Source organism: Pseudomonas sp. GW821-FHT10B02 (genome assembly GCF_059415665.1).
The window spans coordinates 113,257-170,927 of the sequence record NZ_JBWKNR010000003.1; the positions used below are offsets into that span (position 1 = coordinate 113,257).

A 57,671-nucleotide genomic window follows, 5' to 3' on the forward strand; every position below is an offset into this window, starting at 1 on the left:
AGGAAGGCCGGGCCGATGTACAGCGCCACGCGGGTCTCCTCGAAGTAAGCCATCAGGCCAACCACCAGGATCAGGAACGCCAGCGCCAGGTAGGAGCTCAGCGGCCACAGCCACATGCGGTATTTCAGTGCCGCACGCTCGGTTTCGCTCAGGCCGGCACGGAATTTCAGCTGCGCCAGCAGGATCATCACCCAGGTCCAGATCGCCCCGAAGGTGGCGATTGCGGTGACCCAGACGAAGACTTTCTCCGGCACCAGGTAGTTGGCCAGTACGCCCAGCAGCAACGCGGCGATCGACAGCAGCAAGGCATTACGCGGTACGCCATTGCTCGAAGTACGTGCGAAGGTGGCTGGAGCCTGACCGTTCTGCGCCAGACTGTAGAGCATGCGCCCGGTACTGAAGATGCCGCCGTTGCACGACGACAGCGCCGCAGTGATCACCACGAAGTTGATGATACCGGCGGCAGTCTTGATACCCAGACGCTCGAAGGTCATCACGAACGGGCTGCCCTGGCTGCCGATCTCGTTCCATGGGTAGATCGACAGGATCACGAACAGTGCGCCGACATAAAACAGCAGGATGCGCCAGAACACCGAGCCGATGGCTTGGGGAATGGTCTTTTGCGGGTTGCGCGCTTCACCGGCGGTCAGGCCGATCATCTCTACGCCCAGGTAGGCGAACATCACCATCTGCAGCGACATCAACACCCCGGTCACGCCATTGGGCATGAAACCGCCGTTGCTCCACAGGTTGGAAATGCCCACTGCCACGCCGTCGTTGCCGAAGCCAAAGGCAATGACGCCGATGCCGCCGAGAACCATGGCAATAATGGTGACGATCTTGATCAGGGCAAACCAGAACTCGAACTCACCGAAGGCCTTGACCGCAATCAGGTTGATCGCCCCCATGCTGCCCAGCGCCGCCAGGGCCCAGATCCAGCGCGGTACGTCGGGGAACCAGATGCCCATGTAAATGGCCACCGCGGTGATCTCTGCGACGCAAGTCACCAGCCACAGGAACCAGTAGTTCCAGCCGGTCAGGAAGCCCGCCAACGGGCCGAGGTAGTCTTGAGCGTAACGGCTGAAGGAGCCTGCGACCGGGTTGTGCACGGCCATTTCACCGAGGGCACGCATGATCACCAGGATCGCCAGGCCACCAATGATGTACGACAGCATGATTGCCGGGCCGGCCATTTCAATAGCCTTGGCCGAGCCCAGGAACAGGCCGACACCGATACAGGCGCCCAGCGCCATCAGGCGAATATGTCGCTCGCCGAGTTCTCGCTTGAGTGGGCCGCCCTGGGCGGTCTCACCATGAGAAGGATGGTTGCCGACTGGCATAGAAATACAACCTCATTTTGTTATTGGATATAGACCCTTCGTGCAGACCCGGTACCGCCGATAGGCTGGATACGCTGTCTTGCCGGACACCACCTTGTGAGCGGTCCCGTCTACCGGCACGCAATAAACCGGCAAAGCGAAAGGGGCGAGCAGTATAGAAAGGCCCCTGCAGGGCATTTCACTATAAAGAGCAGGATATTTGGCGAGAACACTCGGCAAAAACCGCATCCACGGAGGGGCATTCCCCGTGTTTTCTCCAGGGTGATAAACAGGGCGGCTAACATAGCACCAAAACGGGGCATTACAACCTCCACCAAAGGCGCAGGTCGTAGCCTTTTTTAGGACCCGCCTTACAGGGCTTACAAATTTTTCACCAAACCCGCTCACCGTCTAAGCTTCAGGCAAGCAAGACGAAAATACGTAGCCGGGCTGAACACTATGGGCGCATTGTGGCAATCGGAACCAACGAGTAAGGAAACTCCCTCTGAATCCCTTGAAGAATCGCCTTTGCCAAAAAGCCCTCGCCAGCGTCACCTGTGGTGGCGGCTGGTCTGGCTGGTGCTGCTGCTCGCCCTGATTGCACTGGGAATGGCCATCGCCAATGAATTGCACACCTCGCGCCTGCAATCACGCGAGCTCAGCCAACTCGCCTCGACCCTGACCTACTCCCTGCAGCCGGGGCCCAGCGATGCGATCCTTTATCCGGGGGACGGGCCCTTCGATAAACGCCTGGGCTACAGCGCGATGGGGGAATTCCTGCCACGCCTGCTCAAACGCGACTATGTAATCAGCGAGCAGGTACATTTTTCCCCGGCGTTGATGGACTACACCGAGCACGGTTTCTTCGTGCCCTATAAAGAAAAGATCCAGACCGGGCTGTCGATCACCGACTGCAAGGGCGATGTGCTTTACCAGTACCACTACCCGCAGTACCTGTACCCGGACTTCGACGCCATCCCGCCGGTCATCGTCAACAGCCTGCTGTTCATCGAGAACCGCGACCTGCTCGACCCCAACGACCCCAACGCCAACCCGGCCGTGGACTGGCCACGCTTTGCCAAGGCGGCCTACAGCCAGGTCGCCAAGTACCTGGCCCTGCCCGGCCAGTCCGCCGGTGGCAGCACCCTGGCCACCCAGCTGGAGAAATACCGCCACTCGCCTGACGGCCTGACCGTCTCCGGCAGCGAGAAAATCCGTCAGATGATTTCCGCCAGCGTGCGCGCCTATCAGGGCGGCCCGCAAACCCTCGAAGCACGCCAGCGTATCGTCCGTGACTACCTCAACAGCGTGCCGCTGTCGGCAGTGCCCGGGCATGGTGAAGTGCATGGCATGGCCGAGGGCTTGCGAGTCTGGTACGGCGCCGACTTCGCCCAGGTCAACCAGGCCCTGGCCTCGACCGAGACCGACCCGGCAAGCATGGCCGCACGCGGTCTGGCCCTGCGTCAGGTACTGTCGCTGATGATTGCCCAGCGCCGTCCCTCACACTTTCTGTCCAAGGGCCGCAACGAACTGGCCGAGCTGACCGACAGTCACATCCGGATTCTGGCCGCCGCCAATATTGTCGACCGGCCGCTGGCCGACGCTGCGCTGGCCAGCAAGGCGACCTACCGCGACTGGGTAGCACAACCGACCATCCAGCCGATCGTCACCAACAAGGGCATCAGCGTGGCCCGCAGCCGTCTGTCCCTGGCCCTGGCCCGGCCGCTGTACGACCTGGACCGCCTCGACCTGTCAGCCACCAGCACCTTGCAATCCGACCTGCAAGGCCAGGTCAGCCAGTACCTCAAGGACCTTGCCGATCCGGCCATCGCCGAGAAGCTCGGCCTGTTTGGCGAACGCTTGCTGACCCCGACCAGCACCACCCAGGTGCGCTACAGCTTTACCCTGCTTGAACGCACCGCCAATGGTTCGCGTGTGCGGGTGCAGACCGACAGTACCGACCAGCCGTTCGACATCAACGAAGGCAGCAAGCTGGAACTGGGTTCCACCGCCAAGCTGCGGGTGCTGACCAGTTACCTGGAAATCATCGCCGAACTGCATGACAAGTACGCCAATACCCCCGCCGCCGACCTGAAAAAGGTCGAGGTCGCCGAACTGGACTTCATCACCCGCTGGGCCCTCGACTACCTGATCCAGAACAAGGACCGCAACATCACCGCGATGCTCGATGCCGCGCTCAATCGCAAGTATTCGGCCGGCCCCGGTGAAGCCTTCTTCACCGGCGGCGGCATGCATGTGTTCAATAACTTTCGCAAAGAAGACAACAACCGGATACCCACGCTCAAAGACGCCCTGCGCGAGTCGATCAACCTGCCGTTTATCCGTTTGATGCGTGACCTGGTGCGCTACAGCACCTACCAGACGCCGGGCAGCAGCATCAGCTTGCTCAAGGACGATGCCGAGCCGCGCCGCCAGGAGTACCTGGCGCGCTTTGCCGACAAAGAGGGCACCGACTACCTGCGCAGGTTCTGGAAAAAGTACCAGCGCAAAACTTCGCAACAGCGCCTGGATACCTTTCTCGACAGTCTGCGCATCACGCCGATCCGCCTGGCCGCCGTCCACCGCTACCTGTTCCCCGAAGCTGACCAGGCCACCTTCAACGCCTTCGTCCGTGCCCACGTGAAAAAGGATCTGCAGGACACCAAGCGCAAGCCCACCAAGCAAGACATCCTGACCGATGAGCGTCTGGATAACCTGTACTACGCCTACGGCCCCGGCAAGTTCGATCTGCCCGACCAGGGCTTTGTCGCCAAGGTTCACCCTCTGGACCTGTGGCTGCTGGGCTACTTGTTGAACAACCCCAATGCCAGCTTCCAGGAGGCGACGCAGGCCAGCCAGTTCGAGCGCCAGGAAGTCTACAGCTGGCTGTTCAAGAGCCGGCACAAAGGCGCGCGTGACAGCCGTATTCGTACCCTGGTGGAAATCGAAGCGTTCCTCGATATCCATCGGCGCTGGAAACGGGTCGGCTATCCCTTCGATCACCTGGTGCCCTCGCTGGCCACTGCCATCGGCAGCTCCGGCGACCGCCCGGCAGCCCTGGCCGAGCTGATCGGCATCATCCAGAACGATGGTATCCGTCTGCCGACCCTGCGCATCGACACCCTGCACTTTGCCGCCGATACCCCGTATGAAACGCGCCTGGCAGGTGACCCGGACCTCGGCCAACGAGTGCTCTCGGTGGAAGTCGCCCGCGCCTTGCGCGGGGCCCTTTCGCAAGTAGTCGATGCCGGTACCGCACGGCGGGTGTCCGGCAGCTTCAAACTCAATGACGGCACGCCGATGGTCATGGGCGGCAAGACCGGCACTGGCGATAACCGGCTCGAAAGCTGGGGAGCCGGTGGCCGCCTGCTGGGCTCAAAAGCGATCAACCGCACGGCCACCTTTGTGTTCTTCCTTGGCGACAACCACTTCGGCACCCTCACCGCGTTCGTCCCCGGGCGTGCCGCCGAGTCCTTCAAGTTCACCTCGGCCCTGCCGGTGCAGGTACTCAAGGGCATGGCCCCGATCCTCACCCCCTACCTGCAACCCGGTAGCCACACCCTGTGCAAGGCCCCACAACAAGTAGCGCGACAGTAGCCCTTTGCAGCAACGCCCAGGCAGCTGACACATGCCAGGGCGTTGCTTTGCCAGCGATACCGTTCATCTCCCGCCCCTTTCCGATGAGAAATATTCTCAATCTCACGCTTGCTTTAAGATATATCTTGAGTAGTATCTAAAGATACATCTAACGCAAACGGAGCCCTCCATGCGTGAACATCACCCCCACCGCGAACATGGCGAACGCCATGACGGATTCGAGCGCCGCCACGGCCGTGAGCGTGGCGACCGCGGGCCACGGGTCTTTGCCCCTGGCGACCTGAGACTGCTGCTGCTGTCGATGCTGGCCGAGCAGCCCTGCCATGGCTATGACCTGATCCGCCAGATCGAAAGCCTGTTCGGCGGCAACTACAGCCCAAGCCCGGGCGTCATCTATCCGACCCTGACCTTCCTGGAAGAAAGCGAGCTGATCGTCGGCCAGGTGCATGGCAGCAAGAAGCTCTACAGCGTCACCGCTGCAGGCCTTGATTCGCTGGCCGAGCAAGCCATCGCCCTGGACGGCGTGCGCATGCGCATCGAGGTCAGTAAGCGCTCGCTGTACGGGCACGACCGGCCGCCAGAGATCCACGAAGCGGTACACAACCTGCGCCATGCCCTGCAGATGCACAGTGGCCGCTGGAATCCGGAAGAAATCGAGCGGGTGCGCACCCTGCTCAACAACACCGCCAAAGCCATCGTCGCAGGGCCCACTGCGACCAGCACGGAGAAAACCGAATGAGCGCCAGCGAAAACAACGCGATTCATCGCGTCAATCATGAGATCAAACACCGCCGCCTGGACGTGCTGCGGGTCACCGAACTGACCCCGCGCATGCGCCGCATCACCTTGGGCGGAGCGCAACTGCAAGGCTTCACCAGTGTCGGCAGCGACGATCACGTCAAACTGATGTTCGCCTGTTCGGCAGAAGAACAGGCGGCGCTGGACAACCTCGACTTCAGTCGCGACGGCCTGCGCCCGACCATGCGCGAATACACCCCACGGCGTATCGATCTGGTAGCCGGTGAGCTGGATATCGATTTCGTCCTGCACGGCGACGGCCCTGCGTCGACCTGGGCGGCCCAGGCGGAGGTCGGCCAGGTGCTCAACATTGCCGGCCCGCGCAGCTCGATGGTGGTGCCGGACATCTTCGACAGCTATTTGCTGATCGGCGATGAAACCGCGATCCCGGCCATTGCCCGGCGCCTGGAAGAACTGCCGGCCACGCGCAAGGTGTTGGCGGTCATCGAGATCGAAGATGCCGAGGAACAACAAGACCTGGTGAGCCAGGCACAGGTGCAAGTGATCTGGGTCCAGCGGCACCAGCAGGATCTGCTGGAGGTGGTGAAGGATCTGATCCTGCCTGAAGGTCAGCTTTACGCGTGGGTTGCCCTGGAAAAAGCCCTGACCCGCAAGACCAAGCGCCTGTTGATCGACGAAAAAGGCGTCAACGAAAACCTGATCAAGGCCGCCGCCTACTGGCGCCTCGACCCACACGACGACGAATAACCGGCACCATCAGGGTTGCGTCCTGGCCTTGGCCAGGCGCCCGCCCTGCCAATGATCCAGGCCCAGTATCAGCAGGCCGATGGCAATGAAGCCGAACAGGATCGCCAAGGCATTGAGCAGCACCTGCCCGTAGCCAAGGCTTGCGACATCAATGAACGGATAGGGATAGACCCCTATCGACTCTCCGCGCAGCAGCGCATAAGCAAAATACCCCGCCGGATACAGCAACCAGGCCAACAGATGCCTGAGCCGCAGGCTGCCTTTCTCCACGCAGCACCACCAATAGCCGACGAACAGCAACGGCATGACATCGTGCAGCAGCTCATCGGCCAGCCACTGCCAGCCCTGCGGTTGCCACAGATGGCGCAACAACAGGCTATAGGCCAGACCGACCAGGACAATACTGACGGCAATACCCGAACTGACTGTCGGGCCGAGAAACCAGCGCCGCGCCGCAGACTCGCGGCCGAATGCCGCCTGGCTGAGCACCACGGCGACCAGGGTATTGCTCAGCACGGTGAAATAGCTGAAGAAGTTCACCAGGCCGCCGATCAGGCTGGCCTGCTCCTGCCAACGCACCCACAGCACCAGGTACAGCTGGATCGCCAGCGCGCTCCAGCCCAGGCAGGCGCCCAGGCCGATCACGACCTCGCGCCGGACCATGAGGTCAGCGGCCGCGCTGCAGCTTCAGGTACAGACGCTCGACTTTCTCCCGGGCCCAGGGAGTGCGGCGCAGGAAAGTCAGGCTCGACTTGATGCTCGGATCGCTCTTGAAGCAGCGGATATCGATACGCTCGGCCAGCCCTTGCCATTGGTAATGCGCTACCAGTGCGGTGAGGATCTGCTCCAGGGTCACGCCATGCAGCGGATTGGGGTTGGCGGTGGTCATGCCTGTGCTCCAGCGAATCAAAGGTGCGCACCTTAGCCCAGGGGTGGGCTGGCTACAAACATTCTAGCGCAGCTGCAGTAGGCGCAGCGGCACGACAAATGGTAATGTTATATTGTATCAATACCATTACCCTCCCAAGGAACCCCGCAGCCCATGCGTCGCTTGCCCCTTCGACTCTCCCCTTTCACTGCTGCCCTTTGGCTCGCATCACCCCTGAGCCAGGCCGTGGAGTTGCAGCCCCAGGTCATCACCGCCAACCCGCTGGGCAACAGCGAACTGGCCGCGCCCACCACCGTACTCGAAGGTGACGCGCTGGCCCTGCAACAAAAAGGCAGTCTCGGCCAGACCCTGAACAACCAGCCCGGTGTCGCCTCGACCTGGTTCGGTCCCGGCGCCAGCCGTCCGGTGATTCGTGGCCTGGACGGTGATCGCATTCGCATTCTGCGCAATGGCGTCGGCGCTCTGGACGCCTCATCGTTGTCCTACGATCACGCCGTACCGCTGGACCCGGCCACCGTAGATCGCATCGAGATCGTCCGCGGTCCGGCCGCCCTGCTCTACGGTGGCAACGCCATTGGTGGCGTGGTCAACAGCTTCGACAACCGCATCCCCACCGACCCCGTCGACGGCATTCATGGCGCTGGCGAGTTGCGCTACGGCGGTGCCGACACCACACGCAGCAGCGCCGGCAAGCTGGAAGCCGGCGATGGCCGCTTTGCCTTGCACCTGGACGCCAACAGCCGGCAATTCAATGACCTGCGCATCCCCGGCTATGCCCGCAGTTCCAAGGTCCGCGACGCCGACGAGCCGGGCAGCAAGCATCGCCTGGAAAACAGCGACGGCCGCCAGGATGGCGGTGCCGTCGGCGGTTCCTATCATTGGGATCACGGCTACACCGGCCTGTCCTACAGCCGCTACGACTCGAACTATGGCTCGGTGGCCGAACCCGGCGTGCGCCTGGACATGCAACAGGATCACTACGGTTTCGCCTCCGAACTGCGCGATCTCGATGGCCCCTTCAGCACACTGAAGTTCGACGTCGGCTACACCGATTACCAGCATCGTGAAATGGAAGGCGGCGAAGTGCACACCACCTTCAAGAACAAGGGTTACGAAGCACGGGTCGAAGCCCGGCATCAGCCCTGGGGGCCGGTGGAAGGCGTGATCGGCGCCCAGGTCAGCCGCAACGAGTTTTCCGCCCTCGGTGAGGAGGCCTTCGTCCCGCAGAGCGATACCAATAGCCTGGCGCTGTTCATGCTCGAACAATGGCAAGCCAGCGAGCGCCTCAACCTGAGCCTGGGTGGTCGCCTGGAACACACCCGGATCGATCCCGACAGCCAGGGCAGCGAGCGTTTCGCCCAGGCCGACAGTGCCAGCAGTTTCACCGCCGCCAGCCTGTCATCCGGTGCGGTGTATACGCTGACGCCGATCTGGTCGCTGGCCGCGACCCTGGGCTATACCGAACGCGCACCGACCTTCTACGAGCTGTATGCCAATGGCGCCCACGTCGCCACCGGCACGTTTGAAGTCGGCGACCCGAACCTGAGCAAAGAAAAAGCGATTTCCAGCGACCTGGCCCTGCGCTTCGACAACGGCGTGCACAAAGGCAGCGTCGGGGTGTTCTACAGCCACTTCCGCAACTACATCGGCCTGCTGGCCAGCGGCAATATGCGCGAAGGCCATGACCACGATCATGACCATGGCGATGAAGACCACGACCATGATCACGATCATGAGCACGCCGGTGACGTGCCCGAGTACCTGTACAAAGGTGTGCGGGCGCGCTTCTACGGCTTCGAGGCCCAGGATCGCTGGCAGCTGGCGCAAAACCGCTTGGGCAGCTTTGCCCTGGAGCTGTCCGGCGACTACACCCGGGCCAAGAACCTGGACAGCGGCGAAGACCTGCCACGCATTGCCCCGCTGCGCCTGAACAGCGGCCTGCTGTGGGAACGGGAGCGCTGGCAGGCCCGGGTTGATGTGCAGCACGCCAGCGCCCAGCACCACAAACCGGACAATGAAACCAGTACCGATGGCTATACCACCCTGGGTGCCAGCCTTGGCTATCGCTTTGATATCGGCCAGAGCCAGTGGCTGGCCTTTGTGCGCGGTGAGAACCTCACCGACCAGACCGTGCGCTATGCCAGCTCCATCCTGCGTGATATCGCGCCGGCGCCAGGGCGCAGTGTCGAGGTAGGCCTGCGTACATCCTTCTAAGGCAACACCAGTCCATGTGGGAGCTGGCCTTGCCAGCGATACAGGCAACGCGGAAGAGCTGACACCGCGCTGATACCATCGCCGGCAAGGCCGGCTCCCACATCGACTGTTACCAATCCAGCAACGGTCCCTCTTGTTGAATTGACTTTTTTTCTTACAAATTCAGCTATATCCTCTCCGCCGCAAGCTGAACCGCTTCAGTCACTCCCCCAGAAGCCATATCGCCGAAGATCCCCAGGACCCGGCGCACTTGCCGTTTTTTCAACAATCAAAAGATAGCGCTATCTCATGCCTCTGATTCATCGTTTCCGCCTTTCCCCCGCCACCCGGACGCTGTTTTCGGGTCTGGCCATCGCCAGCCTCGCCCCCGGCGCCCAGGCCGCCGCGATGTTCGCCAGCGACTCGCCATGGATGCTCGGCGATTGGGGCGGCACCCGCACGGAGCTGGCTGAACGCGGCTACGACTTCACCCTCGGTTACACCGGCGAGATGGGCGCCAACCTGCACGGCGGTTATGACGACGACCAGACGGCACGCTACAGCGGCCAGTTCGCCCTCGGCACGCACCTGGACCTGCAGAAGATCCTCGGCTGGCACGACGCCGAGTTCCAGCTCACCGTCACCCAGCGCCACGGCGACAACATCAGCAACGACCGCATCAATGACCCACGGGTCGGCGGCTTCACCTCGGCCCAGGAAGTCTGGGGCCGCGGCCAGACCTGGCGGCTGACCCAGATGTGGATCAAGCAGAAGTACTTCGATGGCGCGCTGGATGTGAAATTCGGCCGCTTCGGTCAGGGTGAAGACTTCAACAGCTTCCCCTGCGACTTCCAGAACCTGGCGTTCTGCGGCTCCCAGGTGGGCAACTGGGCCGGTGACATCTGGTACAACTGGCCAGTCAGCCAGTGGGCCCTGCGGGTCAAATACAACCTCACGCCCGAGCTCTACGCGCAGATCGGCGCCTACGAGCAAAACCCTTCGAACCTGGACCGTGGCAATGGCTTCAAGCTCAGCGGCAGCGGCACCCAGGGCGCGGTGGTCCCGGTCGAGCTGGTCTGGAGCCCGGCGGTCAATGGCCTGCCAGGGGAATATCGCGCTGGTTACTACTACAGTAATGCCAAGGCAACTGATGTCTACAAGGACAGCAACGGCCAACCGGCAGCACTGAGCGGCCAGGCTTATCGCAGCAGTTCGAGCAAGCACGGCTTCTGGCTCGGTGCCCAGCAACAGTTGACGTCGCAGGCTTCCGACCACTCCCGTGGCCTGAGCGTGTTCGCCAACGCCACGTTGCACGACAAGAAGACCAATGCCATCGACAACTATGTTTCGGCAGGTGTGGTGTACAAGGGGCCCTTCGACGCCCGCGCCAAGGACGACATCGGTTTCGCCCTGGCCCGCGTGCACGTCAACCCCGCCTACCGCAAGAACGCCAAAGCGCTCAATGAGGCCAACGGTGTCAGCGACTACAACGATCCCCTGTTCCGTCCGATCCAGGACACCGAGTACAGCGCCGAGCTGTACTACGGCATTCACCTGGCCGACTGGCTGACCGTGCGCCCGAACCTGCAGTACATCCGCCACCCCGGTGGCGTGAGCCAGGTCGACGACGCGCTGATCGGCGGGATCAAGATCCAGAGCTCTTTTTAATCGCCCTTTTCACTTAACGGAGAACACACGATGAGCACAGAAGGTGCCCTGAGTAGAACCCGCTGGCTGCCGCGCCTGATTGGCGTGCTGTTGCTGCTGATGGGCCTGGCCCTGCTGGCGGGCGGCATCAAACTGAGCCAGCTCGGCGGCTCGCTGTACTACCTGATCGCCGGGATCGGTTTCGCCCTTTCCGGCATCCTCCTGCTGGCCCTGCGTCGCCACGCTCTGGGCCTGTACGGCCTGGTACTGCTGGGCAGCACGCTGTGGGCACTGTGGGAAGTGGGCCTGGACTGGTGGCAACTGGTGCCGCGTCTGGCCCTGTGGTTCGCCCTGGGTGTAGTCCTGCTGCTGCCATGGGCGCGTCGTCCGCTGCTCGGCAATCCGTCGAAGATCAACCCGGCACTGCTGAGCCTGGCCGTGGTCCTGTCCGGTGCCACCGCCGTCGCCAGCCAGTTCACCCATCCGGGTGAAATCAAGGGCAAACTGGGCCGCGACAGCAGCGGCCTGAGCAGCACTGCGCCGCAAATGCCCGATGGTGAATGGCAGGCTTACGGCCGCACCGAGTTCGGTGACCGCTATTCGCCGCTGCGCCAGATCACCCCGGACAACGTGCACAAGCTGCAGGAAGCCTGGCGTATCCGTACCGGTGACCTGCCAACCGACAACGATCCGGTGGAACTGACCAACCAGAACACCCCGCTCAAGGTCAACGGCATGCTCTATGCCTGCACCGCCCACAGCAAGGTGCTGGCCCTGGACCCGGACACCGGTGCCGAAATCTGGCGCTTCGACCCGCAGATCAAAAGTCCGGTAGGCTTCAAGGGCTTCGCCCACATGACCTGCCGCGGTGTTTCGTATTACGACGAAAACAGCTACCTCAGTGTTGACGGCAGCCCGGCGCCGAAGATCTCCGACGCAGGTCAAGTGGTGGCCCGCGCCTGCCCGCGTCGCCTCTACCTGCCCACCGCCGACGCCCGCCTGATCGCCCTGAACGCCGACACCGGTAAAGTCTGCGAAGGTTTCGGTAACCAGGGTGTAATCGACCTGACCACCGGCATCGGCCCGTTCACGGCTGGCGGCTACTACTCCACTTCGCCTGCGGCGATCACCCGTGAACTGGTGATCATCGGCGGCCATGTGACCGACAACGAGTCGACCAACGAGCCGTCCGGGGTGATTCGCGCCTACGACGTTCACGATGGCCGTCTGGTGTGGAACTGGGACAGCAACAACCCGGACGACACCGCACCATTGGCAGCGGGCAAAACCTACAGCCGCAACTCGGCGAACATGTGGTCGCTGGCCAGTGTCGACGAAAAACTCGGCATGGTCTTCCTGCCCCTGGGCAACCAGACACCTGACCAGTGGGGCGCCGACCGCACCCCGGGCGCCGAGAAGTTCAGCGCCGGCATCGTCGCGCTCGACCTGCGCAACGGCAAGGTGCGCTGGAACTACCAGTTCACCCACCACGATCTGTGGGACATGGACGTCGGCAGCCAGCCAACCCTGCTCGACCTGAAAACCGCCGATGGCGTCAAACCTGCACTGATCGCGCCGACCAAACAGGGCAGCCTGTATGTGCTCGACCGTCGTGACGGCACTCCGATCGTACCGATCCGCGAGATCCCGGCCCCGCAAGGTGCTGTCGAAGGCGACCATACCGCCCCGACTCAAGCCCGTTCCGACCTCAACCTGCTTGGCCCGGACCTGACCGAACAAGCCATGTGGGGCGCCAGCCCGTTCGACCAGATGCTCTGCCGCATCCAGTTCCGCGAGCTGCGCTACGAAGGCCAGTACACCCCGCCGTCGCTGCAGGGCAGCCTGGTGTACCCGGGTAACGTTGGTGTCTTCAACTGGGGCAGCGTTTCAGTCGACCCGGTCCGCCAACTGCTGTTCACCTCGCCGAACTACATGGCCTTCGTCTCGAAGATGGTGCCGCGTGAGCAAGTCGCCGCCGGCAGCAAGCGTGAAAGCGAAACCAGCGGCGTGCAGCCGAACACCGGCGCCCCGTACGCGGTGACCATGCACCCGTTCATGTCGCCTCTGGGCGTACCTTGCCAGGCGCCTGCCTGGGGTTACGTGGCCGGTATCGACCTGACCACCAACCAGGTGGTGTGGAAGCACAAGAACGGTACCAGCCGCGACAGTTCGCCGATCCCGATCGGCCTGCCGATTGGTGTGCCAAGCATGGGTGGCTCGATCGTCACCGCGGGCGGCCTGGGCTTCCTGAGCGGCACCCTGGACCAGTACCTGCGCGCTTACGACACCAACACCGGCAAGGAGCTGTGGAAAGCACGCCTGCCGGCAGGTGGCCAGGCCACGCCGATGACCTACACCGGTAAGGACGGCAAGCAATACGTCCTGGTGACCGCTGGCGGTCATGGTTCGCTGGGAACCAAAATGGGCGATTACGTAATCGCTTACAAATTGGCTGAGTAAAAATCATCGCGGGACAAGCCCGCTCCCACAGGCCTCTGTGGGAGCGGGCTTGTCCCGCGATCAGCCCTAACCATTGAAACACCCCCCAACCCGCCCCATGTAAGCACCATAGTCATATACGCAGGTGCCCCATGAGTGACCAGCAGGATCTACCCGAACGCCCCGAGGAACACGCCGAAGTCGAGCATCCTGAAGCCTCCCGACACACCGGCCACAACCTCGCCCTGCCCGACCAGCAACTGCCGGAAAGGGTCTATGTGATCCCGATCCACAACCGCCCGTTCTTCCCGGCACAAGTACTGCCGGTTATCGTCAATGAAGAACCCTGGGCCGAAACCCTGGACCTGGTGTCCAAGACCCCGCATCACTCCCTGGCGCTGTTCTTCATGGACACCCCACCGGAAGATCACCGCCATTTCGACACCTCAGCCCTGCCGCTGTACGGCACCCTGGTCAAGGTTCACCACGCCAGCCGCGAGAACGGCAAGCTGCAGTTCGTCGCCCAGGGCCTGACTCGCGTACGCATCCGCACCTGGCTCAAACACCACCGCCCGCCGTACCTGGTCGAAGTCGAATACCCGCATCAGCCGAGCGAGCCGACCGACGAGGTCAAGGCTTATGGCATGGCCCTGATCAACGCGATCAAGGAGCTGCTGCCGCTCAACCCGCTGTACAGCGAAGAGCTGAAAAACTACCTCAACCGCTTCAGCCCCAACGATCCGTCGCCGCTGACCGACTTCGCCGCGGCGCTGACCTCGGCCACCGGCAACCAGCTGCAGGAAGTACTCGACTGCGTGCCGATGCTCAAGCGCATGGAAAAAGTCCTGCCAATGCTGCGCAAAGAGGTCGAAGTCGCGCACCTGCAGAACGAGATTTCTGCCGAGGTGAACCGGCAGATCGGCGAGCATCAGCGCGAGTTCTTCCTCAAGGAGCAGCTCAAGGTCATCCAGCAGGAACTGGGCCTGACCAAAGACGACCGCAGTGCCGATCTGGAACAGTTCGAACAGCGTTTGCAGGGCAAGACGTTGCCTGCCGCCACGAAAAAACGCATCGACGAAGAGATGAGCAAACTGTCGATTCTCGAGACCGGCTCCCCTGAGTACGCCGTCACCCGCAACTACCTGGACTGGGCCACGGCCCTGCCCTGGGGCGTGTATGGCAAGGACAAGCTCGACCTCAAGCACGCACGCAAGATCCTCGACCAGCACCATGCCGGGCTCGACGACATCAAGGACCGGATCCTCGAATTCCTTGCCATCGGCGCCTGGAAAGGTGAAATCAGCGGTTCCATCGTCCTGCTGGTCGGCCCGCCCGGGGTCGGCAAAACCAGCATCGGCAAATCCATCGCGCAATCCCTGGGCCGTCCGTTCTATCGCTTCAGCGTCGGCGGTATGCGCGACGAGGCCGAGATCAAAGGCCATCGGCGCACCTACATCGGCGCCCAGCCGGGCAAACTGGTGCAGGCGCTCAAGGACGTCGAGGTGATGAACCCGGTAATCATGCTCGATGAGATCGACAAGATGGGCCAGAGCTACCAGGGCGACCCCGCCTCGGCGCTGCTGGAAACCCTCGATCCCGAGCAGAACGTCGATTTCCTCGACCATTACCTCGACCTGCGCCTGGATCTGTCCAAGGTGCTGTTCGTGTGCACCGCGAACACCCTCGACTCGATCCCCGGGCCGCTGCTCGACCGCATGGAAGTGATTCGCCTGTCCGGCTACATCACCGAAGAAAAACTGGCTATCGCCAAGCGCCACCTGTGGCCCAAGCAGCTGGAAAAAGCCGGTGTGGCCAAATCCAGCCTGAGCATTACCGACAGCGCCCTGCGCATGGTCATCGAAGGCTATGCCCGCGAGGCCGGTGTACGTCAGCTGGAAAAGCAGCTGGGCAAACTGGTGCGCAAGGCGGTGATGCAACTGCTGGAAAACCCCGAAGCGAAGATCAAGATCGGCAGCAAAGATCTCGAAGCCTCTCTGGGCATGCCGGTGTTTCGCAGCGAGCAGGTATTGTCGGGCAAAGGCGTGATTACCGGCCTTGCCTGGACCAGCATGGGCGGCGCTACCCTGCCGATCGAAGCAACACGCATCCACACCCTCAACCGCGGCTTCAAGTTGACCGGCCAGCTGGGTGATGTAATGAAGGAGTCGGCGGAAATCGCCTACAGCTATGTCAGCGCCAACCTGATCAAGTACGGCGGTGAACCCTCGTACTTCAATGAAGCCTTCATCCACCTGCATGTGCCCGAAGGCGCCACGCCCAAGGACGGCCCCAGCGCCGGGGTGACCATGGCCAGCGCCCTGCTGTCCCTGGCCCGCGACCAGGCACCGAAGAAAGGCGTGGCGATGACCGGCGAGCTGACCTTGACCGGGCAGGTCCTGCCGATTGGCGGGGTACGCGAGAAGGTCATTGCGGCACGGCGGCAGAAAATCTTTGAACTGATCCTGCCGGAAGCCAACCGCGGCGACTTCGAAGAGTTGCCCGACTACCTCAAGGAAGGCCTGAGCGTGCACTTTGCCAAGCGCTTCAGTGATGTGGCGAAAGTGTTGTTTAGTTGAGGCCAGCTCAAGCCTGAATGCGGGCATGGAAAGCCCGCAGCAGTACTGTCAGCGATGTCTGAGTGGCGCCAAGCGGCTCATGAGTGAAACCGGGTGAGCTTGCGGTTCATCTCCAGGGCAATTTGCTCGATGGTGCTCCACTGCCCCAGAAACCTGCCAAAGTAGATTGCGAACCGGGCCAGTTGCTGGCCCGTGGTGATTTGCCGAAGCCGTTCAGCCGACGCATCGATGAAGACAGTGAGGCTTTGCCAGGCTGAATGAAAATGTGAAGAAGCGGTCACCACTTCCCTTAGAAGCACTTCCATTTTCTGAAGTCGCTCTGACAGATCGGCCAAATCTTCACGTAAGTACTGTACCGCCCCACTCGCCTTTTGACGCTTGATCGCCTCGGTTTTTGTTGCCACCAAGGGCAATAGTTTTTCACGCGCGTGATCTCGAAACTGCTCGATTTCCTCGCGAACTGCACTCACACGCCGAGCGAAAAGATCCACGTCTTCGCGCAGGACTTCCATACAGTCAACCAGGTCCAGGACCCGGCGTTTGTCGTCCGTACCAAGACTGATCGGTTTGTCGAAACGAAGGGTGTCCCACGCCTCTCTCCTCTTACCCAGGGCGCTGCTTTTTTCGAGAAGCACCAATACCTCGTCACCTGTGGTATTGATGCCATTGGCACTGGCAGCCAACTCGAAGCCGAGTTTCCTGCTGTTGTCGGCAAGCGTTGTCCAGCTGCGTCCGTGTTGTTGCAACTGTTTGTGCATGTCGCCCATGCTGTTCGGCATCAGCGCCGGCTCGGCGATGGTGGAATAGCCCAGCCAGCGAATCAGTGCATCCTGGGCAACAGGCAGGCTGAAGACATGGTTTGCATACTGGTTGAGGGTGACGATGTGCTCCCTCGTCAGGGTCAGTCCCCCTTCCTCAGGCCCATCGCGCTCTGCCATGGCCTGAATAAGGTTCCCGGGCAGCAGTTCAGCCTCTTTCTGCAATGTGTCAAAATCCTTTTGTGTACTGCTCATAATCATGTCCCTGTTGATAGGCCAAGCCGGCCTGGGACCTTCAAACTATTACGGCTGCGTACTGCCCAGCAGAGGGCAGGCTTTCCTGAAAGCCAAAGCCAGCCTGAATGAATGGATTATCAATGAAGATCAACTGCAAATTGCTGGTCCTTGGCCTGCCCCTCCTGGCAGCCTGTTCACAAACCCCGAGCAAACACGACAACGTGGTGCTGGAAAAGTCGAGCCAGTGCCCTATCCGCCTGGAGATGGATCAGACCCTCACCCTGACCTTGCCCAGCAACCCCAGCACCGGCTATCGCTGGCTGCTGCAGAACCCCGCTGCGGGCATCCTGCGCAGCCTGGGCCCTGAGGTCTACAGCCATCCAGAAGATGCCGGGATCGTCGGCAGTGCGGGAGAATCGACCTGGCGCTTCCTGGCCCAGGCAGCAGGTGAGGGGCATTTGCTGCTGGTTTACCAGCAGCCTTGGGCCCCGGAGGTGCGTCCGGTGCAGACGTTCGACTGCGCAATCACGGTGAAGTAGCAGCGCTGGTCAGCCAGGCCATGCATCTGGCGGCCAGTTTGGCTAAAATGCCCGACTTTTACCGCCTAATGCCTGGATTGCCCCCGTGAGCAAAGAACCCGACCGCCTATTCGCCCAGCCACTTGGCCAGGTGCCCGACTTCGCCTTCAACGAAGACGTGGTGCGGGTGTTCCCGGACATGATCAAGCGCTCGGTGCCCGGCTATCCGACTATCGTCGAGAACCTCGGTGTACTGGCTGCCCAGTTCGCCCAGCCGAACACCGCCCTGTATGATCTGGGCAGCTCACTGGGGGCGGTGACGCAGGCCCTGCGCCGCCACGTGCGCAGCGACGGTTGCCGGGTGATCGCCATCGACAACTCGGCAGCCATGGTCGAGCGCTGCCGGCAATACCTCAATGCCCAGGACTCGATGTTCCAGGAGCTGCTGCCGGTCGAGGTGATCGAGGGCGATATCCTTGCTCTGGAGTTCCAGCCTGCCTCGGTGGTGGCAATGAACTTCACCCTGCAGTTCATCGCCCCCGAGCAGCGCCTGGAGCTGCTCGCGCGTATCCGCCAGTCGCTGCTGCCGGGCGGTGCACTGATCCTCTCGGAGAAGCTGCGCTTCAACGACCCGGACGAACACGCCCTGCTCACTGACCTGCATGTCGCCTTCAAACGCGCCAATGGCTATAGCGAACTGGAAATCGCCCAGAAGCGCAGCGCCATCGAGAACGTGATGAAACCCGACAGCCTTGAAGAACACCGCGAACGCCTGCTGGCAGCCGGTTTTTCCAAGGTCGTGCCCTGGTTCCAATGCCTTAACTTTGCCTCGTTGATTGCCTTGCCATGATTGATCTTTCCCCACTGGTCCGCCGCCTGGCGGGCACCCCCCTGGCGCAATGGTCACAAGGCCTGCAAGCGCAACTCGACGCCAAGATGGAGAAAGGTCACGGCGACCTGGAGCGTTGGCAGAATGCCCTGGACGCGCTGCCGGCGCTGGTGCCGAGCAAAGTCGACCTGGTCAACGGCCTGAACCTCGATTGCGACTGTGACCAAGGCACCCGCGATCGCATGCGCCAGGCGTTGATGGGCTTGTCGCCATGGCGCAAGGGCCCGTTCGACCTGTTCGGCGTGCATGTCGATACCGAGTGGCGCTCGGACTGGAAATGGTCACGGGTCGCCCCGCACCTGGATCTCAAGGGCAAGCGCATTCTCGATGTCGGCTGCGGCAACGGTTACTACCAGTGGCGCATGCTCGGTGCCGGTGCCGACAGCGTAATCGGCGTCGATCCCAACTGGCTGTTCTTCTGCCAGTTCCAGGCGGTTCAGCGCTACTTGCCAGAGCTGCCTGCCTGGCACCTGCCCTTCGCCCTGGAAGACCTGCCGGCCAATCTCGAAGGCTTCGACACGGTGTTTTCCATGGGCGTGTTCTACCACCGCCGCTCGCCCATCGAGCACCTGCTGGCGCTCAAGGACTGCCTGGTAAAAGGCGGCGAACTGGTGCTGGAAACGCTGGTGGTCGAGGGCGACGAACATCAGGTGCTGGTGCCAGAAGACCGCTATGCGCAGATGCGCAACGTCTGGTTCCTGCCTTCGGTGCCGGCTCTGGAGCGCTGGCTGCGCCGCGCCGGTTTCAGTGATGTGCGCTGCGTCGATGTCAGCGTCACCAGCATCGAGGAGCAACGCAGCACCGAGTGGATGCGTTACCAGTCGCTCAGCGATTTCCTCGACCCCGCCGACCACAGCCGTACCATCGAAGGGTTGCCTGCGCCGCGTCGGGCAGTGCTGGTGGCACGCAAGTAAGGGCTGAACAAGCAGCGACCGGACTGGCCAGGAACTAGCCAGTCCGGTCGCAAGCCCCCTTCAGCCTGGTGCGTTCAGGCCCTGCATCCGGGCAAAGGTCACTCAGCCCCGAGGTTGCTCATAAACTCTGCGGACCTGTACAAGATAACCCCGCAGTACATCCAGCGACGCGCTCAGTGAGCGCAGCTCAGTGGCGCTTTTCACGATGTTCAGGCGCTGCTGCCAGCCCTGATGAAGTTTGCGCCCTTCGATCAGCCATTTATCCCGCCACCCCATCACCTTGGTAATGCCCGGCAGCTCGGAGATCTCCCGCTCGATCGTCTCCAGAGCTTGCCGCTGAGTGGACAGCACTGCTTGCTGCTCCTTGATTTGCAAGACCAGAACGTCCCGAGCCTTGAGCAAGTCACTAAACTTGCGGCCTTCCCCGATGATATCCAGACTGGCGTTGAACTTCTTCACGCCCTGCTTGAACAGGTCTGGATCGAGCGAGGGGTTTTGCACCTGTTTGAACAACAGATCCAGCTCTTCCTCCCGAGGAACCAGCCCCTTGATCACGTCTTTGATGCCAGGAGCCTGGAACAGTGCAATGAGCTCATCCAGGTCCTTTTTGCGTTGTTCCAGTTGTTGAACTATCTGCAGCTGTCGCTCAACACGGATCTTCTGTTCATCGCGATCCTTGGCCAGCATGCCAGCACGCGTCCCTACATCCGGCAAATTGAACGCAGTTAACCTGCCAAGCTTGCTATCTATACTCTGGCAAAGGGTATCCAGACGGCTGTATACGCGCAGCAGATCTTCCTCCATGTCCTTTTCTAACTCGCTTCGCTGCCCGGATGCACTATCACCCACCCGCAGGAGATCCGGCCACGGCTGGTTGTTGAGCATGATCACTCCCCGCAGGACATGATCAGACAACAGCGCGTCGGTTTCTCGAACCAGGGCCAACAGATCCCCGAGCTTCTCCCGCACCGAAGGTAAAAGCGAGTCGGTATCACTGCCGAGCAAGCGAGAGATATTCTCCTGCAGCGTTCGCATTGCGTTTACATCGGGAACTACAGCTTCCGGGCTGGTTTGACGGTCCATGTCAGTTCTCCTCAACATAACGGTCTACTACTTCATTGAACACTTCAGAAAGTTGTTGGGATTTGCTACGAATCGATTTCCAGGGACGAATCACACGCTCAAACCGCAAGGCGAATCGCGCCAGGCTGACATCCGTATCGATCCGTTCAAGGTCGCGCTGCGACTCGTCGGCATACACACTGAGCGTGTTCCACACATCCTCCAGATTTTTCGCCGCTGACTCGACCTCAACCAGGCGCAGCTCCAGGTCACGCAGTAGCGTCATGGTGATTTGAAACTTGCCGATCTCAGGCTCCAGCTCCCCGAGCGTTTCAGCCAATTGCTTTCGCTGCTCGATGCACTGATTCTTCTCCTTCCTGACCGTTTCGGCTTGAGAACCGTAAATCCCGCCGGTGATCGCCACACCGACAGGTCCAAACCAAAGCCCGGCGAGGGTGTAGCCGACAAGTGACGTGTACGCCTCGGTCTTCTCGGTAATCAGCTGATCCAATCGCAGCAGCTGCTGGTTCATCTCATCAAGCTTGTCCTTGTCTGCTTTGCCATTGAATCCTCGCAGAAGTCCTTCAGCCTTAGGCCGAAGATTGTCCACAACATCGCGGGCGAACCTGTTGGCCCGATCTTTGACAGAGGTGATGCGCTGGATCGCCAGACTAATGTCTTCCGCTATCACTGCCAGGTATTCCGTCATCGAGTGTATGACCTGGACATGCTCCATCGGCTCCAGGCGCCTTGCCTGAACATGCTCCAGTACCTGCTCGTCCAGCCCCCGCAAGAGGTTTGCGTTGCGAATTGCCTCCGACTCACTGATCCCCCTGAGCAACGCATGCCCATCCGACGTGAAGTTCGTGGCGAAGTTGTCAAGTTGAGTTCCGAGGGTCTTGGTCTCCTGCTCCAATACATTCCATCCCGACACGTGCCGGCGTAGATCCTCGTAGAACAGGTGAATTTCCTCGGGATCGATCTCCAGCAGTACGAAGTTCATCGATCGCTGCAGACTCTCCCGGTCCGGTGGCAACCTGCGCACTACGCTGGCATAGCGCTTGATTGCCAGGAGGTTATCCCGGGTAAAAATCAGCGCTGGATCCAGACTGGACGCACTGCCGGTGATGGCCTCGAAGTACTGCTGGGGTACCCGCTCAGCTTTTTGCTGTACATCCATTCCGACAAGAGATTCGTTCTCTGTCATATCCAGGGTCATGATGAGCTCCTCATTTATCCTGAAACGTATTTAGGCCACCGAGATCAGGTGATCTGGCGGACTGCTCGACACTACGTTCCAGGCAGCGCTGGCGCAGCCATCTGCATGGCTTCGCCGACTACAGAAAACTCGATGAAGAGGCGCGGAGTAATGCCACCAGACTGTCATCCGGACGGGTAATGCGCAGATAAAAAAGGCGCCCATATGGGCGCCAAAATTCACCTTTACCAAAGGAGCGGGGAGCTATCAAGGTGAATGGAGCTACTCTTTGACCACCTGCTGCTGAGCGTTGGCGCGCTTCTGCGCGTCGGAGCTGACAACCGCCTGATCCTGCTTGCCGTGGATCTGCTCCTGACTCAGGCGAAACTTTTCCCAGAACTGTTTCGAACGTTCCGCGCCGCCTTCGGCCAGCGCGGCACCACTGCCAAGGGCCAGAACGCCCATCAATGCATACTTGATCAGGCTCATGTTGCTCACCTCGTGATTGAATTTCAGTACGGTTCAATCTTACGAAGGGCAAGCTAACGACAAGGTGAGCAGGACATTACAGTGTTGCAATAAACGCCCTACAACAGGGTCAGCGGGTACTCCACTATCAGGCGCACTTCGTCCAGGTCCGACTCGAACGCCGTGGCCCGGGTGGTGGCCTGACGCATGCGCAGCGACAGGTCTTTGAAGGTGCCCGACTGCACCACATATTTCGCCTCGATATCGCGTTCCCAGCGCTTCTGCCCGGTCAGTGGATTACCCTCGGCATCACGGCGCATGTACACCGCGTTGGCATCGGAATAATCAGCGTCACTGCCACGCCCGTAGCGGGTCATGAAGGTCAGGCCCGGTACGCCATAGCTGGCCATGTCCAGGTCGTAGCGCAGCATCCACGAGCGTTCCTTGGGTGAGTTGAAGTCGCTGTACTGGATCGAGTTGTCCAGGTAGATCGAGTCGGACTGGCGCAGGTAGTCGAAGTCGTTGTCGCCCTGGTTGCGTTGATGGGACAACGCCAGGGTATGGGCGCCATAGCTGAATCCGGCCCGGGCACTCCAAATGTCGTTGTCGAAGCTGCCGAGCAATTGCTGGCCCTGATCCTTGGCCTTGTAATAATTGAAACCGCTGAAAACGCTGAGCTGTTCGGAGATCGGGTACTGATAGCTGACGCCTGCGTAGTACTGATCCCAGGCATCCTTCAGGCGACTGCTGTAGAGACTCAGGCTGAGGTTGTCCGTGGCCTGATAATCGCCGCCGAAGTAGCCTAGCCAGGGCGAGTCGACCGGACCTGCGTAAAAGGTCTCGAAGCCGTCACGGTTGTTGCTCGATAGCGGCTGGCTCATGGCATGCAGGCGCCCGCCCTGCAAGGTGAAGTTCTCCAGGGTGGTGTTTTCCAGGGTCCAGCCGCTGAAGCTTTCCGGCAGCAGGCGAGAGTCGCCAAAATGCACCACCGGCGTAGTCGGGAACACGTCACCCACTTTGATTTCGGTGTCGAACAGGCGCGCCTTGAGGGCGCCGCCCAGCTTGCTGAAGTTGCTTGCGGTGTCGCCGTTGCTATCGACCGGCAGCATATCGAACGAGCTGCGCCCGCCACTGCGGCCATCGCCACTGTCGAGCTTGAGCGCGAGCATGGCATAGGCGTCGAGGCCAAAGCCGACGGTGCCCTCAGTGTAGCCCGACTGGAATCGGGCGATAAACGCCTGGGCCCAGGCTTCGGCATAACCGGCCTTGCCGGTGGGTGACTCGCCGCCCTTGCGATAGTCACGATTGAAATAGAAATTGCGACTGAGCAGCGTCAGGCTACTGTCCTCGACAAAGCCCGCGGGCTCGACGGAGGCATAGCTGACTGAGCAACTGGCCAGGGCCAGGACGCCGGTGATACAGGTTGTGGTTTTATTCCCCATCTTCAACTCCTGATTATTCGCCGTAATACGCACGACGGCCGCTGATGCGGCCGCCGTGGGTATCCTGACAAGGGCTGAATAACTCGAAGATGAGCGTGAAATTACAGTTTCGTCACTTCACCGGCGTCGTCTTCTTCGTCCCTACGGTGAGCCCGGTAGTACAACGCTGGCAGCACCAGCAAGGTCAAGGCGGTGGAGGACAGAATCCCGCCGATCACCACGGTCGCCAGCGGTCGCTGCACCTCGGCGCCAGTGCCGGTGGCCAGGGCCATGGGAATAAAGCCCAGGGAAGCCACCAGCGCGGTCATCAGTACGGGTCGCAGGCGGGTCAGCGCACCTTCATCGATGGCCTGGCGCAGTGTCCGCCCCTGCTCGCGCAAACCACGGATAAAGGCAATCATCACCAGGCCGTTGAGTACCGCCACACCCGACAAGGCAATGAAACCGACCCCGGCCGAAATCGACAGCGGAATATCCCGTAGCCACAACGCCACCACCCCTCCGGTCAAGGCAAAAGGAATACCGGTGAACACCAGCAAACCGTCCTTGAGGTTGTTGAACATCATGAACAGCAGGCCGAACACCAGCAGCAAGGCCACCGGCACCACCACCTGCAGACGCTGCGCCGCCGACTGCAACTGCTCGAACTGACCGCCCCAGCGCGTCCAGTAACCGGCCGGGATGCTGACCTGGCTATCGATGCGCTCACCGGCCTCCTCGACAAACGAGCCGATATCACGCCCGCGCACGTTGGCACTGACCACCACCAGGCGTTTGCCGTCTTCACGGCTGATCTGGTTGGGGCCCTGGACCAGCTGCAGGCTGGCGACATCGGCCAGGGTGATAAAGCCGATCTGGCCATTGCCGGCAGCACCTGCCGGCACCGGGATCAACAACTGCGACAAGCCGTCGATGTCGGTGCGCAGGTTGTCGGACAGACGCACTACCATGTCGAAGCGACGGTCGCCCTGGTACAGGGTGCCGGCCTGACGTCCGCCTACCGCCACGGCGATGGTGTCTTGCACATCGCCGACATTGAGTCCGTAGCGCGCCGCCTTGTCGCGATCGACGTCAATGGTCAGCACCGGCAATCCCGAGGTCTGCTCGACCTTGACTTCCGACGCCCCCGGCACCGCCTGCAGCGCCGCGGCAATCTGTGCGGCGGTGCGGTTGAGCTGATCCATGTCGTCGCCGAAGATCTTCACCGCGACATCACTGCGCACGCCGGAAATCAGCTCGTTGAAGCGCAACTGGATCGGTTGTGACAGCTCGTAGTTGCTGCCCGGCACGCGGGCACTGGCGCGCTGGATATCGGCGATCAGTTGCTCGCGCGACTTGCCCGGATCCGGCCACTGGTCTTGCGGCTTGAGCATCACATAGCTGTCGGAGATGTTCGGTGGCATCGGGTCAGAAGCGATCTCGGCGGTACCGGTCCGTGCGAACACCCGCTCGACCTCGGGCACCTGGCTCAACACACTCTGTTCCAGTTGCTGCTGCATGGCCACCGACTGGCTCAGGCTGGTACCGGGCACGCGCAACGCCTGCAGGGCGAAATCACCTTCGCTCAAGCTCGGCACGAACTCGCTGCCCATGCGACTGGCCAACACACCGGACAACAGCACCATCACCGCGGCCAGGCTGAACGCCAGCGACCGATGGCCCATCACCCACTGCAACAGCGGTGCGTAGCCACGCTTGGCGCTGCGCATCAGCAAGTTCTCGTCTTCCTTGACCTTGCCGGTGACGAACAGGGCAATCGCCGCGGGCACGAAGGTCACCGACAGCAACATGGCACCGAGCAAGGCAATCACCACGGTGAACGCCATCGGGTGGAACATCTTGCCCTCGACGCCGCTCAGGGCAAAGATCGGCAAGTACACCACCATGATGATCAACTGCCCGTAGATCAGCGGCCGACGTGCTTCGCGGGCAGCATTGAAGACTTCATGGAAGCGTTCGGAGCGGGTCAGCAGGCGCCCATGGTGCTGCTGGGCATGGGCCAGGCGGCGGATCGCATTCTCGACGATCACCACCGCGCCATCGACGATGATGCCGAAGTCCAGCGCGCCGAGGCTCATCAGGTTGGCGCTGACCTTGTTGCTGAACATCCCGGTGAAGGTAAACAGCATCGACAGTGGGATGATCATCGCGGTGATCAACGCGGCGCGGATGTTGCCGAGGAACAGGAACAGAATCACGATCACCAGGATCGCGCCTTCGATCAGGTTCTTCTTCACCGTGGCAATGGCTTTATCGACCAGATTGGTGCGGTCATAGACCGTCACCGCGCTGACCCCGGCCGGCAGTGAGCGGTTGATTTCCACCAGTTTCTGCGCCACCGCCTGGGACACTGTGCGGCTGTTCTCGCCAATCAGCATGAACACCGTGCCGAGCACCACTTCGCGGCCATTCTCGGTCGCTGCACCGCTGCGCAGCTCTTTTCCGATGCCGACTTCAGCGACATTGCGCACACGGATGGGGGTACCGTCGATGTTGGCCAGGACGATGTTGGCAATATCCTCGATCCCGGCCAGTTGCCCCGGCGCGCGGATCAGCAACTGTTCGCCGCGGCGCTCGATGTAACCGGCACCGACGTTGGCATTGTTGCGCTCCAGGGCGGTGAGCAAATCGGCCAGGGTCAGTTTGTAGGAGGCCAGGCGTTTGGGATCGGGGGCTATCTGATACTCCTTGGCAAAGCCGCCGATGGTGTTGATCTCCGCGACCCCGCGCACGTTGCGCAGTTGCGGTTTGATGATCCAGTCCTGGATCTCGCGCAGGTCGGTGGGCGTGTACGGGCTGCCGTCCTCCTTGCGCGCATCCTCGGCGGCTTCCACCGTCCACAGGAAGATCTCGCCCAGGCCGGTGGAGATCGGCCCCATCGCGGCCTCGACACCTTCCGGCAGTTGCCCGCGCGCCTGTTGCAGGCGCTCGTTGACCAGTTGCCGGGCGAAGAACAGGTCGGTGCCTTCCTCGAAGATCACCGTTACCTGGGACAGGCCCGAACGCGACAGCGAGCGGGTTTGCTCAAGGCCCGGCAAGCCGGCCATGGCCGTCTCGATGGCGAAGGTGATGCGTTGTTCGGTTTCCAGCGGCGAGAAGCCCGCCGCCTGGGTGTTGATCTGGACCTGGACGTTGGTAATGTCCGGAACCGCATCGATCGGCAGTTTCTGATAGCTGGCCACACCGAGCGCGGCCATCAGCAGCACCGCCAGCAGCACCATCAGGCGCTGCTCGATGGCAAATTGAATAAGGCGTTCGAACATGAGAGGTACTCGCGCGGGTCAGTGGGCGTGCTCGGCGCTGGCCTTGCCCAGCTCCGACTTGAGAACGAAGCTGCCCAACGCCGCCACCTGCTGACCGGCTTGCAGGCCCTTGCGGATTTCGACATAGCCATTGGCACTGGCGCCCAGCTCCACCGCCTGGGCGACGAAGCCCTCGGTGGTACGTACGAACACGGTGGGCTTTTCTTCGAGGCTCTGGATCGCCTGATCGGGTACGGCAAGGCTGGCGGCGATGGTCTCGCCCGGCACCTGCACGGCCACGAACAAGCCCGGACGCCAGGCGCCACGCGGGTTGTCGAGGGTGACACGAACGCTGGCGGTGCGGGTCTGCTCACCGAGCAGGCTGCCGACATGACTGATGCGCCCTTCAACCTGCTCGCCCAGCTCGCTGGCGACAATGTTTACCGCCATACCGGCGCGGACCTTGCCCAGGTCTCGCGGTGCCACACCAAAGGTCGCCCACACCCGCGAGAGGTCGGACAAGGTGAAGGCGGCACTGGTCTCATTGACCACCTCACCCGGCACCAGATGCTTCTCGACGATCTGCCCGGCAAACGGCGCGCGCAGTTCGTAACGATTGCCGCCGGCCAGCACCGTGGTGCCGCTCAGGGCGCTGATTTTCTGCCGGGCGTTGGCCTGGGCAATCTCGGCCTCCTGCAGGGCCTGACGGGCTTGCAGGTAGTCCTGCTCGGCGGAAATACCTTCCTGCCACAGGTCCTTTTCGCGCTGATAGGTGCTGCGCGCCAGCTCCAGACGCCGCTGACTCGCCGCCAGTTCGCTGCGCTGTTCGGAGATCTGCGGGCTGGCGATCACCGCCAGCAAGTCACCGGCCTTGACCTGCTGACCGAGTACCACCGCGACCGACTCGACCACCCCGGCCGCTCTCGGCACCATATGCGCGGTGCGGTCTTCATCGAAGCGGATCTCACCCGGCAGCGACAGGCTGCGTTGCAACTGGCGTGGTGCGGCAGCGGCCAGTTCGATCCCGGCCAGTGTGATCTGCTCCTGGCTCAGGGTGATCGCACCCTCTTCTTCCGTGTGCCCCGATTCAGATTCGGCATGCCCGTGCTCGCCTTTCTCTTCCTCATCGTGATCACCTTCAGCATGATCGTGGCTGGACGCTGGCGCTGCCGCCTGCGGCTGCGGACCGGTCTGACGCGTCAGCAGCACGCCCAGCCCCAGGCCCAGCAACAAGGCAGCGATCAGCAGCGTTGTGGACTTCTTGTTCATGCAGTCTCCTTAGCGGTCACCGCTGAACGCGGTGTCAATCAAAGCGGGGAAAGTCAATCAGGCTCAGCGGCTGGCCAGGCTCAGGTCGCCGAAAATGCGCTCCAGACGCACTCGCGCTTCACTGCGCTGGGCCTGGGCCTGGAGGTACTGCAGGCGTGCGGCAACCAAGGTGCGCTGGGCATCGAGCACATCGAGAAAAGCGAACTTGCCGCGCTCGAAGCCACGTGTGGCGGCGTCCACCGCCTGTTGCGCCGAAGGCAGGATCGAGCGGTCGAAGTCCTGCACCTCCTGGGCGGCGGTGCTCCACTGGGCCAGGGCCTGGATCACTTCACTGCGCAGCCGCAGTTCGGCGCCATTGCGCTGGTCGCGGGCCTGATCGGCACGGCGGGCGGCGGCGAGGATGTTGCCCTGATTGCGGTCGAACAGCGGTATCGGCAACGACAGCCCGACCACATTGACGCGCTCGCGCTCGGCTTCGTCGTACTGGCTACCGACACTCACGGTCAGGTCGGGAATCCGTTGCCTGCGCGCAAGGTTCAGGGCGGCATCTGTCTGATCGATCTGCGTGCGCGCCAGACGCATGTCCGGCGTTTGCTCCAGGCGTTCAAGCAGCTGGGTGCGGCTCGGCACGTCGGGCTCCTGCTTGCCAACGCTTTCGACCCGGCTGAACTCGGCCATGGGTGCTCCGGTCGCGGCCGCCAATTGCTGATAGGCAACGGTCAGCGCCTGTTCGGCACGCCCTAGCTCCAGGCGCACTTCAGACAGTTGCACCTGCGCCCGCGTCGCCTCCACCGGCGAGGCGCTGCCGGCCTTGACCCGCCCCTGCACCACTTGCAACGCCCGCTCGCTCAAACGCAGTGATTGTTCGGCCAGTTGCAGGCCTTGCTGGGCCTGCACCGCCGCCTCGAAGGCGCCGATCACTTCGGCACGCAGGGCGTTGCCCTGGCGTTCAAGCTCCAGTCCCGCCAGCTCCGAATCGCGTCCGGCCACGCCCAGCCGCGCACCGCGCTTGCCGCCCAGCTCGAACATCTGACTGACGCTGACCGTGGTGGTCTGCGAGCCGTTGCGGGTGTCTTCGACCTCCCAGCTCAGCTCGGGGTTGGGCAGCACTCCCGCCTGGCGTCGTTCACCTTCGGCGATATCGATGCCCCAACGTGCGACCGCCAGCTCAGGATTGTTGGCCTGGGCGGTTCGCAGGGCATTGTCGAGGGTCAGCACAGGGCCTTGGGCCAATGCCACAGAGGGCAAGGCCAGCAATACCAGCGTCAGCAGAATGCGGCCACGGCCTGTGCCGGGCCTGTCCAGGGTGCGAAACATGGCGGACTCCTGCGCCTTTTTTGGAGCCCGCACTGTAGTAATCGGGGTTTATCCCCAAGATGACTCGAAAATTACAAATCTGTAATCCAGCCAATGCCCTGCACAAGATGACTTAGTATCCGCCGCTTGATGCCCTTCAGCCCTTGACCTTCCAGTTACTTCAGGGTTGAGAATCACCGCCTTTCACACCACCGAGTCATTTCATGCGCTTACTGATTATCGAGGACGAGCTTCGCACCGCCGATTACCTGCAACAGGGTCTGAGCGAAAACGGCTACATCGTCGATTGTGCCCACAGCGGCGCCGACGGCCTGCACCTGGCCCGCCAGCAGGCCTACGACCTGATCATTCTCGACGTCAACCTGCCCGAGCTCGATGGCTGGACCGTGCTGCAGCGCCTGCGCGCCGACTCCAGCACGCGGATCATGATGCTCACCGCCCACGGCCGGCTCTCGGACCGGGTCAAAGGCCTCGATCTGGGCGCCGACGACTACATGCTCAAGCCCTTCGAGTTTCCTGAATTGCTGGCGCGTATCCGCAGCCTGTTGCGGCGTAACGACCAGGCCCTGCAACCGAATACCCTGAAAGTCGCCGACCTGGAGCTGGACCCAGGTCGGCACCGTGCTTACCGCGGCGGCCAGCGTATCGACCTGACGGCCAAGGAGTTCGCCCTGCTGCACCTGCTGATGCGCCAGAGCGGCGAAGTGTTGTCGCGCACCCAGATCATTTCGCTGGTGTGGGACATGAACTTCGATTGCGACACCAACGTGGTTGAAGTCTCGATCCGCCGCTTGCGCGCCAAGATCGATGACCCCTTCGACAACAAACTGATCCACACCCTGCGCGGCGTCGGCTACGTGCTTGAGGCACGCGAATGAAACCGGCGCGGCTTTCCCTGCGTCTGGGCCTGAGTGTCAGCCTGATGGGGGCTGCGCTGGTCTTGCTCATGGCCTGCCTGGCGGTACTTGCCCTGGACCACGAACTGGACAGTCGGGCGCGCAAAAGCCTGACGGCGAAAATGGCGCAGATCGAACACGGCCTGAACATCGACCTCAAGTCCGGTGACCTGCAAACGTCGGCGCACCCGCTTCTGGATGTGGTGATGGGCCATGACAACCTGAGCCTGAGCGTGATCGCCCTGACCGGCCGACATTCAGCCCTGTTGACCCTCGGGCCGGGACTCGAAGCCGAGGCCCTGCTGCAGATTCCCGGTAGCCCCGAGCTGGCCTTTCAGCAATGGCGCGACAGCGATGACAATCACCTGCTGACCGCCTCGCGGCTGATGCGTTTGCAGGACGGCACCGATGTTCGCGTGTTGCTCACGGTCAACCTTGCCGACGACCACAGCCTGTTGCAGGCCTACCTGCGCTCAACGTTGCTGGCTCTGCCTTTGCTGGTGCTGTTGATCGGTTTTGGCGCCTGGAAGCTGGTACAACGCGGCCTGACGCCACTGCGCAGGTTCAGCCAGATCGCCGGGCAGGTTTCTGCCCAGCAACTGGCCTTGCGCCTGCCACTGGATGACTTGCCCCTGGAGCTGAAGGAACTGGCCCATGCCATGAATGTCATGCTCGACCGGCTCGATGGCGGCGTGCAGCAACTCTCGCAGTTCTCTGACGACCTCGCCCATGAGCTGCGCACGCCGATCGGCAACCTGATGGGCAAGGCCCAGGTGACCCTGAGCCGGGAGCGTCCCGTCGAGCAATACAAGGAAGTGCTGGAAGCCAGTATCGAAGAGCTGACCCGGCTCAACCGGATCATCAATGACATGCTGTTTCTCGCCCAGGTCAGTCAGCCTCACGCCCAGTTGCCGCTCAAACCGGTAAACCTGGCCGATGAAGCCAAGCGCGTCAGTGAGCTGTTCGAGTTCAGCAGCGAGCAGAAAGACATCAGCCTGCGCCTGCACGGCTGGGGCTCGATCATGGCTGATCGGTTGATGGTGCAACGGGCGTTGTCGAATCTGTTGAGCAATGCCATTCGCCATAGCCCTGAGGGGCTGCCGATCGATATTGCGGTAGAGCGCTGTGGGGATGAAGTCCGCCTGTCAGTGGAGAACCAGGGGCCGGGTATTGAGCAGGCCCATCTGCCGCATCTGTTCGAACGCTTTTACCGGGCGGGATCAGGACGATCGCGGCTGGAGGGGGGGACCGGATTGGGGTTGGCGATTGTGAAATCGATCATGCAAGTGCATGGCGGGCGGGTTGAGGTGAGCAGTGAGGTGAATGGGTTGACTCGGTTCAGTCTGGTTTTCCAGGGTTCGTAGACTGCATCGCGGGGCAAGCCCGCTCCCACCGGTCATCACACTCCTGGTGGGAGCGGGCTTGCCCCGCGATGTTTTTAATGACGGCTAGCCGCCATGATCAACGCCTTCATCTCCGCCACCGCCGACTTGAAGCCAACGAACAGTGCATGTGCCACCAGCGCATGACCAATATTCAGCTCGTTGATGCCCTTGATCGCCGCAACCGCTTCAACGTTGTGGTAATGCAGGCCATGACCGGCGTTGACGATCAGCCCCTGGGCCAAACCAAAGGCCACGCCGTCGGCAACGCGCTTGAGTTCTTCAGCCACCTCAGTCGGGGTTTCGGCATCAGCATAGCGGCCGGTGTGCAGCTCGATCGCCGGTGCACCCACACGACGCGAGGCTTCGATCTGACGCTCATCGGCATCGATGAACAGCGACACTTCCGACCCCATGCGCGACAGGCGTTCGACCGCAGCCTTGATCCGCGCTTCCTGACCGGCCACATCCAGGCCACCTTCGGTGGTCAGTTCCTGGCGAGTTTCCGGGACCAGGCAGATGTGCGCCGGGCGGATACGCTCGGCGAAGGCCATCATTTCTTCGGTCACACCCATTTCGAAGTTCATGCGCGTCTGCAGCACGTCCTTGAGCACCAGCACGTCGCGCTCCTGGATATGCCGGCGATCTTCGCGCAGGTGCACAGTGATGCCGTCGGCGCCCGCCTCTTCGGCGTCCAGCGCGGCCTTGACCGGGTCGGGGTAGCGCGTGCCACGCGCCTGGCGCAGGGTCGCCACGTGGTCGATGTTCACGCCGAGGAGCATGCGGTTGCTTTGAGTCACGAAGAGGCTCTCCTGAAGATTGAGCCTGACAGCATACGACGTGCTCAGCGCTTGCGAAACAGTTCCCGACTGACCAGTGGCCGTCCACCCAGGTGCACGGCCAGCGCCTGGCGCATCAGGCGCTTGGCCGCACTCAAGGCACCGGGGACATTCCAGTCGGCTTCGGCCATGGCCGCCAGCTCGTCACCACGGAACAAACCGGGCTGCAGCAGGTAGACCCGTTCAAGCCCGGCGTCCACCTGCAGACGGTACAGGCCATCGACGACCAGAGGCTCGCCATTGATGTCCTGATCGAGGGCAAAGCCGTAGCCCAGTTCATCCAGCAAGCGCCACTCGAAGGCCCGCAGCAGCGGTTCCAGCGGCCGCCCGGCAGCCAACGCCTGCAGAGTTGCCGCGTAGTGCTCGAACACCACCGGATGCGGATCCTCGGCGGGCAACAGGCGAATCAGCAGTTCATTGAGGTACAGGCCACTGAACAACGCATCGCCATTGAGCCAGGCGGCCACGCCGACGCTGTCCAGGCGGCCGACGGTCTTCAGCTCGCCACGGCCACGAAACTCGACTTCAAGGGGAACGAAAGGCCGGGCCTGGCTGCCGCCCTTGCCACGCGCACGGCGCAGCACCGCGCGCAGGCGCCCTTGCGGGGTGAGGAAGTCCACCAGCGCACTGGTTTCACGGTAGGCCCGGCTGTGCAGCACGTAGGCCGGTTGGCCAACTGGCAGTTCCATGAGCAGCGCTTCAGAAAAGGTTCGACCCGACAGCGGACGCTGCCGGGCCTGATGCGATCAGAGGTCGCCGTAGCCCAGCGATCGCAGGGCGCGTTCGTCGTCGGACCAGCCGCCTTTGACCTTGACCCAGAGATTGAGCATGACCTTGGCGTCGAACAGCACTTCCATGTCCTTGCGCGCCTCGGAGCCGATACGCTTGATGCGCTCACCCTTGTCGCCAATGATGATCTTCTTCTGGCCGTCACGCTCGACCAGGATCAGCGCATGGATGTGCAGGATCTTGCCCTGCTGCTTGAACTCTTCGATTTCCACGGTGATCTGGTATGGCAGCTCTGCACCGAGCTGACGCATGATCTTTTCGCGTACCAGCTCAGCGGCCAGGAAGCGGCTGCTGCGGTCGGTGATCTGGTCTTCCGGGAAGAAGTGATCGTTTTCCGGCAGGTGCTTGGCGATCAGGCCTTCCAGCGCTTCGAGGTTGTGCCCCTGCTGCGCGGAGATCGGCACGATCTCGGCGTTCGGCAGTTGCTCCTGCAGCCACTGCAGGTGCGGGATCAGCTCGGCTTTCTCTTCGATCCGGTCGGTCTTGTTGATCGCCAGGATCACCGGGCCCTGCACGTACTGCACGCGCTCCAGCACCAGCTGGTCTTCGTCGGTCCACTTGGTACGGTCGACCACGAAGATCACCACGTCGACGTCCTTGAGGGCGGCCGAGGCGGTCTTGTTCATGTAGCGGTTGAGCGCCTTTTCGTTGCTCTTGTGCATACCCGGGGTATCGACGTAGATCGCCTGGATATCACCCTCGGTCTTGATTCCCAGCATGTTGTGCCGGGTGGTCTGCGGCTTGCGCGAGGTGATCGCCAGCTTCTGGCCGAGAATGTGGTTGAGCAGGGTCGATTTGCCGACGTTCGGGCGGCCGACAATGGCGACATAGCCGCAACGGGTGGTGTTCGTATCAGTCATTGCCATTCTCCACGCCCAGGGCGATCAGTGCTGCGGCGGCCGCGACTTGCTCGGCAATACGCCGGCTGACGCCCTGCCCTCGGCTTTTTTCAGTCAAAAGGGTCACTTCGCATTCGACGAAAAACGTCCGGCAATGGGGTTCACCTTGAATATCCACCACTTCGTAACGCGGCAGCTCGCAGGCCCGCGACTGCAAAAACTCTTGCAGACGGGTTTTCGGGTCTTTGTTGGTATCGACCAGGGTCAGGCTTTCGAACTCGCCAGTCAGCCAGGCCAGCACGCGTTCGCGGGCGGTCTGCATGTCCGAGTCGAGGTAGATTGCACCGATCAACGCCTCAAGGGCGTCAGCCAGGATCGATTCGCGGCGAAAACCACCGCTTTTCAGCTCACCGGAGCCCAGGCGCAGGTATTCACCGAGGTCGAAACCACGGGCCAGCACGGCCAGGGTCTCGCCCTTGACCAGCCGTGCGCGCAAGCGCGACAGCTGGCCTTCGCGGGCCTGGGGAAAGCGCTCGAACAGCGCTTCGCCAGCGACGAAGTTAAGGATCGCATCGCCGAGAAACTCGAGGCGTTCGTTGTTGCGCCCGGCAAAACTGCGGTGCGTCAGGGCCAGCAGCATCAGCTCCTGGTTCTTGAAGGTGTATCCGAGCTGGCGCTCGAGGCGGCTCAAAGAAACGCTCACAGTGTACCCACGCGCAGTTCGTGGTCGATATTCAACGCTTTGTTCAAATCAACATCCTGAAAGACTATTTGGCTCACGCCCATCGGCATCGGCGGCACAGGTGGATCCGCAGATCCCTCTGAACACAGCCTATGCCAGAAATGCATTCGGCGCTGTCCCAGGACAGCGCCGTTGTGGTGTTACTGGATCAGACCGACCCGCGACAGGTTCGGGAAGTGGCTGAGCTTGGGCTCTGGCCAGCTCATCCAGACCGCGAAGGCCTTGCCGACGATGTTCTGGTCCGGGACCATGCCATGCAGCGCCTTGGGAATAGTGGGGTCATCCCAGTAACGGCTGTCGTTGGAGTTGTCGCGGTTGTCGCCCATCATGAAGTAATGGCCGGCCGGGACTGTCCATTGCTGGTCAGGCGGCATGCGATAACGGCTCATTTCCTTGCGGATCAGGTGTTCGGCCTCGCCCAGTTTTTCCTTGTACAGCTCAGCGCTGCCCAAAGTGCCCGGTTCGGTACCCACCAGCTGCTCGGCAATCGGCTTGCCGTTGACGAACAGCTTCTTGTCGCTGGTGTAGGCAATCTGGTCGCCCGGCAAGCCAACTACACGCTTGATGTAGTTGACGTTCGGGTCGCTCGGATAGCGGAACACCATCACGTCGCCGCGCTGCGGATCACCGACTTCGATGACCTTTTTGTCGACCACCGGCAGGCGAATGCCGTAGGAGAACTTGTTCACCAGGATGAAATCGCCCACTTCCAGGGTCGGCTTCATCGATCCCGAAGGGATCTGGAAAGGCTCGACCAGGAACGAACGCAACACCAGGACAATGAACAGTACCGGGAAGAACGACTTGCCGTACTCAACCAGCAACGGCTCCTTGTTCAACTGTTCGACCACGGCCATTTCGGGCTGGCTGACGCTGCCCTGATAGTTGGCGATCGCCGCACGCCGGCGTGGCGCCAGGAACAGCAGATCGACCAGGGCCAACAGACCGCAGACGGCAACGGCGATGACTAGCAAAAGCGGGAAATTTAGCGACATAGGACCTAATTATTCCAACCTGAGCACGGCGAGGAAGGCTTCTTGTGGAATTTCCACGTTGCCGACCTGTTTCATGCGTTTCTTACCGGCCTTCTGCTTCTCCAACAGCTTGCGCTTACGGCTTACGTCACCACCGTAGCATTTGGCCAGTACGTTCTTTCTGAGCGCCTTGACAGTGGTTCGCGCCACAATCTGCCCGCCAATGGCGGCCTGGATTGCCACGTCGAACATCTGCCGAGGAATCAGTTCCTTCATCTTCTCAGTCAACGCGCGGCCCTTATAGTGCGCGTTATCGCGGTGCACGATCAGCGCCAGGGCGTCGACCTTGTCACCGTTGATCAGCACATCGAGCTTGACCAGGTTGGCCGACTGGTAACGATCGAAATGGTAGTCCAGCGAAGCATAGCCGCGGCTGGTCGACTTCAGGCGGTCGAAGAAGTCCAGTACCACTTCGTTCATCGGCAAGTCGTAGCGCACTTGCACCTGCGAACCGAGGAACTGCATGTCACGCTGTACGCCACGCTTCTCGATGCACAGGGTAATGACGTTGCCCAGGTGCTCTTGAGGCACAAGGATGGTCGCAGCGACGATCGGCTCGCGGAAGTCCTCTACCGAGGACACATCCGGCAGCTTCGACGGGTTGTCGACGTAGATGGTCTCACCGGTCTTGAGCTTGACCTCGAAGATTACACTTGGCGCCGTGGTGATCAGGTCCAGGTCGTATTCGCGCTCCAGGCGCTCCTGGATGATTTCCATGTGCAGCATGCCGAGGAAGCCGCAACGGAAGCCGAAGCCCAGTGCGTCAGAGCTTTCCGGCAGGTACTGCAGCGACGAGTCGTTCAGGGTCAGTTTCTGCAATGCATCACGAAAATCTTCGAAATCATCGGAACTGACAGGGAACAGACCGGCATAAACCTGTGGCTGGATACGCTTGAAACCTGGCAGCACATCGACTTCAGGGGTGCTGCTCAGGGTCAGGGTATCGCCCACTGGAGCACCATGAATGTCCTTGATGCTGGCGATGATGAAGCCTACTTCACCGGCTTTGAGGTCAGCAGTCTGGGTGTGTTTCGGGGTGAATACACCGACGCTGTCGACCAGATGTACTTTACCGGTGGACTTGACCAGGATCTTGTCGCCCTTCTTCACGCGGCCATGACGCACGCGCACCAGGGAGACAACGCCCAGGTAGTTGTCGAACCAGGAGTCGATGATCAGCGCCTGCAGAGGCGCTTCAATGTCACCGGTCGGCGCCGGGATGGTGTGCACCAGACGCTCGAGCACTTCGTCCACGCCCATGCCGCTCTTGGCGCTGCAGGCCACGGCGTCGGTGGCATCGATGCCGATGATCTTCTCGATCTCGTCCTTGACCTTGTCCGGGTCGGCCTGGGGCAGGTCCATCTTGTTCAGCACCGGCATGACCTCAAGGCCCTGCTCGATGGCGGTGTAGCAGTTGGCGACCGACTGGGCCTCGACGCCCTGGCCGGCATCGACCACCAGCAACGCACCCTCGCACGCCGCCAGGGAACGGCTGACTTCATAGGTGAAGTCAACGTGGCCGGGGGTGTCAATGAAGTTCAGCTGGTAGGTTTTGCCGTCCTGCGCCTTGTAATGCAGGGTGACGCTGTGGGCCTTGATGGTGATACCGCGCTCACGCTCCAGGTCCATGGAATCGAGTACCTGGGCCTCCATCTCACGCGCAGTCAGGCCACCGCACATCTGGATGAAACGGTCCGCCAGAGTCGACTTGCCATGGTCAATGTGGGCGATGATGGAGAAATTGCGGATATGACTCAAATCACTCACGGGTCAACACTCAAAAAGGCTGCGGGCCGGACGCCCACCGAAAAATAGCCGGGAATTGTACCTGAAGCTGAAAGGTTATGGGAGATTCCATATCGCCTATTCGCGGGGCAAGCCCGCTCCCACCGGCTCAATGACACCCCTGTGAGAGCGGGCTTGCCCCGCGAACAGACACAAAAAAGGGCGACCCAGGCCGCCCTCTTGTGTTCAACCCGGCTTACTCAGCCAGCTTGAAGGTGATGAAGCTGGCGCGCCCCTGACGCAGCACGCGCATCGACACCGAACGGTTCTTCGGCAGTTCTTTGGCAATTTCAGTGAACTGCTTGGCCGAAAGGATCGCCTGGTTGTTCAGGTGGCTGATGACGTCACCCGGGCGCAGACCGATCAGGGCAGCCGGGCCGTCCTGGACTTCCTTGATGACCACACCGCCCTTGAGCTCCAGAGTCTTCTTCTGTTCAGCGCTCAGATCGGCCACCGAAACACCGAGGCGATTGCTGCTGCGCTCGCCGCCGCTGGCATTGGCGACGATTTCAGCATCGTCGTCAGGCAGCGCACCGACGGTGACATCCAGACTCTGGCGCTTGCCGTTGCGAATGATGTCCAGCTTGGCGGTAGCACCGTCTTTCAGGCTACCTACCAGGTGCGGCAGGTCGGCGGACATGACGATAGGCTGACCATTCATGCTCAGGATCACATCACCCACCTGCAGGCCGCCCTTGGCTGCCGGCCCGTCTTCCAGGACCTGGGCCACCAGGGCGCCGGCCGGCTTGTCCAGACCGAAGGATTCTGCCAGGTCTTTGTTGACCTCCTGAATCACCACGCCCAGCCAGCCGCGGCTGACCTTGCCGTCTTTCTTCAGTTGATTGGAGACATCCAGTGCCACATCGATCGGAATCGCGAACGACAGGCCCATGAAGCCGCCAGAGCGGGTGAAGATCTGCGAGTTGATCCCCACTACCTCACCATTCATGTTGAACAGCGGGCCACCGGAGTTACCCGGGTTGATTGCCACGTCGGTCTGGATGAACGGCACGTAGGTATCGTTCGGCAGGGTACGCCCCTTGGCGCTGACGATACCTTTGGTCACCGAATGGTCGAAACCGAATGGCGAACCGATAGCCAGCACCCACTCACCGACCTTGAGCTTTTCAGAGTCGCCCAGTTTGACGGTCGGCAAGTTCTTGCCGTCGACCTTGAGCAGTGCCACGTCGGTGCGTGGGTCGGTGCCGACCAGCTTGGCCTGCAGCTCGCTGCGATCGGACAGGCGGACGATGATTTCGTCGGCGTCAGCGACCACATGGTTGTTGGTCAGCACATAACCGTCGCTGGAAATGATGAAGCCCGAACCCAGCGACTGCGCTTCACGCTGGCGGTCACCACGCGGCGAGCGCGGCTGCTGCGGCATGTTGCGCTCGAAGAACTCGCGGAACATCGGTGGCAGGCCTTCGAGATCAGGCATCTGACCGGTCGCATAGCGGCGATCCGGCAGCTTCTGCTTGGTACTGATGTTCACCACCGCAGGCGAGGCCTGCTCGACCAGCGTGGTGAAATCCGGCAGGGCTTCGGCCTGGGCAGCGGTGGCCACCTGCCCGAGCATGAGCACGGCGGCGAACAACGATAGGTAGGTTTTCAAGCGTGGTATTGACATACGGCTCCCGTCACATCGAGCGTGGTTAGCAGTAGGGCCCTGCAGAAGCAGGAAAGGCCAGACCCCGAAAGGACTGACCTATAGAAAAATTCTGGGATTTTTGCAAACTGCAAAGCTTGCCAATCATGTCAGTCAAGTCATCCTCGACCGTTCAGCACTGTGCCTGCTGTTCATTTTTGCGCCTGGGCATCCTGAGACCGCATCGACAAGGCAATCCGTTCAGCGGTGCCAATCGGAATTTCGCCAACCACGGTGACCATCATTTCGCCCTTGGGCGTGGTCAAGCGTCGCGAGACCGCCACAGTAGGCCCCAGTTGCGTGCGGATATCCGCCGCCGAGCCACCGTTCAAGGCTTCAACGAAAACCGAAAAACGCGCCAGGCCGTCATCGAACATCAGCCGGTTGACCGTATTCTTGCCCTGCGGGTCTTTGCCAATCGAGCTGTCGACCAGCTCAAAACCTGGCGGCAACCAGTCCGAACGCCAGCCGGTGACTGGCTGTGCAGCCCGGGCAGTGACTTCGGTTACCGGCTTGCACTGCTCGCCAGCCTGCAGATCGTCGTCAATCGGCGCATCTCTGGTATCCAGGCGAGTGAACTGGAAGCGTTCGAGCAACCGCCCCTTGTCATCGAGCATCAACGACTTCAACGGCAAGCCGGTCTCGCGATCCAGGTGCAGTTCAAAGGCATAACGATGCTGATCACGCGGGGTCAGGGTAACGATGACCGCGGCACGGTCCGCCACCCGGGATTTGCCGGCGACCCCAAGGTCGTACCAGCTCATCAACTTCAGAGGATCAAGCACTCGCGCTGTGGACTCCGGCGTGTTGCTCACACCGGACACCAAGGCCCCGCTTACGCACTGGGTATGCCCGTCGACACGCACGACTTCCTGGGCCGAACCATCGAGCTGCAGAAGCCGCTCGCTGACCTTGCCGTCCTGGACGCGATGCCAGATATCGTGGGTGGAGAAGCTGCCGTTACGCTCGTAAACGAAAGTACCCTGATAACTCTGCTGCTGCTCGGCCTGAGCCAGCTTCTTGAGCCAGTCGCCCGCCTCCGGTGAGGAGTTGGCCGCATGGGCCGGCAGTGTCAGCCAGCCACCCAGCAACAGCGGAATGAGAGGTAGCGCGCGCATGATCCTCCTTACTTAACGGTTTTCCAGGCTGGCCGCGCGGGCATAAGGCAGAGCGCTCTCGGTACCTTTGAGGGCTGCTTCCTGAGCATGCTGGCGCAGATAGCCGGGCAGACGCTGGTCGTGCCAGCCGGATTGCCCTTGCAGCACGCCATTGGCCATCGGGCCTGGCTGTTCTGCATTCTCACTATAGCCTGCCAGCACGGCCGGGCCCTGAACTTGAGGCACAATCACGCCTTGCTGGACCGGTTGCTGAGCAGCCAGCTGGGCACCACTGATATCGTCCTGGTTGTACAGGCGCACACCGGCCAGCACAGCGACAGTCACCGATGCAGCCACGGCCAGACGACCCAGGCTGCGCCATGGTCCACGGTTGACCTTGACCGGCGCGGCTTCGTCGGCCAGCGCGGCAGAGACGGCGGAGGCGATATCCAGTTGTGGCAGCACCAGTTCCTTGTGCATGGCCGCACGGGCAACCTGATAACGCGACCAGGTGGCACGGGTTTCGGCATCATCGACGGCGTTCAACACCCGACGTAATTCCAGTTCGTCCGCTTCGTTATCCATCACCGCGGACAGCGATTCCTGCAAAGCTTCACGACTCATGGCGGTTCCTCTCTTGGCTGTCGCCGCTGTCTCAGGTTTCCTGCAACAACGGCTGCAGGGCTTTGTCTATGGCCTCCCGAGCGCGGAAGATTCGAGAGCGCACGGTACCCACCGGACACTGCATGACACTCGCAATGTCCTCGTAACTCAGACCATCGAATTCACGTAAAGTTAACGCCGTACGTAAATCTTCTGGCAGTTGCTGAATGGTCCGATGGACGGTGCCTTCGATCTCATCTCGCAACAACGCACGCTCGGGGGACTCCAGATCCTTGAGGCCATGATCGCCGTCGTAAAATTCCGCATCCTCGGAACTCACATCGCTGTCCGGTGGCCGCCGACCGCGGGACACCAGATAGTTCTTTGCCGTGTTGATGGCAATGCGGTACAGCCAGGTGTAGAAAGCACTGTCTCCGCGAAAATTACCAAGCGCGCGGTAAGCCTTGATGAAAGCTTCCTGCGCCACATCCTGGGCTTCATGGGTGTCGTGTACAAAACGCACGATCAACCCGAGAATCTTGTGCTGATACTTCAGCACCAACAGATCGAACGCTCGCCTGTCGCCACGCTGCACGCGCTCGACAAGCTGCTGATCCTCTTCCTGGGTTAGCATGAACACTCCTCAGTGAACGTGAAGGAGCGTTGCGAGAAGCATCGTTCAGGCTTGCAACCATAGACTCGGGCTTTTCGCAAAAGTTCTCCCCTCCAAGCAAGTTTCCTGCGGCCCTTGGTCGGCTCGCACGAAAAACGCAGCGCGGTCACCGCCGGCTGCGTCGATAATCGGGTCTCGAATACGCCGACAGTACCCTTATTATGGGCTATTGCCAGGCGTCGCTGCGGCATTGTGGTGTGCAGGCAACCTTCTATGGATATCCACACAGCATGGAAAGTTCCCACAGCAAGCACCAGGACCCTGCATGTGCCATTGGAAATCAAGGCCTTGGGGCTGCTATAAAGGCAACCGGTCCAGATTCACGATAGTTTCACAATGCCATAAGCGCCTGACTATTGTGCCGATCCCCCCCTTCAGATACTAGTGTCCTGACATGAGCCAACAACTCCAACATGATGTCCTCGTGATCGGCAGCGGCGCCGCCGGTCTGAGCCTGGCGCTGAACCTCCCCGGCCACCTGCGCATTGCCGTGCTCAGCAAGGGAGACCTCGCCAACGGTTCGACCTACTGGGCCCAGGGCGGGGTCGCCGCAGTACTGGATGACACCGACACGGTGCAGTCCCACGTCGAGGACACCCTCAACGCCGGTGGCGGCCTGTGCCATGAAGACGCCGTGCGCTTCACCGTCGAGCACAGCCGTGAGTCGATCCAGTGGCTGATCGACCAGGGCGTACCCTTTACCCGCGACGAACACGCCAGTGTCGATGACGGCGGTTTCGAGTTCCACCTGACCCGCGAAGGCGGCCACAGCCACCGGCGCATCATCCATGCTGCCGATGCCACAGGCGCAGCGATTTTCACCACGCTGCTCGCCCAGGCCCGCCAACGCCCGAACATCGAGCTACTGGAACAGCGAGTTGCCGTTGACCTGATTACCGAGCGACGCCTGGGCCTGGATGGCGACCGCTGCCTGGGCGCCTACGTGCTCAACCGCAATACCGGCGAAGTCGACACTTATGGCGCACGCTTCACCGTGCTCGCCACTGGCGGCGCCGCCAAGGTCTACCTGTACACCAGCAACCCCGACGGTGCCTGCGGCGACGGTATTGCCATGGCCTGGCGCGCCGGCTGCAGGGTGGCCAACCTTGAGTTCAACCAGTTCCACCCCACCTGCCTGTACCACCCGCAAGCCAAGAGTTTCCTGATTACCGAAGCGCTGCGCGGTGAAGGGGCATTGCTGCGGCTGCCCAACGGCGAGCGCTTCATGCCCCGCTTTGACCCGCGCGAAGAGCTGGCGCCGCGCGATATCGTCGCCCGCGCCATCGACCACGAGATGAAACGCCTGGGCGTGGACTGCGTGTACCTGGACATCAGCCACAAATCCGAAGATTTCATCAAGACCCACTTCCCCACCATGTATGAACGCTGCCTGACGTTCGGCATCGACATCACCCGCCAGCCGATCCCGGTGGTGCCTGCCGCTCACTACACCTGTGGTGGCGTCATGGTCGATGACAGCGGTCACACTGATGTGCCCGGCCTCTACGCGATTGGCGAAACCAGCTTCACCGGCCTGCATGGCGCCAACCGCATGGCCAGCAACTCGCTGCTCGAATGCTTCGTCTATGGCCGCGCCGCCGCCACCGACATCGAAACGCAGCTGGACCAGGTGCAAATGCCGCGCGCCCTGCCCTGCTGGGATGCCAGCCAGGTTACCGATTCGGACGAAGACGTGATCATCGCGCACAACTGGGACGAACTGCGGCGATTCATGTGGGACTACGTGGGCATCGTGCGCACCAGCAAGCGCCTGCAACGCGCCGAACACCGGGTGCGCTTGCTGCTCGACGAAATCGACGAGTTCTACAGCAACTACAAGGTCAGCCGCGACCTGATCGAACTGCGCAACCTGGCCCAGGTGGCCGAGTTGATGATCCGCTGCGCCATGCAGCGCAAGGAAAGCCGGGGCCTGCACTACACCCTGGACTACCCGGGCATGCTTGCCGAAGCCCACGACACTATTCTGCAGCCACCCACCTACGCCGACTGAACTTCAGGCGCACGCGCAGGCGCCGGTGCTGCACCGGTTCCAGCGCGTCATGGGCGATACACAAACCTTCACTCCAGTAGCGCCCCGGCCGGCGGTAACGCAGCACGATCAGGCCCGGCAAGGCCAGGCTGTCCGGGCGCAGTTGCACCGGCTGCCAACCCTGGGCATGGCTGAACAGTTGCCAGCCTTCACGATCACGACGCAAACCGCTGACAGCCCGGGGATGGCTGAGCAGGATGCGCCGGGGAATCATCCAGCCCGCATGCAGCAGGCTCAGCGCCAGCAAGGCCAGCAGCAAGCTGACCGAATAGGCCACCAGCAGGCTTTTCGAGCCCTGCCAGCGGCACTCGAACCGCTCACTTGGGCTGGACACGGTCCAGAATGATGCGAACCATACGCTGCAGCTCCGGATCTTCGGATTCGCTGCGCTCCATGAACCAGCCGAACATGTCCTGGTCTTCGCAGCCCAGCAGGCGCCAGTACAGCTCACGATCTTCCTGACTCAAGGTTGGGTAGACGTCCTGGCTGAAAGGCACCAGCAGCACGTCCAGCTCGAGCATGCCGCGGCGGCTATGCCAAAAGAGCCGATTGAGTTCAATTTGTTCGACCATGGAGCCCTCCTAAAATAGGCCGCCAGTATACAGAGCCAGCGCCCGGGGGACACGAGACGTTGGTCCGGACATGTGAGCAAATAATGACAGAGGGACGCGCTCAACTACCTATTTTGCCAACGGCGCTCTATCATGGCCCTCAGTCTTACTACCCTGCGATATCCCATGGCCGATTCCGCTTTTTTCTGCACCCTATCCCACGAAGGCGTCCTCGCCGTCCGCGGCTCGGACGCCGGCAAGTTCCTGCAAGGCCAACTGACCTGCAACATCAACTACCTGAGCGACAGCACCAGCAGCCTCGGCGCGCGCTGCATGGTCAAGGGCCGCATGCAGTCGAGCTTTCGCATCCTGCCTGAGGGCGATGGTTTTCTCCTGGCCATGACCCGCGAGTTGCTTGAAGCGCAACTGGCCGACCTGAAGAAATACGCGGTGTTCTCCAAGGCCAAGCTGACCGATGACAGTGATGCCTGGGTCCGCTTTGGCTTGCAAGCAGGTGACGCAGCGCTGCAGGCGCTGGACCTTGAGGTGCCGGGTCAGATTGACGCTGTAACGCGCCACGACAGGCTGATTGCCGTTGCCGTCTCGCCCGGTCGCATCGAACTGTGGGCGCCTGCCGAACAGGCAGAGCGTGTGCAGGCACAGTTAGCCGGGAAGCTGCCAAAAGCCGAGCTTAACGACTGGCTGCTCGGGCAAATCCGCGCTGGCATCGGTCAGGTCATGGCCCAGACCCGTGAGCTGTTCATACCGCAGATGATCAACCTGCAGGCCGTCGGTGGCGTCAGCTTCAAGAAAGGCTGCTACACCGGCCAGGAGATCGTCGCCCGCATGCAGTACCTGGGCAAGCTCAAGCGCCGCCAGTACCGCGTGGCCCTGGCGAGCGAAACCCTGCCCGAGCCGGGTACCGAGATCTTCTCGCCGACCCATGGCTCTTCGGTGGGCGAAGTGGTTCTGGCGGCCCGCAGCGCAACCGGCAGCGAACTGCTGGCAGTACTGACCGCCGATGCCGTGGAAGACAACAACCTGCACCTGGGAAGCCTCGACGGCCCGCGCCTGGAACTGCTGTCGCTGCCGTACGAACTGGACCGCGACCGCGAAATCCAGCGCTGAGCCAGCCCTGCCCCGGCGCATCGAACGCCGGGGCCCTTTTGAATTGCTGTAGAGATCCGCGATGAACAAGCTGGCCGAGATGGTCCAGGCCCAGTTACTGGCCGCCATCAAAAATGATGACCTGGTACTGCCGACCCTGCCGGAGGTCGCCTTGAGCATTCGCGAGGCCGCTGAAGACACCGAGATCAGCGTCAGCGCCCTGAGCAAGGTCATCGGCCGCGACGCCGCCCTGTCGGCACGCCTGATCAAGGTGGTGAACAGCCCGCTGTTGCGTGCCACCGTCGAGGTCACCGACCTGCAGACCGCGATCACCCGCCTTGGCATCAACTACAGCTGCAACCTGGCCGTCGGCCTGGTGATCGAGCAGATCTTCCACGCCCGCTCCGAGGTAGTGGAAAAGAAAATGCGCGAAATCTGGGCAACCAGCCTGGAAGTAGCCGGCATCAGCTACGAACTTTGCTTGCGCTACACCCAGCTCAAGCCTGATCAGGCCGCCCTCGCCGGCCTGGTTCACCAGATTGGCGTGTTGCCGATCCTGATCTATGCCGAGGAGCACAACGAGCTGCTTTCCGATCCGGTGTGCCTGAACTATGTAATCGACCAGATCCATCCGGTACTGGGTGACAAGATCCTCAGCAGCTGGGAGTTTCCCGAGCAACTGGTCAAGCTGCCTGGACAGGTTCTGGATCTGGACCGCGGCAGCGACCGGGTCGATTACGTCGACATCGTCCAGATCGCCCGGGCCCTGAGCCCGGCCATCGGCAAGTCGCGGCCCTTGGCGGCGTTGCCCGCCTACCGCCACCTGGGACTGCCGACCGGTACCGAACTGGTGGCCAGCGATCTGCTCTATGCCCGCGCGATGTTCCGTTAATCGACGGTAAAACTGACCCGCACTTTCAAGCCGCCACCCTCGCCGTCGTGAAGACTGATCTGCGCCAGATGGGCGCGGCAGATCTCGCCGACGATCGCCAGACCCAGGCCGGTGCCTTGCGCACTGCGTCGATAGAAGCGCTCGAACACCCGTTCGCGCTCGTTTTCAGGAATCCCCGGGCCATCGTCCTCGACTTCCAGCACCCCTGGCGCGTAAACCCGCAAGATCACATTGCCGCCTTCGGGGGTATGGGCCAAGGCGTTGTCCACCAGGTTACTGAGCAGCTCGTTGAGCAATGTCGGTTCGCCACGCACATGCACAGGTGCTTCGGCTTCCAGCGCCAGCGCCACACCGCGGGCGTAGGCCAGCGGTGCCATGGCCATGCCCAGTTCGCGCGCCAGCTGGCTGAGGTCAAGCGACTGTGCACCGCCTTCGGCAATGGCCCGCGCACCGTTTTCCACCCGTGCCAGGGAGAGCAGCTGGTTGGCCAGGTGGGTCAGGCGGTCGGTGCCCTGGGCCGCTGACTCCAGGGTCTCGCGCCAGACCTGGGGTTCATTCGAGCGCAAGCCCAGTTCGACCCTGGCCTTGAGCGCCGCCAGCGGTGTGCGCAGCTCATGGGCGGCCTCGGCGATGAACTGCGCCTGACGCTCGAACTGACCGCGCAGGCGTTCGGTGAAATGGTTCAAGGCACGTACCAGAGGGCTCAATTCACGCTGCACTTCGACCAACGGCAAGGCCCGCAGGTCGTCGGGTTGACGCTCTTCCACCGCACTGCGCAAGCGCTCCAGCGGCCGCAACGCAGCGCTCACCGCAAACCACACCAGCATCAATGCGCCGAGCGCCAGCATGCCCAGACGCAACAGGGTATCGGCCATCAGGCTGCGGGCCATGCGCACCCGCGCCTCTTCGGTTTCAGCCACGCGGATCTCGGCCATACCGTTCATGTTCGGTTCGGTGACGGCCTTGAGCAAGCTCACTACACGCACGTCCTGACCCAGGTAGCGCGCGTTGTAGAAGCGCGCCAGGGCCGGGTAATCATCGGTGCGCGGCGTACCCGGTGGTGGCGCAGGGAGGTTTTCGTAACCGGAGATCAGGCGCTGATGAATGTCATTGACCTGGTAGTAGATACGTCCGGCGCTGTCGTAGGCAAAGGTATCCAGGGCCACATAGGGCACGTCGGCGCTGAGGGTGCCGTCACGCTGGGACAAGCCCGCGGCAATGGTTCGCGCGGAAGCCAGCAGGGTGCGGTCGTAGGCGGTGTCGGCCGCTTCGCGACCATTCCAGTAGGCACTCAGACCGCTGGCCAGCATCAGCACCACCAGCAGCAAGGCCAGGTTCCACAGCAGCCGCCCGCGCAGGCTGACGCTGTCACGCATCGCGATGCTCAAGCAGGTAGCCGAGCCCCCTGAAGGTAACGATGGCCACAGCATGGCCATCGAGCTTCTTGCGCAGGCGATGGATATAGATCTCGATGGCATCGGCGCTGGCTTCTTCATCCAGACCGAAGACCTGGGCGGCCAGTTGCTCTTTGCTCATCACCCGCCCCGGACGCGCGATCAGCGCTTCAAGTACGGCCTGCTCGCGGGAAGTCAGGGTCAGCAATTCGTCACCGAGGGTGAAACGCCGGGTATCGAGGTCGTATACCAGCGGACCGCAGCGCTGTTGACGCTCACCGCCGAGCACGCTGCGGCGCAACAGGGCCTTGACCCGCGCTTCCAGCTCGGTCAGTTCGAACGGCTTGGCCAGGTAGTCATCGGCCCCCAGGTTCAGGCCGTGAACCCGGTCCTTGACGTCACTGCGCGCAGTCAGCATCAGCACCGGCACGGTTTTGCCACGGGCGCGCAGACGCGCCAGCACTTCGAAGCCGTCCATGCGCGGCAGGCCGACATCGAGCACCGCCACGGCATATTCCTCACTGGCCAGGGCCAGGTCGGCGGCCACGCCATCGTGCAGCACATCCACGGTCAGGCCGGTACTTTTCAGGGCCTGGGCCACGCTTTCAGCCAGCTGCAGATGGTCTTCGACGAGCAGCACACGCATCGTTTTCTCCCCGTTCGCGTCGCGGTCAATGGCGCGGAGTGTACAGCCGACAGCGCACCTGTGAAGCCTTCGCAACAATGAAAAACAGTTGAAAGGTTAGCGAAAGGTTCAGCCCCTAGCATCCCCTCACGGCTCACTCTGCTTGCCGTATAACCGAACATTGACGTTCGAATTAATAAGAACAAAAACGGAGTTACTTCACCATGCTGTCCATGCAGCCACAGGCGCACGCGCCTATCCGCCGTTTACCTTCTCGCCAGTCCGCAGTTGCCAGCGCCCTCGCCCTTGCCGGCGTCGCACCGCTGAGCCAGGCCGCCTTCTTCGATGACAGCAAGGCGACCTTCGAAACCCGCAACATGTACTTCAACCGCGACTTTCGCGATGGCACCAGCGCCCAGCAGTCCAAGCGTGACGAGTGGGCCCAGGGGTTCATGATCAACTTCGAGTCCGGCTATACCGACGGTACCGTAGGCTTTGGCCTCGATGCTTTGGGGATGCTCGGTATCAAGCTCGACTCCAGCCCTGATCGTACCGGCAGCGGCCTGCTGCCTACCCACGATAACGGCCGCGCCGCCGACGAGTATTCCAAGCTCGGCCTGACCGGCAAGGTAAAGATCTCGGCCACCGAACTGAAAGTCGGCACGCTGATGCCGGAACTGCCGACCCTGCAGCCCAACGATGGTCGCATCCTGCCGCAGACTTTTGAAGGCGGCCTGCTGACGTCCGGCGAAATCAAGAACCTGACGTTCACCGGCGGACGCCTGGAAAAAGCCAAGGACCGCGACAGTACCGACAACCAGGACATCGCCCTCAACAACAAGAACAGCCGCTTTCTCGGCACCGTGGCCGGCAACCATTTCGACATGGCTGGCCTGGACTACAAGTTCACCGACAGGATCACCGGCAGCTACCACTGGGCGCAGCTCGATGATGTTTATCGCCAGCACTTTGTCGGCATGCTCGCCACCCAGCCCTGGGGTCCCGGTACTTTCGGCGCCGACCTGCGCATGGCACTCAGCGATGACCAGGGCCAGGCCCGTGGCGGCAACATCGACAACACCGCCCTCAACGGCATGCTCAGCTACAGCCTCATCGGCCACAAGTTCAGCGCCGGTTACCAGCACCTGTCAGGCGATACCGCTTTCCCTTACGTCGACGGTGCCGACCCGTACCTGGTCAACTTCGTGCAGATCAACGACTTCGCCGGTGCCGACGAGCGCTCCTGGCAGGCCCGCTACGACTATGACTTCGCCAAACTGGGAATTCCCGGCCTGACCTTCATGACCCGCTACATCAGCGGCGATAATGTCAGCCTGGCCGATGGCGGTGAAGGCAAGGAGTGGGAACGCAATACCGAGTTCAAGTATGTGGTGCAAAGTGGCGCCCTGAAAAACGTCGCCGTGCGCCTGCGCAACGCCACCTTCCGTTCGAACTTCGCCCGCGATGCGGACGAGGTGCGGCTGCTGGTGAGCTACAGCCTTGCATTGTGGTAATCCCCGATAACAATAATGCTCACGGAGATAGACGATGACCTTTTCACTGCGCCGCATTGCCCTCGCCACTGCCTGTTTGATGCTTGCCGGCCAAGCCATGGCTGGCGAACCCAAACGTCCTGAATGCATCGCCCCCGCCTCCCCCGGCGGCGGCTTCGACCTGACCTGCAAGTTGGTGCAAAGCGCCCTGGTCAACGAGAAGATCCTTACCAAACCCATGCGCGTGACCTACATGCCTGGCGGCGTCGGCGCGGTTGCCTACAACGCCGTGGTTGCCCAGCGCCCGGCGGATGCCGGGACCCTGGTAGCCTGGTCCAGCGGCTCGCTGCTCAACCTGGCCCAGGGCAAGTTCGGCCGCTTCGACGAGAACGCCGTGCGCTGGCTGGCAGCCGTTGGCACCAGCTATGGTGCCATCGCAGTGAAAAACGACTCGCCCTACAAGACCCTCGACGACCTGGTTGCCGCGCTGAAGAAAGACCCGAGCAAAGTAGTCATCGGCTCGGGCGGCACCGTCGGTAGCCAGGACTGGATGCAGACCGCGCTGATCGCCAAGGCCGCCGGCATCGACCCGCGCGACCTGCGCTATGTCGCCCTTGAAGGCGGAGGTGAAATCGCCACGGCGCTGCTGGGTGGACACATCCAGGTGGGCAGTACCGACATCTCCGACTCCATGCCACACATCCAGAGCGGTGACATGCGCCTGCTGGCGGTGTTCGCTGAAAAGCGCCTGGACGAGCCGAAGATGAAAGATATTCCGACCGCCAAGGAACAGGGTTACGACATCGTCTGGCCGGTGGTGCGCGGCTTCTATCTGGGGCCGAAGGTAACGGATGAAGAGTACGACTGGTGGAAGACCTCGTTCGACAAGCTGCTGACCTCGGAAGAGTTCGCCAAGCTGCGTGACCAGCGCGAACTGTTCCCCTTTGCCATGACCGGTGCGGAGCTGGACACCTACGTGAAGAAACAGGTGGCTGACTACAAGGCCCTGGCCAAGGAATTCGGGCTGATTCAGTAATCTCCCAACCTTTCTAGAAGCATCGCGGGGCAAGCCCGCTCCTACACAGTTCCCTCTGTGGGAGCGGGCTTGCCCCGCGAAAAGAGGATTCCCCAATGATCCTGCAACGCGTTTTTGCCTTGTTGCTGCTAGCGGTCTGTGCCGCTCTGGCAGTAATGGCCTGGCCCTATCAGGCTGCGTTTTCCTACGAGCCTGTCGGTCCTCGTGCCTTCCCGTTACTGATTATCGGCCTGATGGGCTGCGGTCTGTTGTACCTGGCCTTTCGTCCCACCCCCATCGTGCGCAAGGACGATGAACCTGAACTGGACCGCGAATCCCTGAACAAGATCGGTATCTGTGTGGCCTTGCTTCTGCTCTTTGCCAGCACTTTCGAACCCCTGGGATTTGTACTGAGCAGCATCCTTGTCGGCGTCCCCATGGCACGTCTTTACGACGGGCGCTGGCTGCCCAGCATCGTCATCATCACGCTGATGAGCATCGCGCTGTATTGGCTGTTTGACCGTGTAATGGATGTTCCACTGCCCCTGGGCCTGCTCGACGTACTGGAGAACTGACATGGATACGCTTGGTTATCTTGGCCAGGGCTTCGGCGTTGCCCTGAGCCCTTACAACCTGGTCACTGCGCTGTGCGGCAGCCTGATCGGTACTGTCGTTGGCCTGCTGCCGGGCCTGGGCCCGATTAACGGTGTAGCGCTGCTGATCCCGATTGCTTTCGCCCTCGGCCTGCCTCCGGAGTCGGCGCTGATCCTGCTGGCTGCGGTGTACCTGGGTTGCGAGTATGGTGGCCGCATCAGCTCGATCCTGCTTAACATTCCCGGCGAAGCCGCGACGGTGATGACCACCCTCGATGGCTACCCGATGGCCCGCAAAGGCCTTGCCGGTGTCGCCCTGTCGTTGTCGGCTTGGAGCTCGTTCATCGGCGCATTCATCGCCACCTGCGGTATGGTCCTGTTCGCGCCCTTGCTGGCCAAGTGGGCCATTGCCTTTGGCCCGGCGGAGTACTTTGTGCTGATGGTCTTTGCCATTGTCTGCCTGGGCGGCATGGCAGGTGACAAACCACTGAAAACCTTCATCGCGGCACTGATTGGCCTGTTTCTGTCCTGTGTCGGCATCGATGCCAACAGCGGCGTATACCGTTTTACCGGCGACAGCGTGAACCTGGCCGACGGCATTCAGTTCGTCGTACTGGTGCTGGGCCTGTTCTCGATCAGCGAGATTCTGCTGCTTCTGGAAAAAACCCACCATGGCCATCAAGCGGTCAAGGCCACCGGGCGCATGCTCTTCAACCTCAAGGAAGCGGCCTCGGTATTCTGGGTGAACATCCGCTGTGGCGTGCTGGGTTTCATCATGGGGGTGTTACCCGGTGCCGGGGCAACCCTGGCCAGTGCGGTTGCCTACATGACGGAAAAACGCGTGGCGGGTGCCAGCGGTAAATTCGGCCAGGGCGACAAGCGTGGCCTGGCAGCGCCGGAAACCGCCATCGGTGCTGCATGCTGCGGTGCTCTGGTACCGATGCTGACCCTGGGTGTACCCGGTTCGGGTACGACCGCGGTGATGATCGGCGCCTTGACCCTGTACAACATCACCCCCGGTCCCCTGCTGTTCCAACAGCAGCCAGACATTGTCTGGGGCTTGATTGCTTCGCTGTTCATTGCCAACGTCATGCTGCTCATACTGAACGTTCCAATGGTGCGTCTGTTCACCCGCATCCTTGCCGTGCCGAACTGGGCACTGGTGCCGGTGATTGCAATCATTACCGCCATCGGTGTGTATGCCGTGCACGCCACGACCTTTGACCTGTTCCTGATGATTGGTATCGGCATCTTCGGTTATATCCTGCGCAAGCTCGATTTCCCGCTGTCGCCGTTGCTGCTCGGCTTTATCCTTGGCGGCCTGATGGAGCAGAACCTGCGCCGCGCCCTGTCAATCTCCAACGGCGGCCTGGATATTCTCTGGTCGAGCCCGATCAGCATGACGGTCTGGACGCTGACTGCGGTGATGCTGGCATTTCCACTGCTGCGCATCTGGCGCAAGCGCAGCCTCCAGCGTCGCGCCCTGGCCGATGTCTGAGCGGCCCTCGCAGCTGTTCTGGGCCACAGGGCTGGTCGGTCTGGCAGGCGGGTATCTCGCCAGCCAGGTCGGCTGGCCGCTGCCATGGATGGTCGGCTCGCTGCTGGCGATCATCCTGGTGCGCTGCCTGACGCCCTGGCAATTGAGCGAAATTCCCGGCGGGCGTAAATGCGGGCAGTGGATCATCGGCATCGGCATCGGCCTGCACTTCACCCCGGCGGTAGTCGAGCAGGTGGCGAGCAATTTCGGTCTGATCTTCTGCGGCGCATTGATTACCAGCGTCTCCAGCGTCGTTGGCATCTGGTTGCTGCGCCGTACCGGTGAAGACCGCGCTACGGCGTTTTTTTCCAGCATGCCTGGCGGCTCCGGGGAGATGGTCAATCTCGGTGCCCGCAACGGTGCGGTGCTCAGTCAGGTCGCTGCCGCACAGAGCCTGAGGGTACTGGCGGTGGTGCTATGCGTACCGGCGCTGTTCAAATACCTGCTGGGCGATGGCGTTGCCATTACCCACAACGGTAGTGTCAGCTGGGGCTGGCTGGCGTTGATCTGCCCGTTGGCTATCGTCATGGCATGCCTGTGGCAGCGCCTGAAACAGCCCAATCCCTGGCTGTTCGGCCCGCTGCTGGTTGCAGCCGTCGCCAGTGTCGGCTTCGATCTGCAAATTGCCCTGCCCGACGGCGCCAGCCAGATCGGCCAATGGCTGATTGGCAGCGGCCTGGGCTGTCACTTCAATCGGGCATTCTTCCGCCGGGCGCCCTCCTTCCTCGGGCGCACCTTGATCGCCACGGCGTTAAGCATGCTGATCGCAGCCGTTGCTGCCTGGACCTTGAGCCATCTGACCCAGCTGGACCTGCGTTCCTTGACCCTGGGCATGATGCCCGGCGGTATCGCGGAAATGAGCCTGACCGCCGAGACCTTGCAGTTATCGGTTCCGCTGGTGACGGCGTTGCAGGTGATGCGTTTGCTGTTCGTGCTGTTTCTGGCCGAACCACTGTTTCGTCACTGGCACGCAGAGCAAAGTACACATCCGGACCGAAACGAAAAAGGAAGCTGACGCTTCCTTTTTCACGGTGGATTACTGATGTCAGGGAGTGTCGTAGGGCAAAGGATCGGCAGGGTTACAGCCCCCTCCAAACTCCGCTGAGCCTTCGATTGTTTTGTCCAGCCCTACATCAGGACGCCAGGGCTCAATATTCCAGGTGGGTTTATTTCTGGCGATGATGAAATGGCAAATGAGTTGATGCCTCAATCCGTGCGTATTTTTCCAGTAAACCGGATCAGCGTAATCTCGTACGAGCTCATCAAAGAAATGCGCGGTGTCCTGATCTGTAATCTGCCGTCCACAGGTAGTCGGAGTAATTTCAAGCGAGTACTGATTGTCTCTGTACTTCCACGCTGCACGCTCAATGTATTGTTGGCATGATCCGGCTGCTTTCTCATATTTGCTGAACGTAGAAGCGTCTACCGGTTGAGGGGGAATGCTATCGACCGACCCTGCATATCCAGTCAATGACACAGCCCCCATCAAAACACCCACCCCACTGCACTTGATTGCACTGGTTACCTTCATGGTTATTCCCTGCGCTAGGTCGGTCGGAGGCGGGTTAATACCTCACCGTGATTCGAGTCTGCAGGCGTTGTTATAACCATTGGGCGTATCACCACGCACCTGACAAAAATGCCAGGTAGTTACCTTTACAAAGGTGGCAACGCCCACTCGACCGGCGTCAGGCCGTGTTGTTCGAGGAACTTGTTGGTCCGGCTGAAATGCCCACAGCCGAGGAACCCGCGGTAGGCGGACAACGGCGACGGGTGCACCGACTTGAGCACCAGATGCTTGGTGCCATCGATCAGCGTCTGCTTGCTCTGCGCATGGGCGCCCCAGAGCAGGAACACCGTGTTGGGCTGATGCTCGCTGACCAGTTCGATGATGCGGTCGGTGAAGAACTCCCAGCCCTTCTTGGCGTGCGAGGCGGCATTGGCCCGCTCCACGGTCATGGTGGTATTGAGCAGCAACACACCTTGATCCGCCCAGTGCTGCAGGCAGCCATGCGTGGGAATCTCGATGTTCAGGTCGCGGTGCAATTCCTTGTAAATGTTGACCAGCGACGGCGGCGTGGGAATCCCCGGCTGCACCGAAAAACACAGACCATGGGCCTGGCCAGGGCCGTGGTAGGGATCCTGGCCGAGGATCACCACTTTCACCTGATCCAGCGGCGTGGAATTGAGCGCGTTGAAAATCAACGGGCCCGGTGGATAAATCTCTTTGCCCGCCGCATATTCCTGGCGCAGGAATTCCCGCAGTTGCTGCATATAAGGCTGGTCGAACTCGGCGCGCAGCGCTTCTTTCCAGCTCGGTTCAAGTTTGATGCGATCGTCGTCAGTCATGGGGCCATCCGTAAACAATGGCGCGACACTAGGAAAGCTGCCGGTGCTTGTCAATCGATCCGACCGGCGACCGTCATAATCGCCAACAGCGACCATACTTGTCCGGATCAAAACAAAGAGGTCCGCCATGGCTGCCGTACAGTGCGAAGAACTCACCGGCGTCGATGGTGCCCGTATCGGCATCGCCACACTGAATGCGCCTCAGACACTCAATGCCTTATCACTACCGATGATCGAGGTGCTCGACGAGCAACTCACGATCTGGGCCAATGACCCGGACATCGTCTGCGTATTGCTGCGCGGTACCGGACCCAAGGCCTTCTGTGCCGGCGGTGAGGTGCGCAGCCTGGCCGAGGCTTGTCGCCACCACCCGGGTGAGGTGCCGCCACTGGCCGCGCACTTCTTCGCCGCAGAATATCGCCTGGATTACCGTCTGCACACTTACCCCAAACCCTTGCTGTGCTGGGGCCACGGGCATGTGCTCGGCGGTGGCATGGGCCTGCTGCAAGGCTCCAGCGTGCGCATCGTCACGCCAAGCAGCCGTCTGGCCATGCCGGAAATCAGTATCGGCCTGTACCCCGATGTCGGCGCCAGCTGGTTTCTCGCGCGCTTGCCAGGCAAGCTCGGCTTGTTTCTCGGCCTAACCGGCGCGCCGATCAACGCCAGGGATGCCCTGGACCTGGGCCTGGCCGACCGCCTGCTTGGGGAAAACCAGCAAAAAGAACTGCTCGACGACCTGCTGCAACTGAACTGGCAGGAACAAACCGCCCTGCAGCTCAACAGCCTGCTCAAAGCCCAGCAGAACGGGGGGCAGAGTCAACTGCCCGAAGCCCAGTGGCTGCCACGGCGCAAACAGATTGACGCACTGCTCGATGTCGCCGATCCGGTGTGTGCCTGGCGCGCCATCGCACAGCTGCGCAATCACTCCGACCTGCTGCTGGCCAAAGCCGCGCAAACCATGCTTGAAGGCTGTCCGCTGACCGCTCACCTGGTCTGGGAGCAGATCCAACGGGCACGGCACCTGTCACTGGCCCAGGTATTCCAGATGGAATACGCCATCAGTCTCAATTGCTGTCGGCATCCAGAGTTCAGTGAAGGTGTGCGTGCGCGTTTGATCGACAAGGACCAGAAACCGCGCTGGCACTGGGCGGACATCACCCAGGTGCCAACAGCAGTAATCCAGGCGCACTTTCGCAAGGCCTGGGAAGGCCGCCATCCATTGGCGGACCTGGCCTGAATGGCCTAACGATGCCAGTTACCGTCGCGCCGGCCATCGCCATTGCGGTCGTGGCGTGAATTGCCCTGGCGATAACGGTCATAGCCACGACCTGGGTAGGGCTTGTAGTAATGATCCGGTGCCGAGCGGTAATAGTGCGGCGTCGCGCGGTTGTAATGAGGCGTCGAGCGGTAATAGTGCGGCGTTGAACGGTAATACTTTGGTGGCGGCGAGTAGTAACGCGGTTGCGGCACCACATAGTAACCACGGTTGTATTGATAGCCAGGCTGGTAATAGCCCGGATAGCCATAGCGATCAGCGGTATAGACTTCGGTGCGATGGTAGTAACCGTTACCTCCGTAAGGAACACAGCCGGCGGTCAGCAAACTCAGCATTGCAACAAGCAAAAGTCGGCGATACATGGCGGCCTCCTGGACCGCGAAACTGCCCATCCCAGCGGCGCTGGTCGGCGTCGATCGGCAAGCGCTGACCGACACAGATTAAGACCACATAAAGCCGATCCGGTGCCCTTGCCGCAATAATTTGCAACAAGGGTAATACCCTTGATATTTATCCAGTTATTTTCCGGCCGTAACACTAGAATGAACGGCATTGGCCTATATCAAGGGAATGCCATATTGCCTCGCTCCGCCCTGTTTTCGCAGCGTTCGCTGATCCTGACCTTGCTGTTGTTGCTTGGCTGCGGCTTCCTGGCCACGTCGCTGCTGAGCTATTACGCCTCGCGCAGTTCGATCCGCGAAAGCATCGTCAACACCGAGCTGCCACTGACCTCCGACACGGTCTATTCGGAAATCCAGAAGGATCTGGTGCGACCGATCCTGATCTCCTCGATGATGGCCCACGACACCTTCCTGCGTGACTGGGCACTGGGCGGTGAACGCGACCCGGCGCAAATCTCCCGCTACCTCAATGAAGTCATGGGCCAGTACCGTGCCTACACCGCATTTTTCGTCTCCAGCGCCACTGGCAACTACTACCAGGCGCAAAAAGGCGTAATGAAGAAAATCGACCCGCAGGAGCCGCG

The 57,671-nt window shown here is 61.4% G+C and carries 50 protein-coding genes (2 of these 50 only partly in view); 22 read left to right on the forward strand and 28 right to left on the reverse strand.

The features are described 5' to 3' along the window. Window positions 1-1,340, reverse strand: the 5' portion of a protein-coding gene (locus AC07OF_RS06220) for an amino acid permease (protein WP_157191380.1). Its footprint begins 82 nt before the window's first position; only the first 1,340 of its 1,422 coding nucleotides appear in the window; the start codon lies at window positions 1,338-1,340; its stop codon lies beyond the left edge, outside the window. A 438-nt stretch (window positions 1,341-1,778) separates the two neighbouring features. On the opposite strand from AC07OF_RS06220, the gene AC07OF_RS06225 reads away from it, so the two are divergent. The 3 genes from AC07OF_RS06225 to AC07OF_RS06235 all read left to right on the forward strand — a co-directional run bounded on the left by AC07OF_RS06225 (window position 1,779) and on the right by AC07OF_RS06235 (window position 6,422). After that, entirely contained in the window at window positions 1,779-4,916 is a 3,138-nt protein-coding gene (locus AC07OF_RS06225; RefSeq protein ID WP_157191379.1) for a transglycosylase domain-containing protein, read from the forward strand. Between the two features lie 169 nt (window positions 4,917-5,085). Further along, on the forward strand, window positions 5,086-5,655 hold the full coding sequence (locus AC07OF_RS06230) for a PadR family transcriptional regulator (RefSeq protein ID WP_157191378.1): 570 nt from the start codon (window positions 5,086-5,088) through the stop codon (window positions 5,653-5,655). Then, window positions 5,652-6,422 (forward strand): siderophore-interacting protein, encoded by a 771-nt coding sequence (locus AC07OF_RS06235; RefSeq protein ID WP_157191377.1) that lies wholly within the window; start codon window positions 5,652-5,654, stop codon window positions 6,420-6,422. The genes AC07OF_RS06230 and AC07OF_RS06235 overlap by 4 nt, the downstream gene beginning before the upstream one ends. 9 nt (window positions 6,423-6,431) lie before the next feature. Here the strand turns inward: AC07OF_RS06235 and AC07OF_RS06240 are convergent, their stop codons facing one another. After that, window positions 6,432-7,085: a Pr6Pr family membrane protein gene (locus AC07OF_RS06240; protein ID WP_157191376.1), complete on the reverse strand. Its 654-nt coding sequence runs from the start codon at window positions 7,083-7,085 to the stop codon at window positions 6,432-6,434. Window positions 7,086-7,089: 4 nt separating this feature from the next. Continuing rightward, window positions 7,090-7,311: a VF530 family protein gene (locus tag AC07OF_RS06245; protein ID WP_107024588.1), complete on the reverse strand. Its 222-nt coding sequence runs from the start codon at window positions 7,309-7,311 to the stop codon at window positions 7,090-7,092. Between the two features lie 153 nt (window positions 7,312-7,464). Between AC07OF_RS06245 and AC07OF_RS06250 the strand changes: the two genes are divergently transcribed. The 4 genes from AC07OF_RS06250 (at window position 7,465) to lon (ending at window position 16,166) form a co-directional block, all read left to right on the forward strand. Then, on the forward strand, window positions 7,465-9,525 hold the full coding sequence (locus AC07OF_RS06250; RefSeq protein ID WP_495072672.1) for a TonB-dependent receptor: 2,061 nt from the start codon (window positions 7,465-7,467) through the stop codon (window positions 9,523-9,525). A 288-nt stretch (window positions 9,526-9,813) separates the two neighbouring features. Next, window positions 9,814-11,172, forward strand: a complete 1,359-nt coding sequence (locus AC07OF_RS06255; protein ID WP_157191375.1) for a carbohydrate porin — start codon at window positions 9,814-9,816, stop codon at window positions 11,170-11,172. A 30-nt stretch (window positions 11,173-11,202) separates the two neighbouring features. Next, on the forward strand, window positions 11,203-13,611 hold the full coding sequence (locus tag AC07OF_RS06260; RefSeq protein ID WP_157191374.1) for a glucose/quinate/shikimate family membrane-bound PQQ-dependent dehydrogenase: 2,409 nt from the start codon (window positions 11,203-11,205) through the stop codon (window positions 13,609-13,611). A 131-nt stretch (window positions 13,612-13,742) separates the two neighbouring features. Further along, on the forward strand, window positions 13,743-16,166 hold the full coding sequence (gene lon / locus AC07OF_RS06265; RefSeq protein ID WP_157191373.1) for an endopeptidase La: 2,424 nt from the start codon (window positions 13,743-13,745) through the stop codon (window positions 16,164-16,166). Between the two features lie 77 nt (window positions 16,167-16,243). Here lon and AC07OF_RS06270 read toward each other — a convergent pair whose 3' ends face one another. Next, window positions 16,244-17,179 carry a hypothetical protein gene (locus AC07OF_RS06270; protein WP_476446622.1) on the reverse strand — a complete coding sequence of 312 codons (936 nt, stop codon included), beginning with the start codon at window positions 17,177-17,179 and terminating at the stop codon, window positions 16,244-16,246. Between the two features lie 122 nt (window positions 17,180-17,301). Here AC07OF_RS06270 and AC07OF_RS06275 point away from each other — a divergent pair, with 122 nt between their 5' ends. From AC07OF_RS06275 to cmoB, 3 genes are all read left to right on the forward strand, one after another. Beyond that, window positions 17,302-17,700, forward strand: coding sequence for a protease inhibitor I42 family protein (locus tag AC07OF_RS06275; protein WP_157191371.1), 399 nt, complete (start codon window positions 17,302-17,304; stop codon window positions 17,698-17,700). Window positions 17,701-17,785: 85 nt separating this feature from the next. Next, complete coding sequence (cmoA, locus tag AC07OF_RS06280) at window positions 17,786-18,529, forward strand: carboxy-S-adenosyl-L-methionine synthase CmoA (RefSeq protein ID WP_157191370.1); 744 nt, start codon at window positions 17,786-17,788, stop codon at window positions 18,527-18,529. After that, the gene (gene cmoB / locus AC07OF_RS06285) at window positions 18,526-19,482 is read left to right on the forward strand and encodes a tRNA 5-methoxyuridine(34)/uridine 5-oxyacetic acid(34) synthase CmoB (protein WP_157191369.1); all 957 of its coding nucleotides are present in this window, start codon (window positions 18,526-18,528) and stop codon (window positions 19,480-19,482) included. The genes cmoA and cmoB overlap by 4 nt, the downstream gene beginning before the upstream one ends. Before the next feature lie 102 nt (window positions 19,483-19,584). On the opposite strand, the gene AC07OF_RS06290 is transcribed toward cmoB, so the two are convergent. The 7 genes from AC07OF_RS06290 to AC07OF_RS06320 all read right to left on the reverse strand — a co-directional run bounded on the left by AC07OF_RS06290 (window position 19,585) and on the right by AC07OF_RS06320 (window position 29,480). Next, window positions 19,585-20,565, reverse strand: coding sequence for an alpha-xenorhabdolysin family binary toxin subunit B (locus AC07OF_RS06290; protein ID WP_476446620.1), 981 nt, complete (start codon window positions 20,563-20,565; stop codon window positions 19,585-19,587). A gap of 1 nt (window position 20,566) precedes the next feature. Further along, window positions 20,567-21,763: an alpha-xenorhabdolysin family binary toxin subunit A gene (locus AC07OF_RS06295; protein ID WP_157191367.1), complete on the reverse strand. Its 1,197-nt coding sequence runs from the start codon at window positions 21,761-21,763 to the stop codon at window positions 20,567-20,569. A gap of 261 nt (window positions 21,764-22,024) precedes the next feature. Next, complete coding sequence (locus tag AC07OF_RS06300) at window positions 22,025-22,231, reverse strand: hypothetical protein (protein WP_157191366.1); 207 nt, start codon at window positions 22,229-22,231, stop codon at window positions 22,025-22,027. A 98-nt stretch (window positions 22,232-22,329) separates the two neighbouring features. Then, window positions 22,330-23,652: an OprD family porin gene (locus tag AC07OF_RS06305; protein WP_495072673.1), complete on the reverse strand. Its 1,323-nt coding sequence runs from the start codon at window positions 23,650-23,652 to the stop codon at window positions 22,330-22,332. Window positions 23,653-23,753: 101 nt separating this feature from the next. Next, window positions 23,754-26,915, reverse strand: a complete 3,162-nt coding sequence (locus AC07OF_RS06310; protein WP_495072674.1) for a CusA/CzcA family heavy metal efflux RND transporter — start codon at window positions 26,913-26,915, stop codon at window positions 23,754-23,756. An 18-nt stretch (window positions 26,916-26,933) separates the two neighbouring features. Beyond that, window positions 26,934-28,163 (reverse strand): efflux RND transporter periplasmic adaptor subunit, encoded by a 1,230-nt coding sequence (locus AC07OF_RS06315; RefSeq protein ID WP_157191363.1) that lies wholly within the window; start codon window positions 28,161-28,163, stop codon window positions 26,934-26,936. A gap of 63 nt (window positions 28,164-28,226) precedes the next feature. Beyond that, window positions 28,227-29,480: a TolC family protein gene (locus AC07OF_RS06320; RefSeq protein WP_157191362.1), complete on the reverse strand. Its 1,254-nt coding sequence runs from the start codon at window positions 29,478-29,480 to the stop codon at window positions 28,227-28,229. A 203-nt stretch (window positions 29,481-29,683) separates the two neighbouring features. On the opposite strand from AC07OF_RS06320, the gene AC07OF_RS06325 reads away from it, so the two are divergent. After that, window positions 29,684-30,358: a heavy metal response regulator transcription factor gene (locus AC07OF_RS06325; RefSeq protein ID WP_157191361.1), complete on the forward strand. Its 675-nt coding sequence runs from the start codon at window positions 29,684-29,686 to the stop codon at window positions 30,356-30,358. After that, window positions 30,355-31,740 (forward strand): heavy metal sensor histidine kinase, encoded by a 1,386-nt coding sequence (locus tag AC07OF_RS06330; RefSeq protein ID WP_157191360.1) that lies wholly within the window; start codon window positions 30,355-30,357, stop codon window positions 31,738-31,740. Before AC07OF_RS06325 ends, AC07OF_RS06330 begins: the two co-directional genes overlap by 4 nt. Before the next feature lie 74 nt (window positions 31,741-31,814). Here the strand turns inward: AC07OF_RS06330 and pdxJ are convergent, their stop codons facing one another. The 10 genes from pdxJ to rpoE form a co-directional block, all read right to left on the reverse strand. Continuing rightward, entirely contained in the window at window positions 31,815-32,540 is a 726-nt protein-coding gene (gene pdxJ, locus AC07OF_RS06335; protein WP_232239771.1) for a pyridoxine 5'-phosphate synthase, read from the reverse strand. Window positions 32,541-32,602: 62 nt separating this feature from the next. Beyond that, the gene (recO, locus tag AC07OF_RS06340; protein WP_157191358.1) at window positions 32,603-33,286 is read right to left on the reverse strand and encodes a DNA repair protein RecO; all 684 of its coding nucleotides are present in this window, start codon (window positions 33,284-33,286) and stop codon (window positions 32,603-32,605) included. Between the two features lie 57 nt (window positions 33,287-33,343). After that, the gene (gene era / locus AC07OF_RS06345) at window positions 33,344-34,246 is read right to left on the reverse strand and encodes a GTPase Era (protein ID WP_038607646.1); all 903 of its coding nucleotides are present in this window, start codon (window positions 34,244-34,246) and stop codon (window positions 33,344-33,346) included. Further along, window positions 34,239-34,928: a ribonuclease III gene (gene rnc, locus AC07OF_RS06350; RefSeq protein ID WP_028943430.1), complete on the reverse strand. Its 690-nt coding sequence runs from the start codon at window positions 34,926-34,928 to the stop codon at window positions 34,239-34,241. The genes era and rnc overlap by 8 nt, the downstream gene beginning before the upstream one ends. A gap of 179 nt (window positions 34,929-35,107) precedes the next feature. After that, the gene (lepB, locus tag AC07OF_RS06355) at window positions 35,108-35,962 is read right to left on the reverse strand and encodes a signal peptidase I (protein WP_157191357.1); all 855 of its coding nucleotides are present in this window, start codon (window positions 35,960-35,962) and stop codon (window positions 35,108-35,110) included. 9 nt (window positions 35,963-35,971) lie between these two features. Then, a complete protein-coding gene (gene lepA / locus AC07OF_RS06360) occupies window positions 35,972-37,768 on the reverse strand; it encodes a translation elongation factor 4 (protein ID WP_038607640.1) in 1,797 nt (598 codons plus the stop codon). Window positions 37,769-37,982: 214 nt separating this feature from the next. Beyond that, window positions 37,983-39,362 carry a DegQ family serine endoprotease gene (locus AC07OF_RS06365; protein WP_408635419.1) on the reverse strand — a complete coding sequence of 460 codons (1,380 nt, stop codon included), beginning with the start codon at window positions 39,360-39,362 and terminating at the stop codon, window positions 37,983-37,985. 221 nt (window positions 39,363-39,583) lie between these two features. After that, window positions 39,584-40,549 (reverse strand): MucB/RseB C-terminal domain-containing protein, encoded by a 966-nt coding sequence (locus AC07OF_RS06370; protein ID WP_157191355.1) that lies wholly within the window; start codon window positions 40,547-40,549, stop codon window positions 39,584-39,586. Window positions 40,550-40,561: 12 nt separating this feature from the next. Continuing rightward, entirely contained in the window at window positions 40,562-41,152 is a 591-nt protein-coding gene (locus tag AC07OF_RS06375; protein ID WP_157191354.1) for a sigma-E factor negative regulatory protein, read from the reverse strand. A gap of 31 nt (window positions 41,153-41,183) precedes the next feature. Beyond that, the gene (gene rpoE, locus AC07OF_RS06380; RefSeq protein WP_010220971.1) at window positions 41,184-41,765 is read right to left on the reverse strand and encodes an RNA polymerase sigma factor RpoE/AlgU; all 582 of its coding nucleotides are present in this window, start codon (window positions 41,763-41,765) and stop codon (window positions 41,184-41,186) included. A gap of 433 nt (window positions 41,766-42,198) precedes the next feature. On the opposite strand from rpoE, the gene nadB reads away from it, so the two are divergent. Beyond that, window positions 42,199-43,815: an L-aspartate oxidase gene (nadB, locus tag AC07OF_RS06385; protein ID WP_476446613.1), complete on the forward strand. Its 1,617-nt coding sequence runs from the start codon at window positions 42,199-42,201 to the stop codon at window positions 43,813-43,815. Here nadB and AC07OF_RS06390 read toward each other — a convergent pair. Together AC07OF_RS06390 and AC07OF_RS06395 are read right to left on the reverse strand one after the other, a co-directional pair. Next, window positions 43,784-44,188 carry a protein YgfX gene (locus AC07OF_RS06390; RefSeq protein WP_495072675.1) on the reverse strand — a complete coding sequence of 135 codons (405 nt, stop codon included), beginning with the start codon at window positions 44,186-44,188 and terminating at the stop codon, window positions 43,784-43,786. The genes nadB and AC07OF_RS06390 overlap by 32 nt on opposite strands. Next, window positions 44,172-44,426 carry an FAD assembly factor SdhE gene (locus tag AC07OF_RS06395; RefSeq protein ID WP_157191351.1) on the reverse strand — a complete coding sequence of 85 codons (255 nt, stop codon included), beginning with the start codon at window positions 44,424-44,426 and terminating at the stop codon, window positions 44,172-44,174. The genes AC07OF_RS06390 and AC07OF_RS06395 overlap by 17 nt, the downstream gene beginning before the upstream one ends. A gap of 165 nt (window positions 44,427-44,591) precedes the next feature. On the opposite strand from AC07OF_RS06395, the gene ygfZ reads away from it, so the two are divergent. Together ygfZ and AC07OF_RS06405 are read left to right on the forward strand one after the other, a co-directional pair. After that, complete coding sequence (gene ygfZ, locus AC07OF_RS06400; protein ID WP_157194693.1) at window positions 44,592-45,533, forward strand: CAF17-like 4Fe-4S cluster assembly/insertion protein YgfZ; 942 nt, start codon at window positions 44,592-44,594, stop codon at window positions 45,531-45,533. 61 nt (window positions 45,534-45,594) lie between these two features. Continuing rightward, on the forward strand, window positions 45,595-46,404 hold the full coding sequence (locus tag AC07OF_RS06405; protein ID WP_157191350.1) for an HDOD domain-containing protein: 810 nt from the start codon (window positions 45,595-45,597) through the stop codon (window positions 46,402-46,404). Here AC07OF_RS06405 and AC07OF_RS06410 read toward each other — a convergent pair. Then, window positions 46,401-47,780: a sensor histidine kinase gene (locus tag AC07OF_RS06410; RefSeq protein WP_157191349.1), complete on the reverse strand. Its 1,380-nt coding sequence runs from the start codon at window positions 47,778-47,780 to the stop codon at window positions 46,401-46,403. The two genes, AC07OF_RS06405 and AC07OF_RS06410, sit on opposite strands and share 4 nt — an antisense overlap. Next, entirely contained in the window at window positions 47,773-48,444 is a 672-nt protein-coding gene (locus AC07OF_RS06415) for a response regulator (protein WP_038607596.1), read from the reverse strand. Before AC07OF_RS06415 ends, AC07OF_RS06410 begins: the two co-directional genes overlap by 8 nt. Before the next feature lie 203 nt (window positions 48,445-48,647). Between AC07OF_RS06415 and AC07OF_RS06420 the strand changes: the two genes are divergently transcribed. The 5 genes from AC07OF_RS06420 (at window position 48,648) to AC07OF_RS06440 (ending at window position 54,076) form a co-directional block, all read left to right on the forward strand. Further along, a complete protein-coding gene (locus tag AC07OF_RS06420; RefSeq protein WP_157191347.1) occupies window positions 48,648-49,937 on the forward strand; it encodes an OprD family porin in 1,290 nt (429 codons plus the stop codon). Between the two features lie 34 nt (window positions 49,938-49,971). Further along, a complete protein-coding gene (locus AC07OF_RS06425; protein WP_038607590.1) occupies window positions 49,972-50,952 on the forward strand; it encodes a Bug family tripartite tricarboxylate transporter substrate binding protein in 981 nt (326 codons plus the stop codon). 95 nt (window positions 50,953-51,047) lie between these two features. Further along, on the forward strand, window positions 51,048-51,506 hold the full coding sequence (locus AC07OF_RS06430) for a tripartite tricarboxylate transporter TctB family protein (protein WP_157191346.1): 459 nt from the start codon (window positions 51,048-51,050) through the stop codon (window positions 51,504-51,506). A gap of 1 nt (window position 51,507) precedes the next feature. Beyond that, entirely contained in the window at window positions 51,508-53,022 is a 1,515-nt protein-coding gene (locus AC07OF_RS06435; protein ID WP_038607585.1) for a tripartite tricarboxylate transporter permease, read from the forward strand. Next, on the forward strand, window positions 53,015-54,076 hold the full coding sequence (locus AC07OF_RS06440) for an AbrB family transcriptional regulator (RefSeq protein ID WP_495072676.1): 1,062 nt from the start codon (window positions 53,015-53,017) through the stop codon (window positions 54,074-54,076). Before AC07OF_RS06435 ends, AC07OF_RS06440 begins: the two co-directional genes overlap by 8 nt. A gap of 30 nt (window positions 54,077-54,106) precedes the next feature. On the opposite strand, the gene AC07OF_RS06445 is transcribed toward AC07OF_RS06440, so the two are convergent. Next, complete coding sequence (locus tag AC07OF_RS06445; protein WP_157191344.1) at window positions 54,107-54,592, reverse strand: DUF2599 domain-containing protein; 486 nt, start codon at window positions 54,590-54,592, stop codon at window positions 54,107-54,109. A 125-nt stretch (window positions 54,593-54,717) separates the two neighbouring features. After that, window positions 54,718-55,410, reverse strand: a complete 693-nt coding sequence (gene ung / locus AC07OF_RS06450) for a uracil-DNA glycosylase (RefSeq protein WP_495072677.1) — start codon at window positions 55,408-55,410, stop codon at window positions 54,718-54,720. A 127-nt stretch (window positions 55,411-55,537) separates the two neighbouring features. Here ung and dspII point away from each other — a divergent pair, with 127 nt between their 5' ends. Continuing rightward, window positions 55,538-56,647 carry an enoyl-CoA hydratase/isomerase DspII gene (dspII, locus tag AC07OF_RS06455; protein ID WP_495072678.1) on the forward strand — a complete coding sequence of 370 codons (1,110 nt, stop codon included), beginning with the start codon at window positions 55,538-55,540 and terminating at the stop codon, window positions 56,645-56,647. A gap of 5 nt (window positions 56,648-56,652) precedes the next feature. Here the strand turns inward: dspII and AC07OF_RS06460 are convergent, their stop codons facing one another. Continuing rightward, window positions 56,653-57,048, reverse strand: coding sequence for a hypothetical protein (locus AC07OF_RS06460; protein WP_495072679.1), 396 nt, complete (start codon window positions 57,046-57,048; stop codon window positions 56,653-56,655). A gap of 216 nt (window positions 57,049-57,264) precedes the next feature. Between AC07OF_RS06460 and AC07OF_RS06465 the strand changes: the two genes are divergently transcribed. Then, on the forward strand, window positions 57,265-57,671 hold the 5' end (the start) of the coding sequence (locus AC07OF_RS06465) for a sensor domain-containing diguanylate cyclase (protein ID WP_476446608.1). Its footprint extends 1,084 nt past the window's final position; only the first 407 of its 1,491 coding nucleotides appear in the window; it begins with the start codon at window positions 57,265-57,267; the stop codon falls past the right edge of the window.

Bases quoted from the DNA above. Each gene is read 5' to 3' on its own strand.
- AC07OF_RS06310 (WP_495072674.1), bottom strand. From the start codon at position 26,915: ATGTTCGAACGCCTTATTCAATTTGCCATCGAGCAGCGCCTGATGGTG.
- AC07OF_RS06395 (WP_157191351.1), bottom strand. From the start codon at position 44,426: ATGGTCGAACAAATTGAACTCAATCGGCTCTTTTGGCATAGCCGCCGC.
- AC07OF_RS06375 (WP_157191354.1), bottom strand. From the start codon at position 41,152: ATGAGTCGTGAAGCTTTGCAGGAATCGCTGTCCGCGGTGATGGATAAC.
- AC07OF_RS06315 (WP_157191363.1), bottom strand. From the start codon at position 28,163: ATGAACAAGAAGTCCACAACGCTGCTGATCGCTGCCTTGTTGCTGGGC.
- cmoB (WP_157191369.1), top strand. From the start codon at position 18,526: ATGATTGATCTTTCCCCACTGGTCCGCCGCCTGGCGGGCACCCCCCTG.
- AC07OF_RS06425 (WP_038607590.1), top strand. From the start codon at position 49,972: ATGACCTTTTCACTGCGCCGCATTGCCCTCGCCACTGCCTGTTTGATG.
- AC07OF_RS06305 (WP_495072673.1), bottom strand. From the start codon at position 23,652: ATGGGGAATAAAACCACAACCTGTATCACCGGCGTCCTGGCCCTGGCC.
- AC07OF_RS06230 (WP_157191378.1), top strand. From the start codon at position 5,086: ATGCGTGAACATCACCCCCACCGCGAACATGGCGAACGCCATGACGGA.
- AC07OF_RS06295 (WP_157191367.1), bottom strand. From the start codon at position 21,763: ATGACCCTGGATATGACAGAGAACGAATCTCTTGTCGGAATGGATGTA.
- AC07OF_RS06270 (WP_476446622.1), bottom strand. From the start codon at position 17,179: ATGAGCAGTACACAAAAGGATTTTGACACATTGCAGAAAGAGGCTGAA.
- AC07OF_RS06410 (WP_157191349.1), bottom strand. From the start codon at position 47,780: ATGCGTGACAGCGTCAGCCTGCGCGGGCGGCTGCTGTGGAACCTGGCC.
- AC07OF_RS06260 (WP_157191374.1), top strand. From the start codon at position 11,203: ATGAGCACAGAAGGTGCCCTGAGTAGAACCCGCTGGCTGCCGCGCCTG.
- rpoE (WP_010220971.1), bottom strand. From the start codon at position 41,765: ATGCTAACCCAGGAAGAGGATCAGCAGCTTGTCGAGCGCGTGCAGCGT.
- AC07OF_RS06440 (WP_495072676.1), top strand. From the start codon at position 53,015: ATGTCTGAGCGGCCCTCGCAGCTGTTCTGGGCCACAGGGCTGGTCGGT.
- AC07OF_RS06445 (WP_157191344.1), bottom strand. From the start codon at position 54,592: ATGAAGGTAACCAGTGCAATCAAGTGCAGTGGGGTGGGTGTTTTGATG.
- AC07OF_RS06255 (WP_157191375.1), top strand. From the start codon at position 9,814: ATGCCTCTGATTCATCGTTTCCGCCTTTCCCCCGCCACCCGGACGCTG.
- AC07OF_RS06415 (WP_038607596.1), bottom strand. From the start codon at position 48,444: ATGCGTGTGCTGCTCGTCGAAGACCATCTGCAGCTGGCTGAAAGCGTG.
- pdxJ (WP_232239771.1), bottom strand. From the start codon at position 32,540: ATGCTCCTCGGCGTGAACATCGACCACGTGGCGACCCTGCGCCAGGCG.
- AC07OF_RS06320 (WP_157191362.1), bottom strand. From the start codon at position 29,480: ATGTTTCGCACCCTGGACAGGCCCGGCACAGGCCGTGGCCGCATTCTG.
- AC07OF_RS06330 (WP_157191360.1), top strand. From the start codon at position 30,355: ATGAAACCGGCGCGGCTTTCCCTGCGTCTGGGCCTGAGTGTCAGCCTG.
- AC07OF_RS06325 (WP_157191361.1), top strand. From the start codon at position 29,684: ATGCGCTTACTGATTATCGAGGACGAGCTTCGCACCGCCGATTACCTG.
- AC07OF_RS06300 (WP_157191366.1), bottom strand. From the start codon at position 22,231: ATGAGCCTGATCAAGTATGCATTGATGGGCGTTCTGGCCCTTGGCAGT.
- AC07OF_RS06245 (WP_107024588.1), bottom strand. From the start codon at position 7,311: ATGACCACCGCCAACCCCAATCCGCTGCATGGCGTGACCCTGGAGCAG.
- AC07OF_RS06235 (WP_157191377.1), top strand. From the start codon at position 5,652: ATGAGCGCCAGCGAAAACAACGCGATTCATCGCGTCAATCATGAGATC.
- AC07OF_RS06250 (WP_495072672.1), top strand. From the start codon at position 7,465: ATGCGTCGCTTGCCCCTTCGACTCTCCCCTTTCACTGCTGCCCTTTGG.
- recO (WP_157191358.1), bottom strand. From the start codon at position 33,286: ATGGAACTGCCAGTTGGCCAACCGGCCTACGTGCTGCACAGCCGGGCC.
- AC07OF_RS06420 (WP_157191347.1), top strand. From the start codon at position 48,648: ATGCTGTCCATGCAGCCACAGGCGCACGCGCCTATCCGCCGTTTACCT.
- AC07OF_RS06365 (WP_408635419.1), bottom strand. From the start codon at position 39,362: ATGCTCGGGCAGGTGGCCACCGCTGCCCAGGCCGAAGCCCTGCCGGAT.
- AC07OF_RS06225 (WP_157191379.1), top strand. From the start codon at position 1,779: ATGGGCGCATTGTGGCAATCGGAACCAACGAGTAAGGAAACTCCCTCT.
- AC07OF_RS06370 (WP_157191355.1), bottom strand. From the start codon at position 40,549: ATGCGCGCGCTACCTCTCATTCCGCTGTTGCTGGGTGGCTGGCTGACA.
- AC07OF_RS06275 (WP_157191371.1), top strand. From the start codon at position 17,302: ATGAAGATCAACTGCAAATTGCTGGTCCTTGGCCTGCCCCTCCTGGCA.
- dspII (WP_495072678.1), top strand. From the start codon at position 55,538: ATGGCTGCCGTACAGTGCGAAGAACTCACCGGCGTCGATGGTGCCCGT.
- AC07OF_RS06405 (WP_157191350.1), top strand. From the start codon at position 45,595: ATGAACAAGCTGGCCGAGATGGTCCAGGCCCAGTTACTGGCCGCCATC.
- AC07OF_RS06430 (WP_157191346.1), top strand. From the start codon at position 51,048: ATGATCCTGCAACGCGTTTTTGCCTTGTTGCTGCTAGCGGTCTGTGCC.
- era (WP_038607646.1), bottom strand. From the start codon at position 34,246: ATGACTGATACGAACACCACCCGTTGCGGCTATGTCGCCATTGTCGGC.
- AC07OF_RS06435 (WP_038607585.1), top strand. From the start codon at position 51,508: ATGGATACGCTTGGTTATCTTGGCCAGGGCTTCGGCGTTGCCCTGAGC.
- AC07OF_RS06290 (WP_476446620.1), bottom strand. From the start codon at position 20,565: ATGGACCGTCAAACCAGCCCGGAAGCTGTAGTTCCCGATGTAAACGCA.
- lon (WP_157191373.1), top strand. From the start codon at position 13,743: ATGAGTGACCAGCAGGATCTACCCGAACGCCCCGAGGAACACGCCGAA.
- AC07OF_RS06460 (WP_495072679.1), bottom strand. From the start codon at position 57,048: ATGTATCGCCGACTTTTGCTTGTTGCAATGCTGAGTTTGCTGACCGCC.
- AC07OF_RS06240 (WP_157191376.1), bottom strand. From the start codon at position 7,085: ATGGTCCGGCGCGAGGTCGTGATCGGCCTGGGCGCCTGCCTGGGCTGG.
- ygfZ (WP_157194693.1), top strand. From the start codon at position 44,592: ATGGCCGATTCCGCTTTTTTCTGCACCCTATCCCACGAAGGCGTCCTC.
- lepB (WP_157191357.1), bottom strand. From the start codon at position 35,962: ATGTCGCTAAATTTCCCGCTTTTGCTAGTCATCGCCGTTGCCGTCTGC.
- ung (WP_495072677.1), bottom strand. From the start codon at position 55,410: ATGACTGACGACGATCGCATCAAACTTGAACCGAGCTGGAAAGAAGCG.
- nadB (WP_476446613.1), top strand. From the start codon at position 42,199: ATGAGCCAACAACTCCAACATGATGTCCTCGTGATCGGCAGCGGCGCC.